The organism is Massilia norwichensis (assembly GCF_024753245.1).
Taxonomy (GTDB): Bacteria; Pseudomonadota; Gammaproteobacteria; order Burkholderiales; family Burkholderiaceae_D; genus Telluria; species Telluria norwichensis.
Genome location: NZ_JANUGX010000005.1, coordinates 1 through 55,477 on the forward strand (window position 1 = coordinate 1; position 55,477 = coordinate 55,477).

Genomic DNA, 55,477 nt, shown 5'->3' on the forward strand with positions numbered 1-55,477 from the left:
TTACGCGGTCGGTCCCGGATCGGTGCCCGGCGCCAGCATCAGTTCCTTGGCCATGGCGTCGTTAAAGGCCGGCAGGTCGTCGGGCTTGCGGCTGGTAACCAGGCGCGCATCGATGACGACCTCGTCATCGGTCCATTCGGCCCCGGCGTTGATCAGGTCCTTCTTCAGACTCGGCCAGCTGGTCATGTGCTTGGCGGTGGCGATGCCGGCATCGATCAGCGTCCAGGGACCGTGGCAGATGGCGCCGACCGGCTTGTCCTCGACGCTGAAACCGCGGATGAAATCGATCGCCTCGCGGCTCATGCGCAGGTTGTCCGGATTCGCCACGCCGCCCGGCAGCACCAGGGCATCGAAGTCGGTCGGGTTGGCGTCGCGCACGTTCATCTCGACCTTGAACTTGTCGCCCGGCTGCAGGTGATTAAAGCCCTGCACTTCCTCGCCGGCATCCTTCGGCGACAGCAGCACCACGGTGGCGCCGCGCTCCTCCAGATAGGACCGGGGGCTGGTGTATTCGATCTGCTCCACGCCGTCCGTCATCAGCATGGCGACGCGCTTGCCCTCCAGGGGCCTGCTCGAGACTTGTTCCATCATTTCCCCTCCGCCAATTCTTTCAGGATGGCCTGGTTGAAGGCCGGGATGTCGTCCGGTTTGCGGCTGGTGACCAGGCCGCCGTCGACCACCACCTGCTCGTCGGTCCATTCGGCGCCGGCGTTGCGCAAGTCGGTCTGCAGCGTCGGCCAGCTGGTCATGCGCCTGCCGGTGACGAGCTCGGCATCGATCAGGGTCCAGGGTCCGTGGCAGATCGCGGCGATCGGCTTGTTGCCCATGCCGAATTCGCGGATGAAGCCGATCGATTCCGCCGACAGGCGCAGCTGGTCCGGATTGGCCACACCGCCCGGCAGCACCAGCGCGTCGAAATCGCCTGGCTGGGCATCGCGCACGTTCATCTCGACCTTGAATTTGTCGCCGAGGTCCATGTGATTGAAGCCCTGGATCTCCTCGCCGGCGCCCTTCGGCGAGATCAGGGTCACCTGGGCGCCCTGCTCTTCGAGAAAGCCGCGCGGCCCCGTGTATTCGACTTGTTCGACGCCATCCGTCATCAGGATGGCCACGCGCTTGCCCTGCAGGGCCCGGCCCGCCTGTTGCGCATTCTGTTGCATGACACCTCCTTGTCATCGATAGTGTGATCGCTGTTGGAGGACGATTGTAGTTTTGCCCGCTACAGGGCGGCGCCAGCGTGCCGCAGGGAAGCGAAGCGCTTCAATCGAAGCCCAGCGCGTGCAGGCGCGCACGCAGGCGGCGCACCTCGTCGCTGAGGTCGACCACCAGCGCGGCCACGTCTTCGTTGGCGTCGAAGTCGCGCTCCACGCGCAGCAAGCTGCGGGCGCGCAGCAGGTCGCCGCTGCGGAAGCGCCATGCGGTTAATTGCACGCTGGCTTGGCCGCCGAGGATGCCGGCGTGTACCCGGCGCACCACCCAGTCGGGTTCGACACCGCAGGCGCGCGCCAGTTCCTCGAGCGTCAGGGCGGCATCGTCGACCAGGACGCCGCTCAGGATCGTCATCTCATGCATCGTCAGGCTCCTATGCGTTCACGCGGATTGAAGGCAAGTTCGCGCGCCATCTGTTCGTACAGCGCGCGCGCACGGTCGCTGGTGGCCGGCGGCAGCACCACGTCCAGGATCAGGTACAGGTCGCCCGGCTGCGACGAGGGGATGCCCCTGCCCTTCAGGCGCAGCTTGCGGCCGCTCTGCGAGCCCGGCGGCACGCTCACCTCGACCGCGCCGGATGGCGTCGGCACCGAAATGCTGGCGCCGAGCGCCGCTTCCCACGGCGCCACCGGCACGTTCTGGTAGACGCTGGCGCCCTCGACGCGGTAGCGCGCGTCCGGGTTGAACTGGATTTCCAGGAACAGGTCGCCCGGCCCGCCACCGCCCATGCCCGGATGGCCCTGGCCCGCCAGGCGCAGCTGCTGGCCCGGCGTAACGCCTTTCGGAATGTTCACGCTCAGGGTCTTTTCCTGTTGGCCGGCGCGCAGGGAGATGGTGCGCGTGGCGCCCTGGTAAGCGTCGCGCAGGTCGATGGAGATGGCGGCGTGGATGTCCTCGCCGCGCATCTGGAAACCGCCTCCGCCCATGCCGCCCATGCCGGCGCCGCCACGGCCGCGGCCCCGTCCCATGTGCGCGAACAGGTCGGCGAAGATGTCCTCGGCGCTGGCGCCGCCGCCGAAATCGTACTGCTGGCCCCAGTCCGGCGGCGGCTGGAAGTCCTGGCCGTGGCGCCGTCCCTGGCCGAGCGCGTCGTAGGCGGCGCGTTTCTCGGCGTCGCCCAGCACCTCGTAGGCCTCGTTGATTTCCTTGGTCTTTTCCGTTGCGTCCTTGTGCTTGCTGACGTCCGGGTGGTATTGCCGGACCAGCTTGCGGTAAGCCTTCTTGATGTCGTCGGCGGACGCGGTCCGTTCGACACCAAGTGTCTGGTAGTAGTCCTTGTATTCCACGAGCGTAGCTCCCGATGGATGGATTGGTTGGATAGCTCCGTATTTATGGGCTGAACTTGATAGTTCAACTACGCATGCACGGCGCGTACGACTGCTGATTTGGCACATCCCTGGCGCTGCCGTTTTGCCCAGAATGGGTAAGGCAACAGCCGCGCCATCGACCAGCTAGGCATAACTGCTGAGCAATGTTAAATTGGCAATTGGAACGTATTTACCTGGGGAGGGCGATATGAACAAGTGGGTCAAACGCACCAGCACCGCACTGGTCACGCTCGCCCTGCTGGGCGTGGCCGCGACCGTGGTCGGCAAGGCGATGGGCGAGCGCAAGATGGCGCGCAACGTGGTGCTGCAGGTGCGTCCGCTGGACGTGGTGCCCGACCCCGCCCGCATCGAGCATGGACGCTACCTCTACAACACGCGCGGCTGCGCCGAATGTCATGGCGCCGATGGCGCCGGCAAGACTGTCGTCAGGGATGGCGGCATGCTCGTGGTCGCGCCCAACATCACGGCCGGCGCCAACGGCACCACCGCGGCCTACCAGGTGGTCGACTGGGTGCGCACCGTGCGCCACGGCGTCAAGCCGAACGGCAACCCGGTCATGATGATGCCCAGCGAGGACTACAGCCGCTTCACCGACGAGGACATGGCGGCCCTGGTCGCCTACCTCCAGCAGATGCGCCCGGTGCCGGGCAACAAGGCCGTGATCGAGGTCTCGGCCCAGGTGAAGGCGCTGTACGCCTTCGGCATGATCCAGGATGCCTCCGAAAAGATCGACCACGCGCAGGGACCGGCCCGCGCGATCGCGGCCGCCGTCACGCCCGAGTATGGCGCCTATGTCGCCAATGCCTGCATCGGCTGTCACGGTGCGGCCCTCAGCGGCGGCAGGATTCCCGGCACGCCGCCGTCCTGGCCCGCCGCCTCCAACCTGACGCCCGGCAAGGGCAGCGCCATGGTGCGCTATCCGACACCGCAAGCCTTCATGGCCATGCTGCGCACCGGCCAGCGGCCGGACGGCAAGCCGATCAGTCCGGTCATGCCCTTCGCTTCGCTCAAGCAGATGAACGATACCGATGCGCAGGCTTTGTATGCCTACCTGAAAACGGTGCCGGCGCGCGAGGCTGGCCGACACTAGTCACGCGAGCACCATGCGTGGGCACGGCGCGCCCACCCTACAGTAGAATGATCGGTTTCCCCAGCAAACCGAGTCATGACGTCTACTGTTACCGCCGCGCACGTTTCATCCCCAGTCCGCACCGAGATCACGACCCTGTGGCGCCTCTCATGGCCGATGCTGGTTGGCCAGCTTGCGACCGTCGGCATGGGCGTGGCGGACGTGGCGATGACCGGCCACGTCAGCGCGGCCGAACTGGCCGCCGTCTCGCTCGGCACCTCGGTGTGGTCGATCGTGCTGGTGACCGTGATGGGCATCATGATGGCCGTGAACTCGGTGGTCTCGCACGAGATGGGCGCCGGGCGCTTCGACAGGATCTCGCACTCGGTGCGCGAATCGCTGTGGATGGGCCTGATCGTCGGCATTGGCGGCTGCATCGCCGCCAACCTGTGCACGCTGCTGTTCGACCATATCGGCCTGGAGCAGGCGGTGGCCGATCGCGCCAAGAATTTCCTGCACATCATCAGCCTCGGCATGCCGGCCTTCGCCTGCTACCGCGCGCTGTACGGCTACACGACCAGCATCAACCAGACCAAGCCGATCATGGTCATCGCCATCCTCGGCCTGCTGTACAACATCGTCGTCAACTACCTGTTCATCTTCGGCAGCTTCGGCTTTCCGAAGCTCGGCGCCCTCGGCTGCGCGGTGTCGACCGCTTCCGGCGTGTGGCTGATGCTGGCCGCGATGATCGGCTGGATCAAGGTGTCGAGCGCCTACCGCGCGACCTATCCGTTCACGCATTGGGAAGGCCCGAACTGGCCCGAGATCCGCAGCATGCTCAAGCTCGGCCTGCCGATCGGCGTGACCCACTTCGCCGAAGTCAGCGCCTTCGGCGTGGTCAGCCTGCTGGTCGCGCGCTTCGGCGTGGTGCAGGTGTCGGCGCACCAGGTTGCGCTGAACTTCATCTCGCTGGTGTTCATGGTGCCGCTGAGCTTTTCGATCGGCGCCCTGACCCGCGTCGGCCAGTCGATGGGCGAAGGCGACCCGGTCAAGGCACGCTTCGTGGCCTGGGTCGGCACCGGCATGTGCGTCTCGTTTGGCGCGCTGTCGGCGCTGGGCATTGCCCTGTTCCGCTGGCAGATCGCCGCGATGTACAGCTCGGACCCGGCGGTGCAGTCCACCTGCGCCACGCTGCTGCTGCTGGCCGCGATCTTCCAGCTGTCCGACTCGACCCAGGTCGCGGCGGCGTCCGCGATCCGCGGCTATAAAGTCACGCGTTCGCCGATGGTGATCCAGATGATCGCCTTCTGGGGCGTGGCCCTGCCGGTCGGCTGGATCCTGGGCTGGGCCCCAGCCTGGTTCCCGTGGTCGCCAGGCGCGCCGATGCAGGCCGCCGGCTTCTGGATCGGCCTGGTGCTGGGTCTGACCGTGGCGGCGGTGCTGCTGGCCTGGTCGCTCAACAATCTGTCGAAGCGGCGCATTCTCGAGGCCGGCGCCACCTGAGCGGCACCTGGGCCATCAATCGAACTCGAAGGACTGCCCGCCCACCGTCACCTTGCGCCGCCCTCCTGCACTGTCGACGCTGACGCGCGGACGCTTGCAACCGACATCCAGCAGCACCAGGAATTCGGCCGGCGCACCGCCATCGTTCTTCAGGTAGAACGCACCATGGTCCTCGGTGACGCCCTTCTTCGGCGCCGGCCCGGTCCACTTTTCGAAGGGCGCGTTGCCGTTCAGGTCGCGCAGGCAGACCGATTGGCGGCCAGTGCCGATCTTCACGCTGTCCGTGTCCTCGACCTTCATCATGCCGGGAGCGTGCACGTTGAACTCGTAGGTGTGCGGCGCCTTCGCCGCCAGCAGGTCGCGCACCACGAACGCGTTCGGGTCGTGCAGGTAGACGATCTGGCGCCTGGCCTGCGTCAGCTGGCCGCCATAGGCCGGCGTCGCATCCCCTTCCGCATAGTCGTAGTCCGGGCGCGCCGTGAATCTGGTGATGCGGCCATTGCGCAGCAGCTGTTCGCGGTAGCCGTCCACCAGCTGCCCCTTGCCGTCATCGAAGGTGATCGCATTCTGCGAGCGGGTCTGGTGATACCAGTCCTTCCAGCGCGGCGAGCCGTACCAGTCGTACCAGCCGGCCTTGACCAGCAGCGCTTTGCCGGCCACGTTCAGGAGCAGGCCGTTCTGGTCGCCGTGGCTGTGGTTGAAGGAGCCGTAGGTACTGGACTTGAAGTACAGCGCCGTGTCCTTGCTCGAGCCGATGTCGCTGTGCATCGCCACCCAGCCGATGCTCGGGAACCAGGCCGAGTTGGATGGCGGGATCTTGCGTTTGGTGCCGGCCACGGGCATCGGGTATGGCGCCTCGAGCACGGACAGCGCATCCTCGGTCGCCTTGAGCTTGCTCGCATACCAGGCGGCGCGCGGCGACACCATGCGGTTCGCCAGGGCGAGCAACACGCGCGGGTCGGGCTTGGTTTCGGAACCGTCGCCGAAGGCATGCACGGGGGCGCCCGGCGGGACGAACTGGATCAGGAAGTCCATGAAGCCCACCGTCCACGGCTTGGCGTAGAGGTTGACGCCGGTGGCCTGGCGGATCGGGTCCCATAAGGCGATCATATAGCCGGCTGCGTACTCGGCATAAGCGGTGCCGTTGGCGTAGCCGCCCTCTTGCCCCGACCACGGGTCCGGCATCGCGGCATGGGCCCGGAAGCTGAAGTCGAACCACTTCTGCGCCTCCGGCACCTCGCCGAGCGCCAAGGTCGAGATCAGCGCCATGTAGCCCAGCAGCGTATTGCCGTGCGGGTCGTACGGGTTCTGGTCCAGCCGTCCCTTGTCGGCGGCCAGGGTGTTGAACATCTCGTTGGCGCGCACGCGCACGATTTTCAACCAGCTTTCCTTGCGCTCGGCGTCCAGGTCGCCGGCCAGCAGGTCGACCGCCTTGACCAGGGACAGCGCGATCTGGCGCGTGGCCTGGTCCTGGTTGGTCTGGCTGGTCGGTCCCTGGGGGCTCAGCGCGGCCATCTGGTCGCCGCGCTTGAAGGCTTCCTTCAGGTAGACCGGATCCTTCTTCAGGCGCCACAGGATGGCTGCCGCTTCCAGCTGGCGCGAGGCTTCGTCGATGCCGTTCGCGACTTCCCGCTGCTGGGCGGCCATCGCCGCCGTCAGCGGTGCGTTCATCACGAGCGACCAGCGCTCGTCATCGAGGTCGGGTTCTTTCTGGATCTGCACCTTGACTTCGTTGACCAGGCGGCTGACGTATGGGTCCAGGTCCTTCCTTTTGGCGGCGCTCCAGCCAGCGTAGGCTGCGAACGACGCCGGCAGCGAGCGCGGCCGGGCATTCGCCAGGATACGCGCACGCAGCGTGGCATTGTCCGGCACCTCGAAGGCGGTCGACTTGGCCGTGATCGAGAACGCACGCGGCGTCGACCAGTCGTTCGAGCCGACCGGACGCACGCGCCAGGTATAGTCGCCCGGGGCCAGGGCTTTGGTCGGCAGGTACCAGTTGCGATCGACGGTGCTGCCGAGCGGCGTGCCGCCCGCCGGCACGATCTGGATCTCGTAGCGGGCCGCGCCGCTAGGGTGGCGGGCCCAGGTGAAGGTCGGCGGGTTCTGCAGCTGCACTTCACCCTTGGACGGATTGGCCCGGATGACAAGCGGATCGCTCACCTGCGCCCAGTCGGCACGCGCGCCGATCGGCCACAGCACCGACGACAGCAGCGCCGCAAGGGCGATGCCTTTCCCATGCAAACTCATGTCAATGTTTCCCGAAAGTCAACTCTGCCTTCCAGTGTACGGGAACTCGTCGGAGGCGAGCGCCACCTCGCAGCGCCGCTCACTGCTGGCGCGTCCGGCGTCGAGCAGGCGCATGACCGCGATGGCCTCTTCCGGCGGCACCGGGTTGGCCGCCCTGCCCCGGATCGCCTCCGCCAACTGCCGATAATACGCGGGATAGGCGCCGTTTTCAGTCGGCACCGCGATCCTGCGCGCTTCATCCTCCTGCCCGAGCATGGCGATGCCGTCTTCCGCATCGATGCCCCAAGCGGCATCGTCCGCGGGCGCCGGCAGCAGGCCTGCCTTCAGTGCCGCCTCCTGCGGATCGAGGCCCTGCTTGAGGTAGGTGCCGCGCGTGCCCTGCAGCAGCAGGCGCGGACGCGGCAAGGCCCCGAGCATGCTGGCCTGCAGGTCGACCCGCAAGCCGTCGGCATAGCGCAAGCGGGCGTGAAAGCTGTCGTCGGCGCCCGCGCCCGGGCGCACGGCCGCGATGTCGGCCTGGATCGCCAGCGGCGGGCCGAAGTAACACAGGGCCTCGTCCAGCAGATGCGGGCCGAGATCCATCCACAACCCGCCGCCGGCTTCCGCACGCTCTTTCCAGCGGTCGACGGGCTGCGGCCGGAAGCGGTCGTAGTGCATGGCGGCGTAGCGGATCTCGCCCAGCATGCCTGAGGCCAGCAGCTTGCTGGCGGTGCGCGTGGTGCTGTCCCAGCGGCGGTTGTGAAAGACGCTCAGCAGGCGGCCCCGTTGGCTGGCCAGCGCGGCCAGTTGCATGGCTTGCGCGGTATCGGCGGTGAAGGGCTTGTCGACCACCACGTGCTTGCCGGCTTCCAGTGCCGCCGTGGCGAGTTCGACGTGAGTCGCGTTCGGGCTGGCGACGACCACCAGATCGATATCTGCTTGCGCAATCAACTCATCGGCGCGCGAAAACACGACCGCATCGGCGCCGAGTGCCGCGCGCACCTTCCCGGCATCGCTGCTGGCGACGGCGGCGAGTTCGAGCCCAGGCGTTGCGCGGATCAAGGGCGCGTGGAAGGTTTTGCCGGCGTAGCCGAATCCGATTAAGCCCACCCGCAGCCGCTGTTCAATCATCCCTGTCCTCGTCGATATCCATGGTCAGTCAAGTGTAGTGCAAGCAGGCGGCCACCCACATATTTACAGCGCGCAAGGGCTTACTCTGGTATCGTCTCGGCCGTTGCACATAATTAATCTTTACCCGCGAGACAATCCATGCGCCTCCTTCTCTGCCTCCTGGCCGCCCTGTCGGCCGTTCCCGCATCCGCGGAACGCCTGACCCTGGACCGAATCCACGCCGACCCGGCGTTGTCCGGTCCCGGCGTGCGTAACCTGCGCGTATCGCCCGACGGCGAACGCGTCACCTTCCTGCGCGGCCGCGCCGACAACCAGTTCCAGCTGGATCTGTGGGAATACAATATGAAGGACAAGACCATGCGCCGCCTGGTCGACTCCAAGAAACTGGTCCCCACCGAGAACCTGTCGCTGGAAGAAAAGGCACGCCGCGAACGCGCGCGTACCGCCAGCCTGTCGGGCATCATCAACTACAGCTGGGCGCCGAGCGGCAAGCAGATCCTGGTGCCGATCGCCGGCGACCTCTACCTGGTCGACGCCGGCAACCCGGACAACGCGCGCAAGGTCGCCTCGGGCAACGTCGGCGATCCGAAGATCTCGCCAAAGGGCCGCTACGTCTCCTTCGTGCGCGACCAGAACCTGTTCGTGATCGACCTGTCGACCGGCAAGGAGCGCCAGCTGACCACCGATGGCAAGGGCACCGTGCACAACGGCGAGGCCGAATTCGTCGCGCAGGAAGAGATGGACCAGCACACCGGCTACTACTGGGCGCCGGACGATTCCGCGATCGCTTATCGCCGCTACGACGAGGCCCCGGTGCCGGTCGCGCGCCGCTTCGAGATCTTTGCCGACCGTACCGAAGTCATCGACCAGCACTACCCGGCCGCCGGCGACCCGAACGTCCTGATCGACCTGATGATCGTCGACCCGGCCACAGGCAGCCAGAAGAAAGTCGACCTCGGTCCCGAGAAGGATATCTACCTGGTGCGCGCCGACTGGAGCGCCGACGCCAAGACCCTGGTCTTCCAGCGCCAGACGCGCGACCAGAAGCGCCTGGACCTGGTGGCGGTCGACGCCGCCAGCCTGGCCCAGCGTCCGCTGCTGACCGAGACCTCGAAGACCTGGGTCGCGATCAACGACGACCTGCACTTCCTCAAGAAGCGCAAGGCCTTCATCTGGGCCTCGGAGCGCAGCGGCCGCAACCACCTGTACATGTTCGACCTGAACGGCAAGCTGATGTACCCGATCACCAGGGGTGAATGGGGCGTGGACAATATCCTGGCGATCGATGAAGACGCCGGCAAGGTCTACATCTCGTCGAACAAGGATGCGGTGATCGACAGGCAGACCTACGCGCTGAACCTGGACGGCAGCAATGCCGACAAGCCGGTGCGCATCACCAAGCAGGACGGCATCCACAGCGACACCTTCTCGCGCAACGGCAAGATTTTCGTCGACACCTTCTCCGATCCGAACACCCCGCCGCAAGTGTCGATCCGCAAGGCCGACGGTTCGCTGGTCGAGTGGATCGAGAAGAACGAGCTGAACGCCAACCACCCGTACGCCAAGTACCTGCCGGATCACCTGCCGACCGAGTTCGGCTCGATCAAGGCCAAGGATGGCCAGACGCTGTACTACTCGATGATCAAGCCGAGCGGCTTCAATCCGGCCAAGCGCTATCCGGTGTTCCTGTTCGTCTACGGCGGCCCGCACTCGCAGCAGGTCACCCGCGGCTGGGGCAACATGTTCAAGCAGTACATGGCGCAACAGGGCTTCGTGGTGTTCACGCTGGATAACCGCGGTTCCTCGCGCCGCGAGCGCCAGTTCACCGACGTCATCTACGGCGAACTCGGCAAGCACGAAGTCGAAGACCAGCTGACCGGCGTCGACTGGCTGGCCACGCAGAGCTTCGTCGATCCGAAGCGCGTCGGCGTGTTCGGCTGGAGCTATGGCGGCTTCATGACCCTGCGCCTGCTGGAAGCCGGCTCGGACAAGATCGCGATGGGCGTGTCGGTGGCTCCGGTGACCGACTGGGCGCTGTACGACACCCACTACACCGAGCAGTTCGTCGGCGCGACGCCGAAGAGCAATCCGGAAGCCTACAAGCAGAGCGGCGTGTTCGCGCATCTGGACGGTTTGAAGTCGCCGCTGCTGCTGGTGCACGGCATGGCCGACGACAACGTGCTGTTCACCAACAGCACGCGCCTGATCGACGCCCTGGTCAACCGCAACGTGCAGTTCGAACTGATGACCTACCCGGGCGCCAAGCACGGCATCTCCTCGCGCACCGGCCAGCGCCACGTGTACGGGATGATCGAGGCCTTCTTCAAGAAGAACCTGGGCGGGACCGACGCCAAGTAATTCGTAGGGTGGGCACGCTTGCCTGCCTTTTGTAGGGTGGGCTCTCCGAGCCCACGATAAAAAATAGCCGCTCACGATGAGCGGCTATTTTTTTGTGGCGACGATGCACGTGGGCTCGGAGAGCCCACCCTACCTGTTACTTGGTTGCGTCGTGAATCGTTTTCTGCGCATCGCCCAGCTTCTCCTGGGTCTTGCCTTCGACCTGGTTCTTCAGGCCTTTCACTTGCTGCTCCTCGCTGCCGACCAGTTTGCCTGCTTCTTCCTGGATCTTGCCGCCGATGTCTTTCAGTTTGCCTTCGACTTGGTTCGAGTTCATGGTGCTCTCCTTTCGTTGACTGTGGACTCAATGATAAGAAAGATTGATCGACGGCTCCGTTAGCGCACGCACATAGCTCTGCCGCGCGACTTGCGGCTCGCGTCGCTGTTAATCTTTTTTTCATGAGCGATCCGACCTCCCCTCCCAAACAACGCCACTTGATGCGCCGCTTCGCGCTGGTCGACGGCATGGCCGTGCTGTTCCTGGCGCTGGCGGCCGGCATCTATTACGCGGCCGACGCCCTGCTGCTGGTGTTCGGCTGCATCCTGTTCGCCATCCTGCTGTACGAGCTGAGCGCGAGGCTCGGCCGGCGCCTGCACATCAACCGCAAGCTGGCCCTGGCCATCGTGGTGGGTCTGTTGCTGCTGGTCATCGGCCTGGGCGGCTGGGCGATGGCGCCGCAAATCAGCGAGCAGTCGAACCAGCTGGCCCAGCAGCTGCCCGCCTCGGCCCAGCGCCTGCAGCAGATGGTCGAGCAACATCCGCTGCTCCAGCGCCTTGCCAAAGACCTGCCGCAGCCCAAGGAACTCATGCAATACCTGGGCAAGATGGTGCCGAACGCCGGGCTGTTCTTCGGCGGCGTGCTGGGCGCCATCGGCAATGTCGCCATCATCCTGTTCGTCGGCATCTATTTCGCGATCTCGCCGCAGCGCTACAAGGATGGCTTCATCCGCCTGGTGCCGCCGTCCAAGCGCGCACGCGCCGGCCAGGTGCTGGACGAGATCGGCGCCACCCTGGCGCGCTGGCTGCTGGGCACTTCCTGCTCGATGCTGATCGCCGGCATCGCGACAGCGATCGGCCTGACCCTGCTGGGCGTGCCGCTCGGGCTCATCCTCGGCATCATCGCCGGCCTGCTCGACTTCATCCCCTACCTCGGCCCCATCATGGCGGGCGTGCCGGCGGTGTTGATCGCGCTGTCGGTCGATCCACAGCTGGCCCTGTACACGGTGGCGCTGTTTGCCGGCATCCAGCTGGTGCAAGGCTATATCGTGCAGCCGCTGATCGATTCCTGGGCGGTCGAGATCGCACCGGCCCTGATCATCGTGATGCAACTGATCTTCGGCACCATCTTCGGCTTTGCCGGGATCGCGCTGGCGACGCCGATGACGGCCACGCTGATGGTGGCGATCAAGATGCTGTACGTGGAAGACATCCTCGGCGACCATGCCGATGACAAAGACAAGGACGAGGAAAAGAAGGACAGCTAGCCCGGCCTGCGTTTGCCGCCGGCGCCAGCCAGCCGCCGCGCCGCCTGCGCCGGCGGCATATCGCCCAGCGGCAGCAGCCCGGCCGTGCGCGCAAGCATGCGCACCAGCGTCGCTTCGCCCGTGCGCAGGCCACGCCCGCGCAATTGCGGCAGCGAGCGCACCGGCTCCGGCGCGATCTCCACCGCGGCGCGCACTAGCAGCCGCTGCAGCCAGCGCAGGGGTGCCGGCAGGATCGCGGCGTGCTCCATGATGCGCATGAAGTCGGCGAGGATGTTCGAGCCTTCCAGGCCCGGCGCGGTCGTCTCGAGCAGCGCCTGCCACTCCTTCCACGAAGCCGGCGCATCCACCGCACCGTACAGCCGCGCCGCCGCCTGGCCTTCGGCGAAGGCGGCATCCTTTTCCTGCGCCGACAAAGCGTGCACGTAGCGGTGATAGGCTTCGGTAAAACCGAAGGCTGCGGTCGCATGCACCCAGTCGAGCAGGCGCGGATCGTCGGCGCGGTAGGCCGTGCCGTCCGGCGTGGTGCCGGCCACGCGGCCGTGCATTCTGGTGACGTGGGCGATCATCTTTTCCGCCGCCGGGCGCGGGCCGTAGACGGTCATCATCGCCGCGAAACCGGTGCGGCGCAGACGGGTGACGGGATCGCGCTGGAAGCTGCTGTGGTCCCACACGCCCGAGCGCACCGAGGGTTCGGCCAGCTCGAGCAGCACCGCGGTCACGCCGCCGACGAACAGCGCGACCGGGTTGGCGAACACGCGCCAGGAGACACCGCCGGCAGGCGCCAGCGCCGGCTCGCCGGGCGGCTGGCTGAAATCGAAGTCCATGCCCGCGGGCGGTCGCATCAGGTTCTGCAGCGTGTCCAGCATCGCGATCGTCCCGGCAAACCTCAGTCGGACAGGCGGATGTCGGTCAGCTTCCAGTCGGCAAAGCCGTGGCGCTGCATGACGAGCGCCATCCTGTCGCTGCCGTCGCCGCCGTCCCGCTGAACGTGGAAGAGCACGGTGTCGGCGCCCTGGCGCTCGGTGCGCCAGACGGGCTGTTTGCGCTCGCCCGGCTCGCTCTGCGGCTGGTCCTCGCGCTGCCCGCCACGCTCGATGTTGAAGCGTCCTTCGCGCATCGCAAACATGATCGTCTCGGGCCGCACGGCCGCATCGATGACCGTGCCGATCACGGCATTCGCCAGCAGGCCGCCGAAGCCGCCTGCGCTACGCCCGCCGGCGCCGTCGATACGCTCGGCGAACTGTGCTTTCAGGCTGTCGCGCACCCGCGGAAAGTCGACGTGCTCGTTGAAACGCGCGGCGTCGGCGTTCAGCGCGGCTTCGCGCAGCGCGCGCACCGCCAGGTAGGGCGACCAGTACCAGTAAGCGGCGATGCCTGCGGCAATCGCGATGGCTGCAGCCGCCAGCAGCCTTTGTTGTAATCGATTCATGGGTGCATCTTAAAAGAAAACAGCCGCACAAGGCGGCTGTTTGGGAGGTACACGCTTAGGCAATGCAGATCAGCGGTTACCCTTGCCGACGATATCTTTCGCGTCGCCGACTTTCTCCTGCACTTTGCCTTCGACCTGTTTGTTCAGGCCTTTGGCTTGTTGCTCGCTGCTGCCAACGGCTTTGCCGACACCTTCTTGAATCTTGCCGCCAACGTCCTTGGCCTTGCCTTTGATCTGGTCCTCGTTCATATGGACACCTCCTTTCGGTTAGTTAACGAATCCTCGGCCCGCTGCGCATCCCATTCGGTGGACCGCCGAGATTGGTGGCGGTGTCGAGGTCCCGTCGATACCGTTCGGCTGTCGAGCGGTACGGGTCCATCTTGGGCCGATTGCCGGCCTGACTCTGTTCGCCGGTTAACGTAGTGGAATCATTTTCTTTCAGCGCGGTTTGCGCCAGACGCTGGCCAACCAGGGCTGCTGCTCGCGCGGCAAGCCCGCCGGGCGATAGTAATGGTGCAGCGGCATGAAGCCGGCGCCGGTCACGAAGGCTTCCCAGGCCGGATAGTCGTGGAAGCTGCCCCAGCGCGGGCCGTTCCAGCCCTCTTCGTTATGGCCGCGCGGATTCGAGCTGAACAGCACGCCGCCGGGCTTCAGGGCGGCATACAGCTCGCCCAGCACCTTGGGCAGCAGGCTGCGCGGCACGTGGAACAGCGAGGCGTTGGCATAGATGCCGTCGAACATTTCGTCCGGCAAGTCGAGGTCGAGGAAGTTCTGCAGCCAGACTTCGCAGCCGCTGTAGCTGGCCGCCATCTCGACGAATTTCTCGCTGCCGTCCAGGCCGATGGCGCGGTGGCCCAGCTTGCGGAAGGTCTTCAGGTCGCGGCCCGGCCCGCAGCCGAGGTCGAGGATGGTGAATGGCGCTTCAGCCTCGATCGCGTCCAGCAGGGCGGCGATGTTCTGGCTGACGTCGTGATCGATGGTGCCGGCAAAGAAGCGCGGCGCGTTGAGGTCGTAATGATGAAGGGTACGCGCGGCGATGTCCCTGAAGTCGTCGTACTGTGCCATGTAGGGATGCGGACGCAGCGTCCGGTTAATGTCGAGATATTGCTGCTTCATGGATCACCTGCAGTATGGATGCCAGGCCATTGATTCTAGGCCTGGCATCCAGTTCGCCGGTGTCCGTTACCTTTTAAAAACGATTACCAGACGCGAACGCGCTCTTCCGGCGCCAGGTAAAGCTTCTGGCCCGGCTGCACGTCGAAGGCCTTGTACCAGGCATCCAGGTTGCGCACGGTGGCGGCGCGGTACTGCGCCGGCGCGTGGCCGTCGGTCAGGATGCCGCGGCGCTCGGCGGCTTCGCGCGCCTTGTTGCGCCAGCTGTGCGCGTAGCCGAGGAAGAACTGGCGATCGCCCTCCTCCCCTGCCTTGGCGCCCGCTGCCGCCTTGTAGGCATCGAAGGCCGCGGCCAGGCCGGCCAGGTCGGCCAGGTTTTCCGACAGCGTCAACTGGCCGTTGACGGCGAGATCGCTGAACGGCTTGTAGCCGTTGTACTGTTCCACCAGCTTGCTCGATGCGTTCTTGAAATGCTCCGCATCCTGCTTGGTCCACCAGTCGCGCAGGCGGCCCTGGGCGTCGAATTGCGCGCCCTGGTCGTCGAAGCTGTGGCTGATCTCGTGGCCGATGATGGCGCCGATCGCCCCATAGTTGGTGGCGTCCGATGCCTTCGGATCGAAGAACGGCGGCTGCAGGATCGCGGCCGGGAAGTTCAGCGCGTTCTGCAGCGGCAGGTTGACGGCGTTGACCAGTTGCGGCGGCATCGACCATTCGGTGCGGTCCGGCTTGCGGTGCAGCTTGGCGATCTCCTGCGCGGTGTGGAATTCGTCGGCGCGCACGGCGTTGCCGAAGGCGTCGTCGAGCACGACCTTCAGGCCTTCGTAGGACTTCCACTTGTCCGGGTAGCCCACGCCCACGTAAAGGGTCTTCAGCTTTTCCTTGGCCTGGGCGCGGGTGGCCGGGGCCATCCAGTCCAGCTTGTCGACGCGCTTGCCGAAGGCATCGACGATGTTGGCGACCATCTGCTGCAGGCGCGCCTTGTTCTCGGCCGGGAAGTACCTGGCCACGTAGATCTTGCCGACCGCCTCGTCCATCGCTTCGTTGGTCGCGCCCAGCGCGCGCTTCCAGCGGACCGACTGCTGCGGCGTGCCGCTCAGCGACTTGCCGTAGAAATCGAAGCGCTGGTCGGCGAAGGCCTTCGGCAGCACATTGGCCATCTGGTTGATGCGGTGGAAGGCCAGGTAATCCTTCCAGGTCTGCAGGTCGGTCTTGTCGACCAGCGCCGCTTCGCCGATCACCGCCGACGGATGCCAGACGATGAACTTCTGCTGGTCGCCCAGCCTGGCGGCCTTGAAGAAGGCGTTCCAGTCCATGCCCGGGGCCTTGGACGCAAAGTCCTTCACGGTCCAGGTATTGTCGGCCTTCAGCACGTCGGCCGAATCGGCGCGGCTGGCGTGGGTGTTGGCGATGTCGACTTCGAGCGCGAACACCTTCGCCGCCTTGGCCTGGGCATCGGCGTCGCTGTAGCCGGCCAGCTTGAACATCGTCGCGATGTGCTGCTGGTACCTGGTGCGCAGGCCGGCCATGCGCTCGCTGTTGTCCAGGTAGTAGGCGCGGTCCGGCATGCCCAGGCCGCCCTGCAGCAGGTAGGGCATGTTGCGGGTGGTGTCGTGCAGGCCTTGCGCGACCCACAGGCCGAACACGTTCTCGGTGAAGAAGTCGGTGTTGTTCAGCGGGTCGACGTCGGCGCGGACCGATTCGCCCAGCGCGCGCGTCAGGCCGGCCTTGTCCTTGATGGCGGCGATCTTCGCCAGCATCGGCTTCAGGGACGCGACGCCCTTGCCTTCGATCGCGGCTTCGTTCATGTAGGTGCGGTAGTAGTCCGACACCTTGCGTGCCTCGCCGGACAGCTTCTTGTCGTTGGCGAGGTCTTCGATCATCTTGACGATGCGCTGGTTGGTCTCTTCCGCCAGCGCGCCCATCGCGCCCCAGGAGCTGCGGTCGGCCGGGATCTCGGTTTTCGCGAGCCAGTCGCCGTTGGCGTAGGCGAAGAAGTCGTCGCCCGGACGCAGGGTGGCGCTGGCCGCAGTTTGATTTCCCTGGGTCTCGGCCTTTGCCGCGTTCGCCTGCTGCGCCTGGCCTGGCATCGAGACGATGGCAGCGCCGCACAGGGCCAGTGCGATCGCGGTCTTGACGGCGCTGTTCATCTTGGTACGGCTGGTCTTCATGAACTTCCCTTCCTGTTGATTGATCGTCTTATTGTAGTACCTGACACTCATTTGAGCGCCTCGCTCAGTGCCTCCCGGACTTGCGGCAGCAGGCGTGCCTTCTGGGCCGCGCGCACGCGCACGCCGCTGGCGACCCGCTGCGCTTCGACCTGCGCATCCGCTTCGAAGTTCTTGCGTACGAAGTCTTCCATGCGCTCGGCGTCACGCACGTTCGAGGACGCGCCGACGATGCCCGGGAAGGCGCGGTTGCGGTTGACCGCATCCTGGGTCTTCATCAGCTGCTCGCGGTTGGCCACGGCGAAGTTCCAGGCCTGGTCGAGATGCGAGCGGCCCACGCCCTGCACGATGCCGGCCACCATGGTCGGCGGCGTGGTCGGTAGAAGCGCCATCTGCAGCACCTTGTCGGCCAGCGCAGGGTCCTGCACCTGGATCAGCGCGCCCAGCAGGCGCGAGCGCTCCTCGTTGTTCTGGGTCTGCTGCATGCGCCGGGCGATGGCGTCGAAGGTCTTCTCGTCGGCGTAGCGGCCGGCGGCCGAGGTCACGAAACCGATCATCGCCGGGCTGACGGAGGCCGGGTCGTCCAGCCAGCGCTGGAAGCGGCTGAGCGCCTGCGCGATCGCTTCCTCGTCGCCGCTTCTCGCCAGGGCGCCGGCCAGCAGTGCGCGCAGCTGGGCGTCCTCGGCGGTCTCGCCTGGCTTTTCATCCCAGCCGAGCTTGCTCAGTTTCGGCTTGGCGAAGCCGACGATGAAGCGGCGTACCAGCGGACGCTCCGGCTCGCCGCGCGCCAGGGCGTCCAGGAAGCCGAGGTTGCCGAGGACAGCTTCCCATACCGCCAGGCGCGGCTCGTCAGCCAGTTGCCCGGCCAGCTTCAGGTAAGCGTCGAGCGGTATGCTGCCTGCCGTGACCTGGGTCCAGGTGTCGTTCAGCAGCTTCAGTCGGGTGGCGTCCGGCAGGCGCGCGGCCTGGCTGGCCAGGGCGCCGAAGCTGGCGCGGTCGTACTGGATGCGGAAGTAGCCGACGCTGTGCGGGTCGACCACCAGCGTGCCTTCGCAACCGGGCAGCATCACGCGGGTGCTGGCGCCGGTGAGCAGCGTGGTCATGGTCTTGCCGTTGACGGTGCCGACCTGCAGCGGCACGTTCCACAAACGATTCTCCGTGGCCGGCTCGTCGAGGCGGAACTGCTGCTGGCTGAGGGTGACCTTGCGCTTGCCGTCGTCGCAGGTCTGCTCGACCTTGATGAGCGGGAAGCCGGGCTGGGTGGTCCAGTCCGAGGCCAGCTTGCCGACCGGCTTGCCTGACGCGCGTTCGAGCGCCGTCCACAAGTCGGCGGAGGTCGTGTTCGAGTACTGGTGTTTGGCCATGTAGGCGCGGATGCCCTTGCGGAAGGCATCTTCGCCCAGATAGGCTTCCAGCATGCGCAGGAAGGCCTGGCCCTTCTCGTAGGTGATGTCGTCGAAGGCGTCGGCGGCCTGGGCTTCGGTCTCGACCGGGGTCTGGATCGGGTGCGTGGTCTTGCGCGCGTCCAGGTTCATCACGCGTTCGCGGTCGCCGATGTTGGCCAGGTAGGGCCGCCACTCCGGGTGGAAGTGTTCGGTGGCCTTGGACGCCATCCAGGACGCGAAGCCTTCGTTCAGCCACAGGTTGTCCCACCAGGCCATGGTCACCAGGTTGCCGAACCACTGGTGCGCCATCTCGTGGGCGTTGACCGAGAAGGTCAGCTGCTTGATGTGTTCCGGACTGGTTTTCGGATCGTACAGCAGGGTGTTCTCGTTGTAGACGATGCCGCCCCAGTTCTCCATCGCGCCATTGAAGCCGTTCGGGATCGCGATCTGGTCGAGCTTGGCCAGCGGGTAAGGCACGCCGAAGTAATTGTTATAGAAGTGCAGCAGGTCGCGGCTGGCGTTCAGGGCGAACTGTCCCCTGTCCTTCTTGCCTTCGGTGGTGACGACGCCGATCTCGACCCCGTCCTGCTTCGTGCTGATGCGTTCGAACTCGCCGGCCGCCAGCACCACCAGGTAGCTCGGCATCTTCGGGGTGGACTTGAAGCTGATGCGCTGCTTGCCGCCGGCTATCTTCGCCTGCTTGTCGACCGGGGTATTCGAATAGGCGCTGAGGCCGGCCGGCAGGTCCACCGACAGGCGGAACCTGGCGCGGAAGGACGGCTCGTCCCAGGTCGGCAGCATGCGCCGCGCGTCGGTCGGCTCCATCGTGGTGGCGATCAGCTTCTTGTCCAGCTTGCCGGCCTGGTAGTTCACATAGAACAGGCCGCGCCCTTCGCGGTTGATCTTGCCGCGGAAGGCCAGTTCGAGGCGGTAGCGTCCCGGTCTCAAGGCTTGCGGGAGGGTGAAGCGCAGGGTTTCCTGTTGCTCGTCCAGGACCGGCGTCAGTTTCGCTGTCTCGATCCCCTTCCCGCTCAGGCTGGCGCTGTCGATTTCCAGCGCGGCGGCGTTCAGCATGATGGTCGAGGTCGGCCGGAGAACGTCGATCTCGACCGTTTCCGTGCCGCTGAAGGTATTCGCGGCGATGTCCGGCGCCAGGTGGGCAGCGTATTCGACCGGGATGACATCCTTGGGCAGCTTGCCTGGTGTCTTATCAAAAGAATATGGTGCTTCGGCGTGTGCGCCAATGGCGGCTAGGGCCAGCGCGGTGGCGCCGATGGCCTGGATTCGTCTCATGGACTCTCTCCCTTTCTCTCTCGTCTTGTTTTTGTCGGCGCTGTTCGCGCACCGATCCAGCTTGCACTATAAGCAAGAAGAGTAGCAAGGATGAAAGGATTGCGACGGACTGCAAAAAGCCGGGCTGGATTGCACAATCCGGGGAGTAGATCGCTTTCTGCCCGTCTGCTCTGTGCGCTGCCTCAAGGCAAAACCAGGCACAATCTTGTTATCGAAAAATTTTTTAAAAAAATCTTTCGAAAACCCTAAAGTTCCGAAAACCGGAGCCGATAACGACCCAGATCCCCGGCAATCCGGCCGGAATTACTGCTCCTGGTGCACCATGACGTCCAACGAAGTCCTCGCCATGTACGAAAACATCGCCGCCCTCAGCGGCCGCATGGCAGTTGCTGCCCGTGACGGCGACTTCGACGGTCTGGCACGGCTGGAAACCCAGGTGTCGCTGCAGGTCGGCGCCACCAAGTCGGGCGTGCCGCCACTGGAAGGCAGCCAGCGCCTGCGCAAGATCGACCTGCTCAAGCAGATCATGGCCAACGACCGCGCCGTGCGCGACGTGACCGAACCCTGGCATGGCCAGATCGAGCGGGCGATGAGCGCGCACTGATCCGCGTTCGATCCGCGATCAAAACCCCTGCGATGCAAGTCCCAGGGGTTTTTTGTTGGGCGCGCGGCGGCTAGGTGGGCTGGGCGGCTCTTGCCGTGTGATGCTGGGCGGCCAGCATCGCGCCCAGGTTGTTCTCGATCCAGCCCGCCAGCTCGCCCATCTTGGCGCTGATCTCTTCCCCCAGCGGCGTCAGCCGGTACTCGACGCGCGGCGGCGCCGCCGACTGCACGATGCGCTGCACAAAGCCGTCCTGCTCCAGCCAGACCAGGGTCTGGGCCAGCATCTTTTCGCTGATGCCGCCGACCCTGCGGCGCAGTTCGCCGAAGCGCTGGCCGCCATCGCCCAGCGCCACCAGCAGCAGCACGCCCCAGCGGCTGGTCACGTGCTTGAGTACTTCGCGCGAAGGGCAGTGTTCGGAAAACACATTGCCACGCAGGGCGTGGTCCGGGGGCGCATCGTTCATGGTCTCTCCTTGCCAATAATGACATCCTAAGCCATGTGGCCGAACCCAGCCGTCGCGCTGGCTTCAGCCGTGCGCGGACGATAGAAAACCCGCGAGGGACTGGCCGGCGCGGGTTTTTCGGGAATGGGGAGAGCGATCACCAGGCATCCCCTGGCGTCGCCTCTTGCCGGTTGCATCCGGCGTCCACCTGCCACTGTAGTCAGGCGAACCGCTTCCGGGGACAGGCGTTTCTTCAACGTTCATCCGGTTCCGCGCCACGCTATCGGTGGTGGCTGCGCCAGATCCTGAGCCGTTTTTTGTGGTCATTCAGATCACATGCGACTTAGTATAACGCAAATTTTTAGCTTGTGTAGACGAGTTTGTGCGCGGCTTTTCGAAACTTATTCCAGGGTCGGTTCGACCGCTTCCGTGGCCGGTGCTGCGGCCGTTTTGGCAGCGGACGCCGGCGCCGTTTTGCTGCGCGAGGCGAAGCTGTCGCGCACCCGGTCGATCAGGCGCGGACCGGCCGGGATGTCGACGTTGCGGACCGTACTGGCGCGCCGGCGCAGCAGCATCGCGGCGCTACCCAGTGCCAGCAGCAGGGCCGCGCCGGCGCCTATCCAGCCCCAGGGCAGGCTGCTCTCGGGCTCGGGCGGTGGGGCTTTGGGTTTGCGCGGCACCAGCGGCTTAATGGCGCTGATGGGCTTGGGGCCGGGCGGCTCGGGGGCGGCTTCGGGGGCTGGCGCGGGCGCGGACGTGGGTGCGGTTGCAGGGGACGCTGGTGTTGGGGTGGCCTCGGGTGCCACTGTTGGCGCCGCCGTTGGTGCTGCTGGTGCTGCTGGTGCTGCTGTGGGTGCGGACTTGGACGCCAGCGTCGCCGAGGCCACCGCCGGCGCTACGCCCAGCTTCGCCTGCAGCGACTTCACTTTGCCTTCCAGTGCGCCGATCTTCGCATTCAGCTCGGCAGTCTTGCCGTCGAGGGCGGCGCAGACCCCGGCCTGCTCGGCCTGTTGGCCTTGCTGGGTGCAGGCTGCCGGCGCCGCGCCGTGCGACGCGTGGATCGGCAGCGGCAGCGGTGCGGCGGCTTTCGGTGCCGCAGCTTTCGGCACCACAGCTTTCGGCGCCGCGTGCGCAGGCTCGACTGCCGGTTTGGCCTGGGCGCGCGCCTTCACCGGCAAGGCCTGCCTGCCGCCCTCTTCGTCCGCAGGACCGGCGATTGCCTGCTCGGGCTTGCGCACGGCTGCGGGCTTGCGCACCGGCGCCGGCAGCGCGGCCGGCGCAACGGTCGGCGCAACCAAGGGGGCAAGCACGCGCGCCGGCTCGGCACGCGCCACCACGGCCGCCACCGGTGCGGCTACCGGCGCCGGATTCGGGTCCGGCGTCAGCCACAGGGTGGCCAGGCGCACCGTACGCTGCCCCTTGTCCGTCAATTCCAGGTAGAGGTGCAGGTGTTCGCTGTCGACCGGGCGCAGCGAGGTCACGTGCAGGAACTGCCGCCCGTCGCGCCGCATCACCGACAGGTTCAGGTTCGCCAGCACTGGCGGCACGGCAATGCCGGCGCCGCGGTAGACCTCCGGGTTGGCCACACGCACGGCCACCGCCTGCGCGGGGTCGTCGAGCATGGTCAGCTCGATGTCGGCGACCAGCGGCTGCCCGATATGGGACGATACGCGGGCCTCGCCCAGTTCGGCCGCGTGCGCGGTGCCGAAAACGGCAAGGAAAACCAGCGTGGACAGGAAATGGCGGGAGCGGCGGAGCATATGTGTTCGGATTCGAAGCCTCACCGTCATTAACGGCCGTTGCGGTACACTCTTTAGTGATACTTCCCTACTAACAAAAAGTCAGGACAGTCTATGGAAAACAGGATCGAGAAGGACAGCTTCGGCCCGATCGAAGTGCCGAGCGGACAACTGTGGGGGGCGCAGACCCAGCGCTCCCTGCATCACTTCCACATTTCGAGCGAGAAGATGGCGCCGGAACTGGTCGCCGCCCTGGCCCAGGTCAAGCGCGCCGCCGCCGCCGTCAACCGCTCGCTCGGCAAGCTACCGCAGGACAAGGCCGACGCCATCATCCGCGCCGCCGACGAAGTGCTGGAAGGCCGCCATCCGGCCGAGTTCCCGCTGTCGGTCTGGCAGACCGGCTCCGGCACCCAGAGCAACATGAACATGAACGAGGTGCTGGCCAACCGCGCTTCCGAGCTGATGGGTGGCGAGCGCGGCGAAGCGCGCCTGCTGCATCCGAACGACCACGTGAACATGGGCCAGTCCTCGAACGACATGTTCCCGACCGCCATGCACGTGGCCGCCGCGGCCGCCGTCGCCAAGGACGTGCTGCCGGCGCTGGCCCAGCTGCGCGGCACCCTGACCATCAAGTCGCGCGACTTCGCGGACATCGTCAAGATCGGCCGCACCCACCTGCAGGACGCGACCCCGCTCACACTCGGCCAGGAATTTTCCGGCTATGTCGCCCAGCTCGAATTCGCCGAGCAGGCGCTTAAAAACGCCCTGCCCGGCCTGCTCCTGCTGGCAGCCGGCGGCACCGCGGTCGGCACCGGCCTGAATGCGCATCCGGAATTCGCCAACCGCATCGCGGCCGAGATTTCCTCGCGCACCGGTCTGCAATTCAAGAGCGCGCCGAACAAGTTCATGGCCCTGGCCGGCCACGACGCGATGGTGCAGGCGCACGGCGCCTTCAAGACCCTGGCCACGGCGCTGATGAAGATCGCCAACGACGTGCGCTGGATGGCTTCCGGCCCGCGTTCGGGCCTGGGCGAGATCACCATCCCCGAGAACGAGCCGGGCAGCTCGATCATGCCGGGCAAGGTCAATCCGACCCAATGCGAAGCGATGACGATGCTGTGCTGCCAGGTGTTCGGCAACGACGTCGCCATCACCGTCGGCGGCTCGATGGGCAATTTCGAGCTGAACGTGTTCAAACCGATGATCGCGCATAACTTCCTGCAGAGCGCGCGCCTGCTGGCCGACGGCATGCGTTCCTTCGACGAGCACTGCGCTCGCGGCATCGAGCCGAACCACAAGCGCATCGGCGAGCTGATGGAGCAGTCGCTGATGCTGGTGACCGCCCTGGCGCCCCATATCGGGTATGATCGCGCCGCGCAGATCGCCAAGACCGCCCAGCACGAAGGCCTGACCCTGCGGCAATCCGCACTGCGGTCCGGCTTCGTCAGCGAGGAACAGTTCGACCAGTGGATCGTGCCGATCGAGATGACGCGGCCGGATCCGGGCTGAGCTGAGCGCTTCACCGTCGTCCCCGCGCAGGCGGGGACCCAAGTTCTGTTAGCGTAGTCGAAACGCGTGCAAACTTGGGTCCCCGCCTGCGCGGGGACGACGTCTTTCGGCGCGGGGACGACGTCTTTGTCGGCCTCAACAGTACGACGCCGATTTTTAACCGAGGATAGAATGCAAACAACAACTTTTGAACTGACATCGGAGTTCATCGAACTCAACCAACTGCTCAAGCTCGTCGGCTTCGTCGACAGTGGCGGTGCCGGCAAGAACATGGTCGCCAGCGGTGCGGTGTCGGTCGACGGCAAGAAGGAACTGCGCAAGACAGCCAAGATCCGTGCCGGCCAGGTCGTAAGCGTGGGCGATGTGCGGATCAATGTCCGCTGAAATAGTTCCCGCCGCTTACATACCATAAGGCGCATCCCGCCGGATGCGCCTGCCGGGCGCACCCGATTAGCCGTCCCCGGCTGTAGGGGTGAGGTTTGCGCGCTGACAAACTTGGGCAGTCCCCCTTCTCTATATTGAAGACGTATTTCGGCTAAAGGTGAGGAAAATGGAAACCCCAGACCCAAGCTCCATGACGCAGCAGCGGCTGATTGGCGACCTGCGTCTCGTCATCGAAAACGCAGAAGAACTGCTCAAGAACACCGACCACTATACGGGCCTGGTGTATCAGAGTGCGCGCGCCAAGCTGGCCATGGCCCTGAACGCGGCCAACGAAGAACTGGTACGTTTCGAGGAGGAACAGCTGTCCCGGATGATCGAAGCCACCCGGGCCGCCAACGAACTGCACCACGACAAGACCGGCGAAGAACGCATCCTTCGCGCTTTCCAGTACCACTGACACTGGCACCCCGGCACCGGGCCACCGCGCCCGGCCTTAACGCAGGATCCCCGTCACCACCCCGTCCTTCAGCCAGCCGTCCAGCCAGGCCGCGATCGGCGCAGCGTCCGGATCGCCGGCATCCTCCAGCACATCGAAAGCCGCATCGAAGGCGGCGCCAAAGCTGTCCCCTTGCGCCAGCCGCGCCAGCGCCGCGTGTTCCGCCGCGCCGAGTTCGCGCACGCTCACCTGCCAGCGCGGACGCAGGACCAGCGCATGGCCCGGTTCATCCAGTGCACGGGGCGCTTCGGCATCGGCATCGCCGGCCAGCCCCGCCAGCCACATCGCCGCCACCGCCCAGCGCGATGCATGCAGACGGAGCGACGGATGCAGGATCGCGCGGCTGGCCTCGAATTCTTCCGGGCTCAGCTTCGCCATCACGGACGGCGGCCCGCCATCGGCAGACGCAGGCGTATCGGGCGCGTACCAGGCTTCGTGGACCGCCCATTCCAGCCGCGCCAGGTCGGGCAGCCAGGGCCGCGCGCCATCGCCGGAATCGTCATCGAGGAAACCGGCCAGCCCGGCGCCGAAGCGGTTCAGGTCCGGGTCCCGCGCCGGATGGGCGCGTCCGTAGGCGCGTGCCAGGGCATCGAAAGCAGCCTCGCCCAGTTGCCTGCGCAGCACGGGATAGGCGTTCGCCAGCGCGCGGCGCCAGGCGCTCGTCAGGTTGCCGCGGTAGATGCCGAGGCGGGCCGGATCGCCCTTCAGTTGCGGCGCCAAATCGTCGAGCCGGGTGCCGTCGGCCAGGGCCGCGCCGAAGTCCCGCTGCAGCCCGGCCAGCGCGTCCGCCGATTCCGCCACCGGCAGCGCGGCCTGCGGCACCGTGCGCGGCGCATCGATAAAGACGGCGGGTAGGGTCTCGGCGGCAAGCTGCTCGGCCTTCCTCGCCTCGTCGAGCAGCACCTCGAGCGCGGGCACCTCGGTGTCCCATTCGACCAGGGTCGGCACGGCGCCGAAGCGCGCCAGCGCCGCCTGGTAGAGCGCCCAGACCGGCGGGGCGACGCGATCGCCGTGGTGGTCGATGACGGCCAGGTCCGTCACCAGATGGCCGCCCAGGTGCAGTTCGCCGACCGTGCCCGGCGCCAGGCTGGACAGCGCATCGAGCGCCGTCAGCGCATCCTCGCCGTGGTTGCATTGGTTGACGTAGAGATTGTTCACGTCGAGCAGGATGCCGCAGCCGGTGCGGTGCGCCAGCGCGGCCAGGAACTCGGCTTCGCTCATCGCGTCGCCGGCGAAGCGGAGGTAAGTAGAAACGTTTTCGACCAGAATGCGGCGCTTCAGCACCGCCTGTACGCGCTCGACGCGGGCCGCCACCAGGCTGAGTGCCGCATTATCCAGGCGCAGCGGCAACAGGTCGTTCAGTTGGCGTTCGCGCAGCGCGCCCCAGCTCAGGTGTTCGGAGACGAGGGCCGGTTGTATCGCGTCGGCCAGCTGGCGCACGCGCTCGAGGTGGTTTTCCGAAAAACCCTGGCTTGAGCCGAGGCCGAGGCCCACGCCATGCAGGCTGAGCGGATAGTCGCGGCGCAGCGCCTGCAGCACATGCCAGTCCCAGCCCGAGCGGGCCAGGTAATTTTCGGTGTGCACTTCCAGCCAGCCGAGGGCGGGACGCTGCTCCAGCAGCTGGCGGTAGTGCGGGACGCGCAGGCCGATGCCGACGCCGCGCACCGGATGCGCCGTCACGGGTTTATTTTTTCTGCTGGGGCGGGTTCAGCTTGCCGCCGGATTTTTCGCAGCTGCCCTTGGGAACGGAACGCCATTCGGCCGGGTCGTTGTCGACCGCCGCCTGACCGGCGCAGCCGTGGGTGGCGGTGCCGCAGTCGTTCTGGCCGGCCTTGGCCACGCCGTAGCATTTTTCCTGTTCGCCCTGGGGCTGCATGTTCATCTGGCCGCCTGCCGACGCCTGTGCGGCGCACACGCTCGCGAGCGCGGCAGCAACAAGTGCCTGACGTTTGTTCATGGGGGGTCTCCTTCAGAATGCGTACACCGGCGGGGTCGGCCTTGTGTGGCTGCGCGTGGCAGCAATGGTGGCGGCTGGAGCGGGACTATTGTGCGGCCTGCCTCGCGCCGGGTACGTGGGGGTTTAACGCACGGGCGCACGTTTTGTTGACGCGCCCGGTTGATTTTTTTGTCGACGATTGCGCCGGCCGCGCTCAAGCCGTGGTATTGACGTTCTGGCCCAGGTGCGGCGGCAGGTTCGGTGCCGGCGACGCCGCCTGCACGGCGTCCAGCAGCTGGGTCGCGGTGGTGGCCTGGATGTCCTGTGCTTTCTTGAGCATGGCGATGCCGACTTCCTGGCGGGTGCCGGTGTCTGCAATGCTGGTGGCGAGTTTGGCAATACCCATGACGTCCATGACGGTCTCCTGTGTGGGGGCGGAATGCGGACCCGGTGCGGGTCATCCCATATTAACGTCCGGCCCGGGCAGAACTTTAGGATGCGGCTGCCAGGCGCCGTTTGAGCCAACGCAATATCGCGGCCGGCTGATCCAGGTCGAGCCAGGCAAGCTCGCGCGCAAGGTCGGCCGGCGCCGGCACGCTGGAAGCCACCGCGACCACGTGCGCATCGTCGGGATACAGGGCCGTGCGTCCGAGTTCGGGCCGGAACACCTCGAGCTTGGGAATCGGGGCCCATTTATAGCCCTCGACCAGGGTCAGGTCGGCCGGCGCCAGGCGCGCCAGGTACGCGTCCAGCGAGGGCTCGGGCGCGCCGCGCAACTCGTGCTGGATGGCGAAGCGGTAGGGCGAGGCGATCAGGACTTCGCCGGCGCCGGCTACGCGCAGGCGCGCGCTGTCCTTGTGCGGCGGCTCGAGCACGATGTCGTGGTGGCTGTGCTTGATGACGTTGACGCGCAGCCCTTCCGCCGCCAGCTGGCCGACCAGGTATTCCAGCAGCGTGGTCTTGCCGCTGCCGGACCAGCCGACCACGCCCAGCACCTCGCCGCAGGCGCGGCCGCCGCCCTCAGTAAGGGACACGGTAGCGCAGGCCGCGGTAATTCATCACGGCCGCTTTCGGCAACAGCTTCTCCAGCACCAGTCCCGGCGCGACCTCCTCGCCTTCGTGGCGCAGGGTCTTGTCGACCAGCAGCAGGCGGTCGGCCGGGTTGGCCGAGTACATGTAGCCGCCGAAGGCCACGCGCGGCACTTCGCGTTGCGTCGCATCGGGCAATTGCGCCAGGTAAGGCAGGCTGTCTTCCGGCGATGCTGCCGGCGCCTGGGCCGGCGTGGCCACAGGAGGACGTGCAGGCGCGGCGGACTCCCCTGCCCTGGCGACGGCGACAGGCGCGGCACTGCGCGTTGGCGCCTCGGCCACGTGTGCGGGACGCAGTGGCGGCGCAGGTGGCGCGGGCGGCGCGCTGACTTCCAGCGTGTTCGAGGCGGCGCCGGCCGCAGCGGAAGGCGTTGCCGATGCCTGCGCCGGCACCTGGGTCGGCACGGTCGGCGCTGCAGATTGGACAGGGAGCACCGGCGCCGCGGCCGGCTGGCTGGACGTGGCAGGCACTGCGGCCAGGGGCTGACCGGTGGCGCCCCCCGCGTCACGCAGCGCAGCCGTCGGCTGGCCGGAAGCGGCGGGCACTGCGGCAGGCACCCCAGCCGGCGCCGGCGTCCGCTGCCAAGCAAACAAGCCGCCCAGCAGCACCACCAGCGCGCCGGCGCCCAGACCGATCAGCAGCGGCCTGCGGCTGGCGGCAGCGCCCGGCTCGGCGGCCGGCACCGGCTGCGGCGCGTGGATGGTCGGGGCGTTGCCCAGCTGGCGCTCGGCCTGGGCCTTCTTCAGGGCTTCGAGGATGTATGACATATTATTTTCCCGTCCCGGCAGCCGCCAGCAGGCGCGGTTCGTCGACCCCGCTCAGCTGGTTCAGGCGCATGTAGGTGCGCGGACCGGCCACGCCGTCCGCCTTCAGGTTCTGTTTGGCCTGGAACGCGCGCAGCAGGCCGCGCGTCGACTCGTCGAACGGCCGCTCGCTGCGCGGCGCATCCAGCTTGTTCAATGCCGCCAGGCGGCCGGCGATCCAGTCCACGTCCGGGCCGGTGTCGCCGGGGTGGACTTCGTCGCGGAAACCCCGCGGCGCCTTCCACAGGGTCGTGAATTCGCCGTCGAAGCGGGTCGCCAGCGCACCCAGGCTGACCTTCTGGCGCTGGCCGTTGACGCTCAGGACCGCGCTGTCCGCATCCATGTTCGAGAGCACCGCGTAGCCGAGCTTCTGGCCGTCGTGCAGGGCGACGATGGCCGGGCGGTCGAGCAGGCGCAGTTCGTACAGGCCGCCGCGCCCCTGATAGCAGCGCAGGTTCAGCCTGGGCGCGCCCTGGCAGGGTTCCTGGGTCGGCAGCTGCTGGCCCCACAGCGTGCCGAGCTCGCGCAGGGCTTCGGTCTGGGTTGCCAGCAGCAGCGGCTTGCCTGAGGCCGGCGCCTGGGCCGCGGCTGCCGGCCTGGCTGCCGCCACCTGCTGCGCACGGGCCTGGTCCTTCGAAGCGCCGGGCGCAGCGGCCGGCGCAGTGGCCGGCACCGTGGCAGCGGCAAGCGGCGCGGACGGCGCCGGCGCACGCGGCACCGCCTGCCACGCCGCGGCACTGATCGCCGCCCCAGCCAGCACCCCGCCCGCCACCAGCGGCCAGCGCAGCGGCGCGCGCGGCGACGGCGCTTCGCCCGCAAACACCTCTGCGGCCGCGCGGCGCAGGATCTTCGGCGTCACCACGCTGCTGTTTTCGACATAGGCGCCGAGCAGCGCGCGGTCGCACAGCAGGTTGATGCGGCGCGGTACCCCCTGCGTGAGGCGGTGCACCAGCGGCGCCAGCGCGCTCGGAATCGGGTTGCCCGGATGCGCCCCCGCCACCGTCAGGCGGTGCGCGACGTAGGCGCCGGTTTCGGCTTCGGACAGCGGGCCCAGGTGGTAGCGCGCGATCACGCGCTGGGCCAGCTGTTCCAGCTCCGGCTGGGCCAGCATGGTGCGCAGCTCGGGCTGGCCGATCAGGATGATCTGCAGCAGCTTGCGCTCGCTAGTCTCGAGGTTGGTCAGCAGGCGCAGCTGTTCCAGCACCTGGGGCGACAGGTTCTGCGCCTCGTCGATGACCAGCACGTTGTTGTTGCCCTGGGCATGGCTTTCCAGCAGATAGCCGTTGATGGCGTCGACATAGCTCTTCACGCCCAGCGCCCCCGCCGATGCGGGCGGCAAGGCGATGCGGAACTCGTCGCAGATGGTCAGCAGCAGCTCCTCGACCGTCAGCTTGGGATTGAAGATATAGGCCAGCCGGCAGTTGTCGGGAATCTGTTCGATGAAGCAGCGGCAGACGGTGGTCTTGCCGGCGCCGATCTCGCCCGTCAGCAGGACGAAGCCGCCGCCGCTGCCGATGCCGTACAGCAGGTGCGCCAGCGCCTCGCGGTGGCGCTCGCTCATGAAGAGGTAGCGCGGGTCCGGCGCGATCGAAAACGGCGATTGCTTCAGATTGAAGTAATTATTGTACATACCCAATGACTTACCCTAGCGGCCCGGCGGCAGCGGTTTGAACTTCGCGCAGTATATTTTGCTTTTGCTATTGTAGTAAGCGATAGTGCTGCCGGGGGCGGATACTCGCAAAGGATATTGGGAACTATCTGCGGCCACATGCTTCACGCCGGCCACGCTGCGGATCGATTGCTCGAGCTGGTCCGGCGGCACCTCGGCCACCGCCGCCAGGAACACCAGCTCGCTGGTATCGTCGCTGACCATCACCTCGGTGACGGGTGCGCCCCACAGCGTGGCTTCGCCGGTGCGGAACCAGAAGGCCCCGCCCTCGTGCTTGTAGGGCGCGCCGAAATGGCTGCTCAGCCAGGAATAGAAATATTTGTTGTCGAGCTGGTCGCGGCACAGCAGTGCGCTGCCGATCACGGGACCGAAGGTGGACGGCTGCTGGTCCTGGGTGGATGCCGCGCCCGATAGAGATGACAGGAGCAGCGCAAGGAGCAAGGGCGCCGCCCGCGCCGGGGAATTCACAGCTTGGACAGCCATGCGCGGTTGGCGGCGATCTTCGCCTTCACCGACGCCGGCAGGGCATCGTAACAGCCGGGATGCTGCTTGAGGGCGTGCTCGCGCACCTCCTTCTCCATGCCATTGACGATGAATACATAGACGGCGGCACCTTCCGCATTCTTGCGCGTGCCCAGATAGCGAATCACGAATAGTCTCCTTTACGAGCCATCCATTATGACATTCGCCCCGCGATCCGGCCACGCGCGGTGCACGACCAGGGTTCAGGCCGAGGTGCTGCCGATCTCGCGATAGGTATCGTCGTTGCGCTCCAACCACATCTGCAGCAGCGCCCGATTGTCGTGCTGCCAGGGGTGGAAACGCGGCGACAGGTAGCCCAGGCCCGGCTTTAGCAGGCTCCACACCAGTCCGCCGCGGCCGAACCAGGTGCGTGCCGCGCTGGTCCAGGTGGACAGGCGCCAGACGGCGCGGTCGCGCCGCAGGTTGTGCAGGGTCTGCAGGCTGGTGTCCAGCCAGAAGGACACGCTCACGTGCAGGTACCACAGCACGCGGCGCCGGTAGCCGCCGCCGGCGGCCCGGTAGACGTCGAAGGCGACCGCCTTGTGTTCGAGCTCTTCGGCGGCGTGCCAGTTCCACAGCGTGCGCAGTTGCGCATCGGCGCCCTCCAGCCACTCGGGGTGGCGCAGCACATAGTCGGCCAGCATCGCGGTGTAATGCTCGAGCGCGCAGGTAATCGCCAGGCGGTCGCGTACCGGCAACTTGCGGATGCGCTCCACGCGCACCTTGAGCTTGTCTTCCATCGTGTACGGAAAGCCCTGGCGCGCCAGCTCGGCGTTGTACTGCTGGTGCACGTAGCGGTGGCTGGCCTCCTGGCCGACGAAGTCCTTCACCTCGGCGCGCAGCACCGGGTCGAGGATGGCTTCGGGCGGCGCCGCGCGGACGCTGTCGATGAACATCTGCTCGCCGAGCGGGAAGCTCATCGACAGCGCGTTCATGAAGGCGGTGCGATAGACGTCGCCGCCCATCCAGTGGCGCGGAAAGCCGCGGGACAGGTCGACGTTCAGCTTGCGGACGGTCAGCGTGGACATTTGTTCAATATACACCTGCACATCGCGCTGCACGCTTCACGAAAACCGAGGATCTCTTCGAAATCGGCGCCTTGCCGCCGCACCGCTCAGCCCCGCCCTTTTGCACTTCGCCCCACGTTTTTGCAGGTCTGTCGTTTTCCGCATGCAGACGAGCCGGGCTTGCCCTATCGTTCAGGCTCCCGGCTCCGCCGCCCATTTCAAACACAAGACGAGATCATGAAGACCGCACCTCAACGGACCACCATCGCCGCCGCCATCCTGTTGTTTGCAGCTGGCGCCACCATCGTCAGCCACGCCAGCTTCGCCCAGCCGGCGCAGCCGGTCCAGAACGCCGGCATCGTCACCGAACAGCGCCAGGTCGGCGCCTTCAGCGCGATCGAGCTGGGCGGCCCCTACCGCGTCGTCATCGATGCCCAGGCGCGCCAGGCGGTGACGGTGTCGGGCGAGCGCAAGCAGCTCGACGACATGGACGTCGCGGTCCGTGGCGACACCCTGGTCGTGCGCCCGGTCTCGAAGATCAGCTTCAACTTCAGCTTCAACAACAAGCGGCGCGAGCTGCCGACGGTGACCATCGGCGCGGCCGGCCTGAAGAGTCTGCGCATGAGCGGCAGCGGCGACGTCCAGCTCGACCAGGTCGGCGCCGAGCGCTTCAGCATCGTCAACACCGGCCCCGGCGACCTGCACGCGAGCGGCGCGGTGCGCCAGCTGGTGCTGGAAAACACCGGCAGCGGCGACCTCGACCTGCGCCGCATGAAGACGGGCGACGCCGACGTCAAACTGAGCGGCCCCGGCGACGTCGAACTGGCCAGCGTCGGCAACGAACTGGCGGTCCAGATGAGCGGCTCGGGCGACTTGCGCGCCGACGGCATGCGCGCCGCGCGCGTGCGGGCACGGATGCAGGGTCCGGGCGACCTCAAGCTGTCCGGCGCCGCCCGCGAGCTGCAGCTCGAAAGCAGCGGTTCCGGCGACTTCGAAGCCTGCGAACTGGCGGTCGAAGGCGTGCGCAGCGTGCAGCGCGGCCCGGGCAATGCCTGCATCGGCGGCAGCATCCGCAGATTCGATGCCGAAGTCCACGGCTCGGGCGAACTGCAAGCCCGCGGCCTGCAGGCGGCCAGCGGCCAGCTGCGCCTGGGCGGCCCCGGCAACGCCGAGCTGTCCGGCAGCATCGGCGAGCTGCGCCTGGACATGAGCGGCTCGGGCGACCTGAACGGCGAAAACCTCCAGGTCGGCAAGGCCGTCGTGCGCAGCCGCGGTCCGGGCGGCGTGCGCCTGCAGAACGTCAGCGACACCCTGGACGCCGACATGCACGGTTCCGGCGAGCTGCACGCCAGCATGTCCGGCAAGCGCCTGCTGCTCAGGATGGACGGCCCCGGCGACGCCCGCATCGACGGCAGCGTGGACCAGGTGAGCGCCCAGATCAACGGTTCCGGCAGCCTCGAAGGGCGCCGTCTGAGCGTAGTCCAGAGCGACATCTCGGTGCGCGGTCCGGGCAGCGCGGCCGTGAATCTGATCGGCAGCGACAAGGGCAAGGGTCGTGCGTCCGAGCGCGGCCAGTTGCTGATGGTGGATCGCAGCGGTTCTCACCGCGGCGGCGACTGAGTGTAACCGAGGACGCACACGCATCCTGCGTTCGGCCTTGTGCTAATGTAGGGGTGGCAATACTTCACCCCTATTACAAAAACAAGGACGTCCTCCATGAAGTTACCCAGCATTCGCGCGGCCGTGCTCGGCGCGCTGGCCTGCGCCAGCCTGGCCCAGGCCCAGAACACGGCCACCGCCCCGCAATATCCCGCCCTGCCCTCGGAGACCCCGGCGGAATTCGTTGCGCCGACGGCCGGCTTCAACTACACCAAGCGCAGCGTGATGATCCCGATGCGCGACGGCACCCGCCTGAACACCGTCATCATCGTGCCCAAGGGTGCGCAGAAGGCGCCCATCCTGCTGACGCGCACGCCCTACGATGCCGCCAGCCTGACCAGCCACGCCGAAAGCTCGGACATGGAATCCATCCTGAGCGGCTACGACAATGCCGCCGACGTGATCGTCCAGGGCGGCTACATCCGCGTGGTGCAGGACGTGCGCGGCAAGTACGGTTCGGAAGGCGACTACGTGATGAACCGGCCGCTGTCCGGCCCGCTGAACCCGACCCCGGTCGACCACTCGACCGACACCTGGGACACCATCGACTGGCTGATCAAGAACCTCCCCGAGACCAATGGCCGGGTCGGCATCATCGGCATCTCCTACGACGGCTTCCTGCCCCTGATGGCACTGGTGAACCCGCACCCCGCGCTGAAGGCGGCGGTGCCGATGAACCCGATGGTCGACGGCTGGATGGGCGACGACTGGTTCCACCACGGCGCCTTCCGCCAGATCAACCTCTCCTACATCATGGAGCAGGTGGTCACACGCGGCAATTCCGCCAAGTGGTATTCCACCAACTACGACGACTACGACATGTACATGCGCGCCGGTTCCGCCGGTGAGCTGGCGCGCCAGCGCGGCCTGGAACAGAGCGGCTTCTGGCGCAAGCTGGTGCAGCATCCGAGCTACGACAGCTTCTGGCAGCAACAGGCGATGGACAAGATCCTGGCCAGGCAGCCGGTCACGGTGCCGACCCTGCTGGTGCACAGCCTGTGGGACGCCGAAGACATCTACGGCCCGGTCGCGGTCTACAAGGCGATCAAGCCGAACGACAAGAACAACCTGGTGCACCTGACGCTCGGCCCGTGGAACCACGGCGGCGCAATCGGCGACGGCAGCACGCTGGGCGCGCTGAAGTTCGGCAGCGACACCGCCCTGTACTGGCGCCAGGAAGTGCTGAAACCCTTCCTCGATCGCCACCTGAAGGGCGATACGGCGGCCCCGCCGATCCCGGCCGTCACCGCCTTCGAGACCGGCACCAACAAGTGGCGCACCCTGGCCGCATGGCCGAGCGGCTGCGCGGAGGCTGGCGCCTGCGCGATCAAGCCGACACCGCTGCGTTTGTCCGCCGGCCAGAAGGCCGTCCTGAAAGGCACCGCCGATGCGAAGGCCTACGACGAATACGTGTCCGATCCCGCCAAGCCGGTGCCCTTCCGCCAGCGCCCGATCCCGCCCTACGGCTACGACGAAGCGAAGGGCCAGTCCTGGCCGCGCTGGTTGGTCGACGACCAGCGCGAAGCCTCGGGCCGCACCGACGTCGCGACCTTCGTATCAAGCGTACTCACCGCGCCGGTGAAGATCAGCGGCGAACCGATCGCCAACCTGGTGGCCTCGACCAGCGGCACGGACGCCGACTGGGTCGTGAAACTGATCGACGTCTATCCGGACCAGGTCGGCAGCCAGCCGGCGATGGGCGGCTACCAGCTGATGATCTCGGGCGACATCTTCCGCGGCCGCTACCGCGAAGGCTACGACAACCCGAAGCCGCTGGCCGCCAACAAGCCGCTGTCCTATCGCTTCGGCCTGCCGACCGCCAACCACGTCTTCCTGCCGGGCCACCGCATCATGGTGCAGGTGCAGTCGAGCTGGTTCCCGCTGTACGACCGCAATCCACAGACCTTCGTCCCCAACATCTTCCTGGCCAAGCCGGAGGATTATAAAAAGGCGACGCAGCGCATCTACCACAGCAGCTTCGTCGAGCTGCCGGTGGTCGAGACGGCCGCGTCTGCGGCGACGGCGGCGCGCTGAGCATGGCCGGCCTCGCGACTTACCACGGCAGCTGCCATTGCGGCGCGGTCCGCTTCGAGGCCAGCATCGACCTGTCCAAGGGCACGATCCGCTGCAATTGCACGCTGTGCACCAAGCAGCGCAACTGGGCGGCGATCGTGCCGTCCGCCGCGTTCCGCCTGCTGCAGGGCGAAGCGGGGCTGCTTGAGTACCGCTGCAACACGCGCACCGAGCAGCACTTCTTTTGCGGGACCTGCGGCGTGCGGACCTTCCACAAGGGCGAGTCGCCGCGCTGGGGCGCTTATGTGGCGGTCGGCGTGAATTGCCTGGACGACGCGACGCCAGAAGAACTGGCGTCCGCCCCCATCGCCTACCTGGACGGCCGCAGTCTCTGAATCATCAGCGCCGCGCCATCGCCTGGCCGCTGCCGTTCAGCGCCGGGTCGAGGTAGCGCACCATGCTGCGCACGTAGAAGGGCCGCATGTGGACCGGATCGGTGTAGATCGGCTCGCCGGCTGCGTTCACCGTCGGGCAGATACCGTTCTTGCAGATCGTGTCGACCGGATCGATCGGCACCGTGCCGGTGAGCTGGGCGATCTGCAGCAGGCGCCGGCGCGGTTCCGCGTTGTCGCTGTAGAAGCGGTCGACCCGGTAGACGGCCAGGTCGGTGCGCGGTTTCATTTCGCCGAAGCGCGAGCCGGTGATCATCGAGCGCGGGTCGAATTCGTTGCCGGAGGGCGGCTGCAGCACCAGGTAGACGCGCTTGCCGGCGGCGCGCAGGCGCGTGATCGACTGCTGCAGCGTTGCATAAGCCGCCTCGTGCGCCGGTTTGGCCGGGAAGGTTTGCAACTGCCCGCCGACCGGCATTTGCACGTCGGTCTGCCAGTCGGCGAAATACGCGTACCATGAGCCGGCGACGACGACGGTATCGACGTCCTTGCCTGCCGCCAGGCGCCAGGCGTCCGCCACCGTGGTGGTGCAGGTCGGGTAGCGCAGCCGCGGCAGGCGTACCGCGCCTTCGATCGGCATGCAGCCGCCCTGGGTCGCGAAGATGACGCGCTTGCGGTCGAAGCGGCCGTCGCGCAGGCCTTGCGCCACCAGCGGCGCATACTGCTCCATCACCGAATCGCCGATCAGCACCGTGGTGCCCTGCCCTTTGCCCAGCAGTTGCTGGAACAGCGAGCCGTGGTAGCGCAGCGGCTTCATGGCCGGGTCCGGAAAGCCGAGGTCGTTCAGCGCCCCCATGTAGCGCGCGACGGCGCTGGACGGCATGCGCTCCTGCAGCAAGCCGGCCTTCACCATCCCGCCCAGCACGCCGAAGCAGGCCATCGCCGCGACCAGGCCCTGGATCGCGCGGCGCCTGTTCGGCGACTTTTGTACCGGCCGCTCGATCAGGTGATACGTCAGGAAAGCCAGCGCCAGCGCCGCCAGCACCAGCACCGCCTTCATGATCGGAGACGGCTTCTCGCCCTCGATGATGTAGCCGAAGGACAGCAGCGGCCAGTGCCACAGGTAGAAGGGATAGCTGACCAGGCCGATCTTCACCATCAGCCGGTTGCCGAGCAGGTGGCGGTTGATGAAGGACTCGTTGCCGGCGGCGATCAGCGCGCAGGTGCCGAGCACCGGCAGCAGCGCCCAAGCGCCCGGGAAATTGCTCTGCCCCTTGATCAAGACCACGCCCAGCACCAGCAGCAGCAAGCCGATCCCGGACACCAGCCAGGGCTTGGGCAGCAGCGGACTGCGCTTGGTCATCGCGTAGGCCACCAGGCCGCCCGAGGCCAGCTCCCAGAAGCGCGTGACCGGCGAAAAATAGGCTTCGGCCGGCGCGTTGAAGGTGGCGTACAGGCCGTACAGGAAGGAGCCGCCCAGGGTCAGCGCCAGGAAGGCCAGGATGCCGAAGCGCACGCGAAAGCACAACGCCAGCGCGATCGGCCAGATCAGGTAGAACTGCTCCTCCACACCCAGCGACCACAGGTGCAGCAGCGGTTTGGTGACGGATTCGTTGTCCCAGTAGCCGGCCTCGCTCCACAGCACCAGATTCGAGACGAAGGCGGCCGCCGCGACGACGTGCTTGCCGAGCTGGGCGAATTCCTGCTGCAGCAGCACGTACCAGCCGAAGGCCAGCACCGCCAGCACGACGACGATCAGCGCCGGGAAGATGCGCCGGATGCGGCGCACGTAAAAGCCGCGGATGGTGAAGCGCCGCTGCTGCAGGTCCTTCAGGATGATCGAGGTGATCAGGAAGCCGGAAATGACGAAGAACACGTCGACGCCGATGAAGCCGGAGCGCAGCCACTTGGGCCATGCATGGAACAGCACCACCAGACCCACGGCGACGGCACGCAAGCCGTCGATGTCTGGACGGTAGGGGATCGTGTGCGCTGCGCCTGCTTTGAGCATGCCTGCCTCCCACATGACGTGTCCCGGCAGTCTTGCTCAACGATTATGAAGTGTCAATCGGACTGTCTATCGTGCGCATCAATGTATTTGCGGATAGCTATCGCGGCTGTTGCAGGACGGCCTGCAGCCCGCGCATCGAGGCGGCAACGGCCTCCAGCGGGCGCATGCCATCCGGATACTCTTCCTGCTCGAGCACGATCCACTCGGCCCCGCCCTCCCCGCGCGCCGCCGCGTAGACGGCCGGCCAGTCGGTTTTGTCCCGGCCGATGATCGGCGTCCCTGCGGTCCCCTCTACCAGCTTGGCCTTGAAATGCGAAGTGACGGTACGGCCGGGATAGCGCCGGATCAGCGTCACCGGGTCCTTGCCGGCGAAGACCGTCCAGCCGATGTCCTGCTGCAGGATGGCGGCCTGCGGCGTGCCGCCGGCGATCGTGTCCCACAGTGTCTGGCCGTCGGGCCCCGTCATTTCCTGCGCATGGTTGTGGTAGCCGATCCGCATGCCGAGCGGCTTCAGCTTGCCGGCCAGCTGCGCCAGTTCGCGCGCGATTGCAGCCGCGCCCTCGCGCGAGGCGCCGCGCTTGTCCCAGGCGATGAGCAGGTTGCGGCAGCCCAGGGTCCGGTAGAAGGCGGTGGTCTGCGCCAGGCGCTCGTCGACAAGCGCGGCGAAGTCGAGGTGGGCGCCGGCGCACTGCAGGTGCTGGGCGTCGAGGAAGGCGCGCAGGCCGGCCGGGTCCCTGGCGAAACGCCCGAATTCGCCGGCGAATTCCACGCCCTGGAAGCCCATCGCCGCCAATTTAGTGAGCGTGCCTTCGAAGTCCTGCTTCAGGTCATCCTTGACGGACCAGAGCTGGATGCCGACGCGTGGGGCAGATGCGGGTGCCGGTGCAGATACAGTTGTCGCCGCTTGCGCCAGCGACGAGGACAGGAAAAGGGCGAGCAGGGTCGCTGTGCGGCGCTTGAAGCGTCGAAAAGGCATGGCGTGTCTCCAGATTTTTTTGGCAAGTGTAAGATGAATAAGATAACCCATCCGTTTCTTTTTCTTGCCATTACCGACCATGACCATGCAGCCCGAAACCCGCACCACCCTGCGCCACGTTGTCCTGTTTGCCTTCAAGGACAGCGCCACCGTCGACCAGATCGATGCCATCGTCGCCGACTTCGGCACCCTGAAGGACCGCATCCCCGGCATCACCGCCTACGAATGGGGCACCAATGTCAGTCCCGAGGGCTTGAACCAGGGCTTCACCCACTGCTTCACCCTGAGCTTCGCCAGCGAAGCGGATCGCAACAGCTATCTGCTGCACGCCGCACACCAGGCCTTCGTCGGTACGCTGGGCGCCAGCCTGGAGAAGTCGCTGGTGGTCGACTACTGGGCGCAGTAAGCGGCATTCCTGCTTTTATTAAAATCCATACGCCTGTTTCATCGCCCTGTTATCGACCTTGCGGAAGCCCTTGGCATCGAGCACCCAGGCATCGAGGTACTGTTCCGGCACCTGCAGCCCGATGTTATTCAAGACGAGCTGGCTGGTGAGCGTGGCATCGCTGAAGGGCGCCGTGTTGCCCTGCTCAAATGGGACATAAAAACTGCCCAAATGATTAGGAACGTAGGCTTTCGGCTTCAGTACCGGCAGCGTCAATGAGGCGACCGGCTGGCCGCCGGCGCCGATCCAGACGTCGACCGCTTCCAGCCCCGCGTTCGCCATCGCTGTTTTCAGGCTGTCGAGCGGCTTGCCGTAGTTGATGCCATCGGTGATGTTGTCGGTGACGAGATCCTGGGGCGCACCGGAGTTGGTGACAAAGAAGGTCAATTGGCCATTGTCCGCGGTCTTGACGGTGAACAGGTAGCCGCGGTTGCCGCCGCCGTTCGGGAAGTCTTCCGCCACGCCGCCGCGCAGGTTGCCGTTCGCATCGGGCGTCGGCACCTGCTGCAGTTCGATGGGATCGTGCTGCTCCGGATTGAGCTCGTGCGAGCCGCTGTGGTTCCAGCGCACCACCCGCATCGTCACGTAGTTGTTGAGCACGATGGTTTCGCCGCCGTACACGGTCGTGCACTGCTTTTCCGGTACGCCCAGTGCCTGGTTCTGGTAGCAGGTGGTCCGGGAACCGACGATGGGCGCCCTGGTGATTTTCGCCCAGTAAGGTGTGTCGAAGCTGTGGTCGAAGTGGCTGTGCCCGGTCAGCAGCAGATTGATCGGGCTGCCCGGCCCGCTGCTCAGCACCTGGTTGATCTTGTCCACGGCCGGCCTGTCGATCGCCCAGGGCGCTTTGGTAAAGGCCAGGCCGCCCCCGCCGCCATAGAAATAGTCTTGCGGGATGCGCGACATGGTGCCATCCATCATGATGTTCACGTCGCCGATCTTGAAGGTCCAGTTGCTGATGCCGAACCAGGTCATGCGCACCTCGGTCGGCGCCACCGCCCCGGTGTTGGGCAGCAGGACGGTGCCCGGTGCGGTGCCGCCGCCGCCGTCCTCATCGTCCCCGCTGTGGCAACCGGGAAGCGCAAGCAGCAGCGCCGCCAGAATGACGGTCGAATGTGTCCAGGCCATGATCAGTGTCTCCGAATGGCATTGCCCAAGCCGGGTATGTTCGTTGGACTGTCCGCTGCCGAGACAAATCCAAGCCCAGGCTTGAGCCAGGCCAAACAGAAGAGCAGATGACGAGGCTGCGCCTGGACGCGCAGCCTCGCCGCGGCACTCAGGCCGGCGCCTTGGCCGACAGGCGCTTCAGACGTTCCAGCGCGGTTTCGCCGGCCGTCTCGGGCTGGCTCACCGACTTGCGGATCGCATCGAGCTCGGCCTGCTGGTCGAGCGGCTTCTGGCCGATGTCGGCGACGATGCGCAGGCCGGCCGCTTCGTTGCTGACGGCTTGCGCGCGGCGGGTCAAGGCATTCAGCGCGGTCGAATTGCCCTTCATGTTGCTCAGCCCGGCCAGCTGGCTCTGGCGCTCCATGCGCAGTTCCTGCAGCTCCTTCTGGGCCTTGGCGGCGGCCAGCTGCTGGATCGCCTTGCGCGCCTGGGCGTCGAACTCGGCCAGCTGCTTCGACAGCGCGTCGACGATCTTCTGCAGCTCATCCATGTAAGCGCGGGCGTCGGCCTCTTCCTGGATTTCCTGCGGCAGGCGCGCCTTGTTGGCTTCCAGCTCGTCGCAGAACAGGGTCACCGTGGCTTCCGAGATGGTGCCGGCGGCAAGGCGCTCGGCCAGCTTCTCGGCGGCGCGTTCGTCGCTGGCGATCAGGGTCTGCAGGTTGACCACGTCCTGGTGCTCCTTGTCGAAGGATGCGCGCGCCGTGGCCAGCAATTGCGCGGTGTCGCGCAGGGTGTCGACCAGGCGGTCGCGGTCGGCTTCGGTCGCGGTTTCGGGATCGAAGTTGGCGATGGCCTCCGAAATCCGGTCGCCCAGGGCGCCGAAGTGTTTCGACACCAGGCGTGCAGTCAGGCCCCATCCGCTTGCGTTGCTCATTGTTGATCCTTTCGTTGGTGAAGATGTCATTGAATGACGATACGTTCCTGCTCCATCGGGATGCCGATCACGAAGTCGACATGAATGCCGCGCTTCGAGGTGTCGCCATCGACGCTTTCGATGATCTCCGTGGTGATCAGTAAGTATTCGCGCCCGCCGCCCGCCAGTTCGCGCACATAGGGCATGAAGTAGATTTCCTGGCGCAGGCCGCGCACGCCGCGCGGATCGTCGATGCGGATCTCGCGGCCCGTGAAAGGCTGGACAAACGCGGCATTCGAGCCACCGGATGCCCGTACGCCGGCGTCGCGCACGTAGTCGAGGCGGTCGCCGTCGCCGAATACCGCTGCCAGCTCGGCCTCGCCCAGCGTGTCGGCGAGCTGCTCGCGCCACAGCGTGTAGCCCTGGTCGCCGAGGCCGTAGCCGGCCTGGCCGGTGTAGGCGTCCTGGTCGTCGGCGGTTTCCGGGATCACGCGTGCGAGCTGGGTGCAGTACAGGATCTCGGCGACCTTGCCGTCGTCCCCGCAGAACACCTGCAGGAATTTTTCCTTCGCGTCCTCGTCGCCCTTGTCCAGGTAGAGCCGGTACAGCTCCGTGTCGGGCTGCAGGCGCATCTGCGAGACCGCCAGGATGCGCGTGTCGCCCGCCGCCGGCATCGCGATCAGCGAGCCGTTGGCCTGCGCGCGGATGATCGGCGACTGCTGCATCTGCACCACGCTGCCGATGCGCGCGTCCAGCGGCACGCCCTCGTCCATCCGCGCCGAGCCCTCGGCCACGCCCTTCTTTTCCGCCATGCCGCGCACGTAGCTGAATACATCCTTCCAGGCCATCTGCTCAATTCCTTTCGAACGAATAATTCGGTTTGGCGGCGGCGCGGCGCGCCTTCGCACGCTTCCGGAGGCGGAGCACGCCCCAGACGATCAGCGCCAGCAGGCCCAGCCACAGCACGGTGCCGAGCAGCGAGCCGCCAGACGATGTTGCCGCCGGGGCTGCGGGTGCCGTCGTTGCCGTCCCCACGCTGCCGCCGACGCTGCCCGCGCCGGCCTGGTTGGCCAGGTCGCCGGCGGAACCGCTGGGCGTCGGGTAGTAGCCGCCGCCGTTGCCGTTGTTGCCGTTGTTATTGTTCGCATGCGCATTCGCCGCCGATTTGGCGATGATCGCGCCGGCGACCACGTGTCCCAGGCCGATGCCGCTACCATTGTTGTTGACGATGACCGGCGGCTGCGCGGGCGGCGCATTGCCGTAACCATAGCCTTGCGACGGCGGCGTGCGTCCGTCGCGCTGCTCGTAGGTCGGCGTCGAACGGGCACCGTTATCGCGTGCAGTACGCGCCGCCTGCGCCGCCCGCCGTTCTTCCAGCGTGCGGATTGCATTGGCTTGCGCGCGCTCCCGGTCCAGCTTGCGCGACATCGCCGAATCCGACCCGCGCGACCCGGAAGCCGGCGCCGAGCTGAAGGAGCCGAAGCCGCCGCCGCTCTTTCTCGACGCGCCGCTGTCGCTGCTGCTGCTGGACGCCTTCGACGCCGAGCGGCTGCTGAAGGAACCGTAACTACCCTTCGACGAGGACGAAGGCGACGGCGACGACGAACGCTGCGACGAGAACCCGCCCTTGAAGGACGAGGCGCCCGAGGGGCTGGCATCCGCCGGCATGGCCGCCACGGACAAGGCCAGGCTCAGCGCCATTGCGACATGTGCATACTTCGAAAGTGTCTTCAACATGGTCAGGAGGGCCGTCGAAAGTTAAAATCAGGATAACGAAGGGCATGTTGACATGCACCGGTAAAAATATCAAAGGATTACCATGACGCGACGCTACCTCGACATGAACCAGCACGATGCCCTCTACACGGTGGCACGCAAGTACCCCGGCGGGCTGGATGCGCTGGCGCGCGAACTGGGGATCTCGGTGAACGTCCTGCGCAACAAGCTGGCGCCGACCATCGCCTCGCACTACCCGTCCTTCGAAGAGGTCTCGCTGATCGTCGAGCGCTGCCACGCGGCCGGGGTAGCCGATGCCCACCTGCCGCTGCATGCGCTGCTGGTGCGCCACGGGATGGCCGCCTTCGTGGTGCCGCAGCCGGAAACCGCGCGCCAGGACGATTTGTCGCAGACCGTGTGCCGGGTGATGAGCGAAGTGGGCGCCGTGGCGGAAGCCGTGTCGAGTGCATTGATCGATGGTAGGGTTACCGAGCTTGAAGCCGACCTGATCGAGCGCAAATTTCACTCGGCCCTGTCGGCGCTCGGCGCCTGGCGCGCACGTTTACGCAACGAAGCGGACGCAGGAATCCATTGATCGGTCAGGAACGCAGCCGCGCCTGACTTGCCTCGGCCGCCTCCTCCTGCGCCTGCCCGCGCAGCGAGCGCAGGAACAGCCCCAGGCCGCCGAAGGCCAGCACCAGGATGCAGATGAGTTCGAAGGCCGACATGGTCCGCAGGTGCATATTGAGCGAGGCGATCACGCCGAACACGAGGCCGGCCAGCGAGCCGACCGCCAGCAGCCAGCCGATCGCGCTGCGGGCGTTGTAGAAGATCATCGCCACGCCGATGATCAAGGGAATCAGGATGATGCCGCCCGTGATGCCGACGCTGCCGAAGCCGAACAGGCGCGTACCCCAGCCGAAGGCCGAGCTGACCACCACGCTGTTGAGCAGCAGATAAAAGCCGCCGCACATCATCACCAGGCCGAGGAAAAACTGGCCGGTACCGCCGCTGGTTCCACCTGCTCCGCGCATCGTCGCCTCCGTATAAGAACGTGAATAAGGACAAACGGTCCAACTATAGCAAATAGATATCGCACATGGCTTCGGTTTTTCCGAAGTCAATCTTCCAAAAACTGCGCTTTTTCCGATGACGTGGCTACCGTATGCTTACGCCTTGGAAATATAACCTCTAGGGGTAAGCAATCATGAAACGTGTCTTTCTTTTTCTCGCAACCAACCTCGCCATTATGCTGGTGCTGGGCATCTCGGCGAGTCTGCTTGGCGTCAACCGCTACCTGACCGCCAACGGCCTGAACCTCGGCGCCCTGCTCGGCTTCGCGGCCCTGATGGGCTTTGGCGGCGCCTTCATCTCGCTGTGGATGTCGAAACCGCTGGCCAAGTGGTCGACCGGCGCCCGCGTGATCCAACAGCCGAGCAACGCCACCGAAGTCTGGCTGATGAATACCGTCGCGGCGCAGGCCCAGCGCGCCGGCATCGCGATGCCGGAAGTGGCCGTCTATGATGGCGCGCCGAACGCCTTCGCGACCGGCGCGACCAAGAACGCCTCGCTGGTGGCGGTGTCGACCGGCCTGCTGCAGTCGATGACGCAGGAAGAAATCGAGGCCGTGCTGGCGCACGAGGTGGCCCACATCGCCAACGGCGACATGGTCACCCTGACCCTGATCCAGGGCGTGGTGAATACCTTCGTGGTGTTCCTGGCGCGCGTGGTGGCGTATGCCGTCGACAGCTTCATCCGCAAGGACGAAGAGTCCAGCGGTCCGGGCATCGCGTTCTACGTCACCTCGATCGTCTGCGACCTGCTGTTCGGCCTGCTGGCCAGCATCATCGTGGCCTGGTTCTCGCGTCAGCGCGAGTTCCGCGCCGACCGCGGCTCGGCCCAGATCATGGGCACCCCGCGTCCGATGATTGCCGCGCTGCGCCGTCTGGGCGGTATCGAACAGGGCGACCTGCCGAAGAACATGGCGGCCTCCGGCATCGCCGGCGGTGGTATGCTGTCGCTGTTCAGCACCCACCCGTCCTGCGAAGAGCGCATCGCAGCCCTGCAGCGCGCGTAAGACGGACCCAGTAGGAGACCAGGGAACACATGCGGTATTCATTCGCGCAGTCCGCGCTGCCTGTACTGTTTGCGATCGGACTCGCGTTCGTGCTCCAGCACTTCCTGGGCTCGCTCGCCTGGGCCGGTCTGCTGGCGGTGATCACCTGGCCGCTGCACGAACGCCTGCTGCGCCGCGGCTGGCCGCGTCCGCTCAGCGCCGCGTTCCTGGTCCTCCTGCTGGTGGCCGCCTTTGCCGGCCCCTGCTTCCTGCTGCTGAATGCCCTGGGCAGCGAACTGGCGGGCGTGCAGCGCCTGCTGGCCCACCTCAACGACGCTGGGGTGCCGGTGCCGGCCTGGCTGACCAACCTGCCGATGGTGGCCGAGCCGGCCGTCAAATGGTGGAACGAGCACCTGGCCCAGCCGGGCGGCATCAGCAGCCTGGTGCGCAGCATCGTCGGCGACATGATGCCGCACCTGACCGGCGCCGCCCGCACCTGGGGCTCGATCATCCTGGCCAACGCGCTGTACCTGTTCCTGGCCCTGCTCACCCTGTTCATGCTCTACCTGCACGGCCCGTCCGTCGTGCGCCTGGTCGACCGCGCCGGCGAGCGCCTGGTGCCGGCCCACTATGCCACCCTGCGCCGGGTGTTCCCGCTGTCGGTGCGCGGCACCGCGCTGGGCCTGTGCTCGGTCGCCATCCTCGAAGGCGTGGTGCTCGGCGTCGCCTACGCCATCGCCGGGGCGCCGGCGCCGGCCCTGCTGGGCACCATCACCGGCTACCTGGCGCTGATCCCGGGCGGCGCGCCGCTGTCCTTCACCATGGTCTCGCTGCTGCTGCTGGGCCAGGGCCATTCGGGCGCCGCGCTGGGCCTGTTCTGCTGGGGCGCCGTCGAGCTGTTCATGGTCGACAAATTCATCCGTCCCAAGCTGATCGGCCAGCGCGTCAACCTGCCCTTCCTGGCCGTGCTGTTCGGCCTGCTCGGCGGCGTGTCGACGCTGGGCGTGATTGGTCTGTTCGTCGGCCCCTTCCTGATGGCGATCCTGTTCGGCTGGCTGCGCGGCGGCCGTGCGGACAATACCACTGACCATACCAATCATTCCCTTACCGATCAGTCGCTTAGCTAAAAGTTTCGCAGGATTGGTTAATACCAGTTAAATACCTGTTGACAAGCTTAACAGCCGCTCCTATAGTGCCCTGACCTTTCCAGGCACAACGGACAACAATGATCGACTTTCTGATAGGTGTCGACGGCGGCGGCACCGGCACGCGCGTGCGTCTCGCAGACAGCAAAGGCGCCGAAATCGCCCAGGGCGCCGGCGGCCCCTCCGGCCTCGGCCTGGGCATCGCCCGCGCCTGGACATCCGTGCAGGAGGCCGCCGGCCAGGCCTTCGCCGCCGCCGGCATCGCCCCGCCCCCGCTCGAGCGCATCGCGATCGGCCTCGGCCTGGCAGGCGTGCACAACAAGCAGTGGGCCGCCGAATTCGTGGCCGCCAATCCCGGCTATGCGACGATCCGCCTCGAAACCGATGCCTTCACGACCCTGATGGGCGCGCATGGCGGCGCACCCGGCGCCATCGTCGCGATCGGCACCGGCAGCGTCGGCGAAGTGCTGCGCGCGGACGGCAGCCGGCAGGAAGTCGGCGGCTGGGGCTTCCCGGCCGGCGACGAAGCCAGCGGCGGCTGGATCGGCCTGCGCGCCATCGGCCACATCGAGCAGGTGCTGGACGGCCGCCGCGAGCGCAGCGCCTTCGCCGACGACCTCATCGCGGCTTGCGGCGGCGGGCGCGACGCGATCCAGGTCTGGCTCGGCCAGGCCACCCAGACCACCTACGCCAGCCTGGCCCCGCTGGTGCTGCGACATGGTAGCACTGAGGCCGCCGATCCGGTGGCGCGCGCCATCCTGCTCGACGCCGGCAGCGAAGTCGCCGCCATCGCCCACGCGCTGGACCCCGAAAGCCGACTGCCGCTGGCCCTGTGCGGCGGCCTGGGCGCGGCCCTGCGCGACTTTTTACCCTCCGGCCTGCTGGCGCGCACCACCCCGCCGCAAGGCGATTCCGCAGCCGGCGCGCTGCGCATGATCATGAAAGCGATCCAATGAAAGGCAACATCCTCACCCCCGACGGCTGGATCCGCGGCGAAGTCCGCCTCAGCGCCGGTGAAGCGAACACCATCGAAGCCATCGACGGCCAGGCCTGCGACCCGCAAGACAACGGCGACGACTACATCCTGCCCGGCTTCATCGACCTGCACGTGCACGGCGGCGCCGGCCGCGACATGATGGAAGGCGGCGACGCCCCGCACACGATCGCGCGCCTGCACGCCAGGCACGGCACCACCAGCCTGCTGGCCACCACCATGACCGCGCCGGTCGAGGACATCGAACGCGCGCTGGACGCCATTGGCGCCGCCTGCAAGGCGCGCGGCAGGAACGAAGCGCGCATCCTCGGCGTGCACCTGGAAGGCCCCTACATCAACTCGGGCAAGCTGGGCGCCCAGCCGCCCTTCGCGCGCGAAGCCTCGATGGATGAAGTCAAGCGCTTCGACAGCCAGGCGCCGATGCGCCTGATCACGGTGGCGCCGGAGATCGACGGCCACCTGGCGCTGCTGAAGCAGATGGCCGATGCCGGCATCCGCGTGCAGATCGGCCATACCAACGGCTCCTACGAAGACGGCGTCAAGGCGCTGGAACACGGCGCGGCCGGCTTCACCCACCTGTTCAATGCGATGCCCGGCCTGCACCACCGCGAACCCGGCATGGCCGGCGCCGCGCTGGCGCATGCGCAGTACGCCGAGATCATCCCCGACCTGCTGCACGTGCACCCGGGCGCGATCAAGGTGGCGCTGCGCAGCATCCCGAAGCTGTTCTGCGTGACCGATTCGACCGCCGCCGCCGGCATGCCGGACGGCGAGTACATGCTGGGGCGCCAGGTGGTCCACAAGTGCATGGGCGGCGTGCGCCTGGCCGACGGCACCCTGGCCGGCAGCACGCTGACCATGGACCAGGCGCTGCGCAACCTGGTTTCGATCGGCCTCTCGATCGAAGACGCCTCGCGCCGCGTTTCCACGAATGCCGCCGACTACCTGGGCGAAACCCGCCGCGGACGCCTGGCGCCCGGCTGCTTTGCCGACCTGGTCGTCCTCGACCGCAACTTATGCATTAAAGCTGTCTATATCGAAGGAGAACGCTGTGAGTCTTGACACCACCTCGCTGATGCTGGAAGAAGCCAGGTCCGCCGCCGCATGCGTCGCCCTGCAACTGTCGCAGGACGTCGAACGCTACGCGGAACTCGGCGCGCGCCTGCGCGCAGCCAGTTTCAACAACGTGGTGACGGTGGCGCGCGGCAGCTCCGACCACGCCTCGAACTACTTCGCCTACCTGACCATGGCGCGCCTGGGCCGGCTGGTGACCTCGCTGCCGATGTCGCTGGTGACCCTGTACGACGCGCCGCTGCAGACCCAGGGCACGCTGGCGCTGTCGATCTCGCAGTCCGGCCAGAGCCCGGACGTGGTCGAGCCAATCCGCTACTTCCGCGACGGCGGCGCCACCACGGTGGCGCTGGTCAACGACATCGATTCGCCGCTGGCCCAGGCCGCCGAATGGGCGATGCCGCTGCATGCCGGCAAAGAAAAGTCCGTGGCCGCGACCAAGAGCTTCATCACCAGCCTGAGCGCCGGCGCGCGCCTGGTGGCCGAATGGCAGGGCGATGAAGAACTGAAAGCCGGCCTGCGCGCCCTGCCCGATGCCCTGGAAAACGCCGCCCGGGCCGACTGGTCGAAAGCGATCGACATCCTGGCCCCGGCCCGCAACATCATGGTGGTCGGCCGCGGCATCAGCTTCCCGGTGGCGCTGGAATCCGCGCTGAAGTTCAAGGAGACCTCGGCCCTGCAGGCGGAAGCCTTCTCCGGCGCCGAGATCAAGCACGGCCCGATGGCGCTGATCGAAGACGGCTATCCGCTCTTGATCTTCGCAACCCGCGGCCCGGCCCAGGCCGGCCTGGTGGCGCTGGCCGAGGAGATGCGCGGGCGCGGTGCGCGCGTGCTGCTGGCGGCGCCGCAGGACGTCGCTAGCCGCGACCTCGACCTGCCGGTGGCCGCCACGCCCGACCTCGACCCGATCGTCGCGATCCAGGCCTTCTATGTGATGGCGGCGCACCTGTCGAAGGCGCGCGGCATGAACCCGGACCAGCCGCGCCATCTCAGCAAGGTAACTAAAACGAACTGAGCATGAACGATTACAGGAAACTCGCCGGCCAGCTGATCATGATCCGGCTGTTCGGCACCGAACTCGATGCGGACACCGCCGGCTTCATCCGCCAAAACGCGATCCGCGGCGCCTGCCTGTTCCGCCAGAACATGACGGACGCAGCACAGCTCACGCGCTTCAATGCCGACCTGCTCGACGCCATGGGCAGCCATGCGCTGATCGCGCTCGACCAGGAAGGCGGCGCCGTGGTGCGTTCGCTGTGGGTGCCGCCGCCGCCGTCGGCGATGGCGCTCGGCGCCGCCGACGACACCCAGCTGGCGCAGGAAGTCGGCGCCGCCGTCGCGCGCGCCGTGAAGTCTATGGGCTTCAACTGGAACTTCGCGCCGGTGCTGGACCTGAACAACAACCCGCGCAATCCAGTCATCGCCGAGCGCTCCTTCGGCGCCGACCCGACCCGCGCAGCCGAACTGGCGCGGGCCTGGATGGACGGCAGCGAGCGCGAGGGCGTGGCCTGCTGCGTCAAGCACTTCCCGGGCCACGGCGACACCCACGTCGACTCGCACCGCGACCTGCCGACCGTCGATAAAAGCCTGGCCGAGCTGGAGCGCTTCGAGTTCGCGCCCTTCCGCAGCGCCGCCCCGCATGCGCCGGCCGTGATGACCGCCCACATCGTCTATCCGGCCCTGGATCCGCACAACCCGGCCACCATGTCGCGCGCCATCCTCACGGACCTGCTGCGTGACAAGATGGGCTACCAGGGCGTGATCATCACCGACGGCATGGACATGCACGCCATCGCCCACCGCTACAGCGCCGGCCAGGCCGCCGTCAACGCCCTGGTGGCGGGCGCCGACATGGTGATGGCGATCGGTTCGCGCGCGACCCAGGAAGAGACGCTGGATGCGATCGCCGCGGCGATCGAAGATGGTCGTCTGCCGCTGGCGGAGGTCGAGGCGCGTCTGGCCCGCCTCGACAAGCTGGCGCAAGCCCATCCGGCCGGCGGCGCGTCCTATTCCGCGCAAGCCGAAGCGGCCGACCGCGCGCTGATGGCACGTGCCTGGCAGCGTGCGCTCACTGCGCGCGGCAATCCGCAGCGCCCCGTCCCCGGCAGCCATGTGCGCCTGGTGGCGCGCCAGGACGTGGTCAGCGACGGCGTCTCGGAAGCCGGCGTGCCGGCGGCAAACATCGCCGCCTCGCTGGGCAAGCTCTACGAGGTCGAGCTGGTGACCTTTGCCGATCCGGAAAGCTTCGACTGGAGCGCGCTGCCGCAGGACGGCCGCTTCACGATGCTGGCCTCGACCTCGCGCCGCCGCTACGGCCCGCATGCGCGCGCCACCTGGCAGCCGGACCTGCACATCGCCCTGTGGAACCCTTATCAGGCGCTCGACTTCGCGGCGCCGGCCCTGATGACCTATGGCTTCGCGCCGCCGGCGCTGGCGGCCGTGAACGCCTGGCTGGCGGGCGAGATCGAAGCGCAAGGCCTGTGCCCCGTGCCCGGTTTTAGCTCTTAATCAATTGCCGTTGTGCAGGGGCGGTAACGCATTGTAACGTCGCGTTCGCCGCCGGCGCGGCTGCGGCACAATTGTCCGGCCCTCCCACGCGGTTTGTGGGAGAATGCACGCTTTGTCCGATTTAGTTATCAAAAGAAAAGGATTATTCATGTCCCAATTCCGTTTTGCCCGCCTCGCCGTGATGCTGGCCGCTATCGGCCTGAACGCCGCCCCTGCCCTCATGCAAGGCGCCGTTGCGCAAGACAAGAACGCACAGGCCGCCGCCGCTGCCCAGCCGAAGCCGGACACGGTCCGCCCGGAATTGTTCAAGCTGCTCGACCCGGCCCAGGTCAAGCCGCTGATGGACGCGAAGAACTACGGCGAAGTGCAGAACCGCATCACCCAGGCCGAAGCCTTCCCGGACAAGAGCCCGTACGAAACCTACGTGCTGAACCGCATGAAGCTGTCGCTGGCCACCGCCAAGGGCGACGACCAGGGTTCGATCGCCGCGCTGGAAGCGATCGTCGCTTCGGACAAGCTGCCGGCAGCCGACAAGCCGCAATTCACCCAGGCCCTGGCCGGCATGTACTACAACGCCAAGAACTACCCGAAGGCGATCGAGTGGTTCAAGCGCTTCCAGGCTGAAAACCCGAACTCGGACGCCGCCACCGGCCCGCTGGTCCGCTCCTACTACCTGAGCGGCGACTACGCGAACGCGATGAAACTGCTGCGTCCGCAACTGGAAGCCGCGCAACAGGCCGGCAAGACCCCGTCCTCGGAAGACCTGCGCCTGTACGCCTCGGCTGCGGTCAAGGTCAAGGACGATGCCGCCTACCAGTACGGCCTCGAGCAGCTGATCACCTACTACCCGAACGACGACGTCTGGATGGACGCCATCTACCGCGGCGTGGTGCGTAAACCAGGCTTCAACGAAGCCAACTACCCCGACGTGCTGCGCCTCGAATTCGCGGCGGTCAAGGTGCTGACCCCGGAGATGTACACCGAGCTGGCCGAGCTGGCCCTGAAGGACGGCTTCCCGACCGAAGCCAAGAAGGTCGTCGACGCCGGCTTCGCCGCAGGTGTCCTCGGCACCGGCAGCAATGCTGCCCAGCACCGCCAGCTGCGCGACCGCGCGACCAAGGAAGCCGCCAACGATGCCAAGAACATCGCATCGGGCGAAGCCTCGGCCGCCAAGTCGAAGACCGGCGCCGGCCTGGTCAACCTGGGTTGGGCCTACGTGACCATGGACCAGTTCGACAAGGGCATCCCGTTCATCGAACAGGGTATCGCCAAGGGCGGCCTGAAGGTGCCTGACGAAGCCAAGCTGCGCCTGGGCCTGGCTTACCTGCGCGCCGGCCAGAAGGACAAGGCCATCTCCACCCTGCAGACCGTGAAAGCGGGCGGCGGCCTGTCGGACATCGCCAGGTACGCCATCGTGCTGGCGAACCACCCGAATCCGGGCGGTAACAACACCAGCAAATAACAGCAAGTAAGCTGCTTCGGCAGTTCTTGAGAGGCGGTGCGGTCCTGCAAAGGCGCACCGCCTTTTTCTTTGCTCGGTTAGCTGGCGAACCGGCTTGATCCTTTGTCCAGGACATAATCCTACGGATCGCATCCGACAGGACCGGCCATGACCATCGTACGCAAGGGGCAAGCGCCCGCCAAGCTCGACCGTAACGAATTCCGCCTGCGCTTCTCGCGCAACTTCTTCGACCCCGCGTACGAGAACGTCGGCCACGAACTGGCCGCGGTCGAGGAAGTCGCCTGGCAGGCCTACGTCAACTCGCACAAGGCGCCGGTGACGGTGAAGGCCGGCCCCGGCTTCGCCGACCCCGACTACGACCTCTCGGTCGAGTGGAAAGAAGCGCACGACCGCCTGCTCGCCGCCGAAGCCAAGCAGAAGGACCGCAACACGCTCAGCCGCATCCTGCTGATCAACGGCGCCGCGCGCAACGACGGCAGCTGTCCAAGCGAGATCTCGAAGACCTGGCGCCTGACCAAGATGTGCGAAGAGGTGCTGCTGGCCGAGGGCTTCGACACCGACGTGCTCGATCTCTCCCTGCTGATCTCGGACTACGACCGCCACATCCATCCCTGCAAGGCCTGCGTGTCGACCGCGATGCCGCTCTGCCACTGGCCTTGCAGCTGCTACCCGAACCACTCGCTGCACCAGAACAACGACTGGATGAACGAGATCTACGAGAAGTGGGTGGCGGCGCACGGGATCATCATCCTGACCCCGGTCTACTGGTACCAGGCGCCGGCCGTGCTGAAGCTGATGATCGACCGCCTGGTCTGCGCCGACGGCGGCAATGCCGACCCCAGCTCGACCCATGGCAAGGAAGCCGAAGAAGCCAAGGCGCTGGAAAAGAACTGGGACTATCCGAAGCACCTGGCCGGCCGCGCCTACGGGCTGGTGGTGCATGGCGACGTCGCCGGCATCGAAGGCACCCGGCGCTCGCTGTCGGACTGGCTGGACTGGATGGGCCTGATCTCCGCCAGCCCGACCTCCCAGCTCGACCGCTTCGTCGGTTATTACGAATCCTATGCCGACAGCCACGACACGCTGGACCGCGACACCGCCTTCCAGGAAGAGGTGCGCAACGTCGCGCGCTCGGTCGGCACGGCGGTGCGCGACATCCGTTCCGGCAAGCTGATACAGCCGAGCCGGGGCACCAGCAACCCACGCCCAAAATAAGCGGCCTTTTTTGGTATTATCGGCGGATTACATATAAATATCCGCCGCATGTCCACTCTCGCGCAGTTGATGCACCACCTCTCCGCCACCAGCAACCTGCCGCTCTACCAGCAGTTGCAACGCGCCCTGCGCGAGGCGATCGACCGCGGCATCTACGGCCCGGCCGAAGCCCTGCCGGCGGAGCGCCAGCTCGCGTCCGAGCTCGACATCTCGCGCATCACCGTGCGCAAGGCGATCGACGGCCTGGTCGAAGAAGGTTTGCTGGTGCGCCGCCCGGGCTCGGGCAATTTCATCAACACGCGCATCGAAAAGAACTTCGCCAAGCTGACCTCCTTTTCCGAAGACATGCGCTCGCGCGGCCGCACCCCGCGCAGCGTCTGGCTCAAGCGTTCGGAAGGCACCGTGACGCCGGAAGAAGCGCTGCGCCTGCGCCTGTCGCCGGGCGCGGCGGTGTACCGCTTCCACCGCATCCGCTACGCCGACGACATGCCGATGTGCCTCGAATACGCGACCATCGCCGCCTCCGCCCTGCCCTCGCTGGACGCCGTCGACACCTCGATGTACGAGGCGCTGGAAGCGGCCGGCAAACGCCCGGTGCGCGCGCTGCAGCGGCTGTCGGCGCTGCTGCTGAACGCCGAGCAGGCCAAGCTGCTGCAATCGAAGGAAGGCGATGCCGGCCTGTGCGTGGAGCGGCTGGGCTTTCTGCCGGATGGGCAGGCGATCGAATTCTGCCGCTCCTACTTCCGCGGCGACATGTACGACTTCGTGGCCGAGCTGAGCGCGGCCTGATCCGCATGGCGCTCGCCTTCGATCAGGACACCATCGAGGAAGCCCGGCGCTTCAACCGCAAGCTGGCGTGGGCGCCGCGCTTCAGGATCCGCAACCGCTGGACGCCGCGGCTGGCGCAGGCCCTGCTGCGTCTGGGGCAACTGCGCCCCGAACCGTCGCTGGCACGCGTCGGCGTGCGCGCCGAACAGGCGCTGGCGCTCATGGACGGTTTGCGGGTGCCGCTCCGCATCCTGCGGCCCGCGGGGACGGTGCGCGGCGTCGTGCTCGACATCCACGGCGGCGGCTGGGTGATCGGCAACGCGCGCATGAACGACAAACTGAATGCGGCCATCGCGGCTGCCTGCGGCGTGGCGGTGGTGTCGGTCGATTACCGGCTGGCCCTGGACGCGACCATCGAAGAGATCATGGACGATTGCCTGGCCGCCGCGCGCTGGCTGCTGCAGGGCGGGCTGCCGGCATGCGCTGGACTGCCGGTGTTCCTGGTCGGCGAATCGGCGGGCGGACATCTTGCGGCCGCGACTTTACTACGACTCAAGGCGTGGCCAGCGCTGCTGCAGCAGATCGCCGGCGCCGTGCTCTACTACGGCGTGTACGACCTGGCCGGCACGCCCAGCGTACGCCAGGCCGGCCCGGAGACGCTGGTACTGGACGGCCCCGGCATGGTCGACGGCCTGCGCATGCTGACGCCGGACCTGAGCGACCCGGCGCGGCGCCAGCCGCCGCTGTCGCCGCTGTATGGCGCGCTGGACGGCCTGCCGCCGGCGCTGATGTTCGTCGGCGAACTGGATCCCTTGCGCGACGACACGGTCATGCTGGCGGCGCGCTGGCGCGAGGCCGGCGGCGCGGTCGAGATGCACCTGCTGCCGGAAGCGCCGCACGGTCTGATCCACTTCCCGACCCGGATGGCGCGCCTGGTCACGGCCCGCAGTCATGGCTGGATCCGCGAGCGGCTCGAGATCGCCGCGCGCGTCCCAGCCCGCTGAAAACAAGCTGCCTTACATCGCCGTCAAACCACCATCGATCGCCAACTGGTGACCGGTAACAAAAGAAGCCTGCTCCGAACAAAGCCACAACGCC

At 66.7% G+C, this 55,477-nt stretch carries 55 protein-coding genes (1 of these 55 cut by a window edge); 23 read left to right on the forward strand and 32 right to left on the reverse strand.

From position 1 onward, the window contains the following. From NX782_RS05820 to NX782_RS05835, 4 genes are all read right to left on the reverse strand, one after another. On the reverse strand, positions 1-588 hold the full coding sequence (locus NX782_RS05820) for a type 1 glutamine amidotransferase domain-containing protein (protein ID WP_370661768.1): 588 nt from the start codon (positions 586-588) through the stop codon (positions 1-3). Further along, positions 588-1,160 carry a type 1 glutamine amidotransferase domain-containing protein gene (locus NX782_RS05825; protein ID WP_258844484.1) on the reverse strand — a complete coding sequence of 191 codons (573 nt, stop codon included), beginning with the start codon at positions 1,158-1,160 and terminating at the stop codon, positions 588-590. The genes NX782_RS05820 and NX782_RS05825 overlap by 1 nt, the downstream gene beginning before the upstream one ends. 100 nt (positions 1,161-1,260) lie before the next feature. Then, entirely contained in the window at positions 1,261-1,572 is a 312-nt protein-coding gene (locus NX782_RS05830; RefSeq protein ID WP_258844485.1) for a chaperone modulator CbpM, read from the reverse strand. A gap of 2 nt (positions 1,573-1,574) precedes the next feature. Then, positions 1,575-2,495 (reverse strand): DnaJ C-terminal domain-containing protein, encoded by a 921-nt coding sequence (locus tag NX782_RS05835; protein ID WP_258844486.1) that lies wholly within the window; start codon positions 2,493-2,495, stop codon positions 1,575-1,577. 229 nt (positions 2,496-2,724) lie between these two features. Here NX782_RS05835 and NX782_RS05840 point away from each other — a divergent pair, with 229 nt between their 5' ends. After that, positions 2,725-3,627 (forward strand): c-type cytochrome, encoded by a 903-nt coding sequence (locus NX782_RS05840; protein ID WP_258844487.1) that lies wholly within the window; start codon positions 2,725-2,727, stop codon positions 3,625-3,627. A gap of 75 nt (positions 3,628-3,702) precedes the next feature. After that, positions 3,703-5,109: an MATE family efflux transporter gene (locus NX782_RS05845; protein ID WP_258844488.1), complete on the forward strand. Its 1,407-nt coding sequence runs from the start codon at positions 3,703-3,705 to the stop codon at positions 5,107-5,109. A gap of 15 nt (positions 5,110-5,124) precedes the next feature. Here the strand turns inward: NX782_RS05845 and NX782_RS05850 are convergent, their stop codons facing one another. Together NX782_RS05850 and NX782_RS05855 are read right to left on the reverse strand one after the other, a co-directional pair. Further along, positions 5,125-7,356 (reverse strand): heparinase II/III domain-containing protein, encoded by a 2,232-nt coding sequence (locus NX782_RS05850; protein ID WP_258844489.1) that lies wholly within the window; start codon positions 7,354-7,356, stop codon positions 5,125-5,127. A gap of 18 nt (positions 7,357-7,374) precedes the next feature. Further along, on the reverse strand, positions 7,375-8,466 hold the full coding sequence (locus NX782_RS05855) for an oxidoreductase (RefSeq protein ID WP_258844490.1): 1,092 nt from the start codon (positions 8,464-8,466) through the stop codon (positions 7,375-7,377). A 138-nt stretch (positions 8,467-8,604) separates the two neighbouring features. Here NX782_RS05855 and NX782_RS05860 point away from each other — a divergent pair, with 138 nt between their 5' ends. Continuing rightward, a complete protein-coding gene (locus NX782_RS05860) occupies positions 8,605-10,824 on the forward strand; it encodes a S9 family peptidase (protein ID WP_258844491.1) in 2,220 nt (739 codons plus the stop codon). Positions 10,825-10,960: 136 nt separating this feature from the next. On the opposite strand, the gene NX782_RS05865 is transcribed toward NX782_RS05860, so the two are convergent. Further along, complete coding sequence (locus NX782_RS05865) at positions 10,961-11,140, reverse strand: CsbD family protein (RefSeq protein WP_258844492.1); 180 nt, start codon at positions 11,138-11,140, stop codon at positions 10,961-10,963. 122 nt (positions 11,141-11,262) lie between these two features. Here NX782_RS05865 and NX782_RS05870 point away from each other — a divergent pair, with 122 nt between their 5' ends. After that, entirely contained in the window at positions 11,263-12,348 is a 1,086-nt protein-coding gene (locus NX782_RS05870; RefSeq protein ID WP_258844493.1) for an AI-2E family transporter, read from the forward strand. On the opposite strand, the gene NX782_RS05875 is transcribed toward NX782_RS05870, so the two are convergent. The 6 genes from NX782_RS05875 to NX782_RS05900 all read right to left on the reverse strand — a co-directional run bounded on the left by NX782_RS05875 (position 12,345) and on the right by NX782_RS05900 (position 19,733). Further along, entirely contained in the window at positions 12,345-13,214 is an 870-nt protein-coding gene (locus NX782_RS05875) for an oxygenase MpaB family protein (RefSeq protein WP_258844494.1), read from the reverse strand. The two genes, NX782_RS05870 and NX782_RS05875, sit on opposite strands and share 4 nt — an antisense overlap. Before the next feature lie 20 nt (positions 13,215-13,234). Then, the gene (locus NX782_RS05880) at positions 13,235-13,777 is read right to left on the reverse strand and encodes a DUF2939 domain-containing protein (protein ID WP_258844495.1); all 543 of its coding nucleotides are present in this window, start codon (positions 13,775-13,777) and stop codon (positions 13,235-13,237) included. 69 nt (positions 13,778-13,846) lie between these two features. Then, positions 13,847-14,026, reverse strand: a complete 180-nt coding sequence (locus tag NX782_RS05885) for a CsbD family protein (RefSeq protein WP_258844496.1) — start codon at positions 14,024-14,026, stop codon at positions 13,847-13,849. Positions 14,027-14,215: 189 nt separating this feature from the next. Continuing rightward, on the reverse strand, positions 14,216-14,842 hold the full coding sequence (locus NX782_RS05890; protein WP_258844676.1) for a class I SAM-dependent methyltransferase: 627 nt from the start codon (positions 14,840-14,842) through the stop codon (positions 14,216-14,218). Positions 14,843-14,976: 134 nt separating this feature from the next. Then, positions 14,977-17,058: a M13 family metallopeptidase gene (locus tag NX782_RS05895; protein ID WP_258844497.1), complete on the reverse strand. Its 2,082-nt coding sequence runs from the start codon at positions 17,056-17,058 to the stop codon at positions 14,977-14,979. A gap of 47 nt (positions 17,059-17,105) precedes the next feature. Next, entirely contained in the window at positions 17,106-19,733 is a 2,628-nt protein-coding gene (locus NX782_RS05900) for a M1 family metallopeptidase (RefSeq protein ID WP_258844498.1), read from the reverse strand. A 322-nt stretch (positions 19,734-20,055) separates the two neighbouring features. Between NX782_RS05900 and NX782_RS05905 the strand changes: the two genes are divergently transcribed. Continuing rightward, on the forward strand, positions 20,056-20,337 hold the full coding sequence (locus NX782_RS05905) for a flagellar protein FliT (RefSeq protein ID WP_258844499.1): 282 nt from the start codon (positions 20,056-20,058) through the stop codon (positions 20,335-20,337). Positions 20,338-20,407: 70 nt separating this feature from the next. Here the strand turns inward: NX782_RS05905 and NX782_RS05910 are convergent, their stop codons facing one another. Both NX782_RS05910 and NX782_RS05915 read right to left on the reverse strand, forming a co-directional pair. Continuing rightward, the gene (locus tag NX782_RS05910; protein ID WP_258844500.1) at positions 20,408-20,800 is read right to left on the reverse strand and encodes a winged helix-turn-helix transcriptional regulator; all 393 of its coding nucleotides are present in this window, start codon (positions 20,798-20,800) and stop codon (positions 20,408-20,410) included. A 380-nt stretch (positions 20,801-21,180) separates the two neighbouring features. Then, the gene (locus NX782_RS05915) at positions 21,181-22,539 is read right to left on the reverse strand and encodes a type IV pilus assembly protein FimV (protein WP_258844501.1); all 1,359 of its coding nucleotides are present in this window, start codon (positions 22,537-22,539) and stop codon (positions 21,181-21,183) included. A 93-nt stretch (positions 22,540-22,632) separates the two neighbouring features. On the opposite strand from NX782_RS05915, the gene fumC reads away from it, so the two are divergent. From fumC to NX782_RS05930, 3 genes are all read left to right on the forward strand, one after another. Beyond that, entirely contained in the window at positions 22,633-24,027 is a 1,395-nt protein-coding gene (gene fumC / locus NX782_RS05920) for a class II fumarate hydratase (protein WP_258844502.1), read from the forward strand. 171 nt (positions 24,028-24,198) lie between these two features. Next, positions 24,199-24,411: an RNA-binding S4 domain-containing protein gene (locus NX782_RS05925; RefSeq protein WP_258844503.1), complete on the forward strand. Its 213-nt coding sequence runs from the start codon at positions 24,199-24,201 to the stop codon at positions 24,409-24,411. Positions 24,412-24,577: 166 nt separating this feature from the next. Next, complete coding sequence (locus NX782_RS05930) at positions 24,578-24,868, forward strand: DUF883 domain-containing protein (protein ID WP_230027529.1); 291 nt, start codon at positions 24,578-24,580, stop codon at positions 24,866-24,868. A gap of 36 nt (positions 24,869-24,904) precedes the next feature. Here the strand turns inward: NX782_RS05930 and bufB are convergent, their stop codons facing one another. From bufB to NX782_RS05975, 9 genes are all read right to left on the reverse strand, one after another. Then, positions 24,905-26,587, reverse strand: coding sequence for an MNIO family bufferin maturase (bufB, locus tag NX782_RS26510; RefSeq protein ID WP_258844504.1), 1,683 nt, complete (start codon positions 26,585-26,587; stop codon positions 24,905-24,907). Positions 26,588-26,591: 4 nt separating this feature from the next. Next, positions 26,592-26,864 (reverse strand): BufA1 family periplasmic bufferin-type metallophore, encoded by a 273-nt coding sequence (locus tag NX782_RS05940; RefSeq protein ID WP_258844505.1) that lies wholly within the window; start codon positions 26,862-26,864, stop codon positions 26,592-26,594. Between the two features lie 193 nt (positions 26,865-27,057). Further along, entirely contained in the window at positions 27,058-27,258 is a 201-nt protein-coding gene (locus NX782_RS05945) for a YjfB family protein (RefSeq protein ID WP_258844506.1), read from the reverse strand. Positions 27,259-27,334: 76 nt separating this feature from the next. Next, complete coding sequence (gene mobB / locus NX782_RS05950) at positions 27,335-27,877, reverse strand: molybdopterin-guanine dinucleotide biosynthesis protein B (RefSeq protein WP_258844507.1); 543 nt, start codon at positions 27,875-27,877, stop codon at positions 27,335-27,337. Continuing rightward, positions 27,864-28,700 (reverse strand): general secretion pathway protein GspB, encoded by an 837-nt coding sequence (locus tag NX782_RS05955; protein WP_258844508.1) that lies wholly within the window; start codon positions 28,698-28,700, stop codon positions 27,864-27,866. The genes mobB and NX782_RS05955 overlap by 14 nt, the downstream gene beginning before the upstream one ends. A 1-nt stretch (position 28,701) precedes the next feature. Further along, a complete protein-coding gene (locus NX782_RS05960) occupies positions 28,702-30,366 on the reverse strand; it encodes an ExeA family protein (RefSeq protein WP_258844509.1) in 1,665 nt (554 codons plus the stop codon). Positions 30,367-30,381: 15 nt separating this feature from the next. After that, a complete protein-coding gene (locus tag NX782_RS05965; protein WP_258844510.1) occupies positions 30,382-30,888 on the reverse strand; it encodes a hypothetical protein in 507 nt (168 codons plus the stop codon). Beyond that, positions 30,870-31,055: a hypothetical protein gene (locus tag NX782_RS05970; protein WP_047825655.1), complete on the reverse strand. Its 186-nt coding sequence runs from the start codon at positions 31,053-31,055 to the stop codon at positions 30,870-30,872. Before NX782_RS05970 ends, NX782_RS05965 begins: the two co-directional genes overlap by 19 nt. Positions 31,056-31,130: 75 nt before the next feature. Then, positions 31,131-31,955: a metal-dependent hydrolase gene (locus NX782_RS05975; RefSeq protein WP_258844511.1), complete on the reverse strand. Its 825-nt coding sequence runs from the start codon at positions 31,953-31,955 to the stop codon at positions 31,131-31,133. A 216-nt stretch (positions 31,956-32,171) separates the two neighbouring features. Here NX782_RS05975 and NX782_RS05980 point away from each other — a divergent pair, with 216 nt between their 5' ends. The 3 genes from NX782_RS05980 (at position 32,172) to NX782_RS05990 (ending at position 36,001) form a co-directional block, all read left to right on the forward strand. Next, positions 32,172-33,554, forward strand: coding sequence for a GIN domain-containing protein (locus NX782_RS05980; RefSeq protein WP_258844512.1), 1,383 nt, complete (start codon positions 32,172-32,174; stop codon positions 33,552-33,554). Positions 33,555-33,650: 96 nt separating this feature from the next. Further along, positions 33,651-35,627: a CocE/NonD family hydrolase gene (locus tag NX782_RS05985; protein WP_258844513.1), complete on the forward strand. Its 1,977-nt coding sequence runs from the start codon at positions 33,651-33,653 to the stop codon at positions 35,625-35,627. Between the two features lie 2 nt (positions 35,628-35,629). Then, positions 35,630-36,001: a GFA family protein gene (locus tag NX782_RS05990; RefSeq protein WP_258844514.1), complete on the forward strand. Its 372-nt coding sequence runs from the start codon at positions 35,630-35,632 to the stop codon at positions 35,999-36,001. Between the two features lie 4 nt (positions 36,002-36,005). Here the strand turns inward: NX782_RS05990 and NX782_RS05995 are convergent, their stop codons facing one another. Both NX782_RS05995 and NX782_RS06000 read right to left on the reverse strand, forming a co-directional pair. Continuing rightward, on the reverse strand, positions 36,006-38,006 hold the full coding sequence (locus NX782_RS05995) for an acyltransferase family protein (protein ID WP_258844515.1): 2,001 nt from the start codon (positions 38,004-38,006) through the stop codon (positions 36,006-36,008). Between the two features lie 97 nt (positions 38,007-38,103). Beyond that, positions 38,104-38,982 carry a sugar phosphate isomerase/epimerase family protein gene (locus NX782_RS06000; RefSeq protein ID WP_258844516.1) on the reverse strand — a complete coding sequence of 293 codons (879 nt, stop codon included), beginning with the start codon at positions 38,980-38,982 and terminating at the stop codon, positions 38,104-38,106. A gap of 85 nt (positions 38,983-39,067) precedes the next feature. Here NX782_RS06000 and NX782_RS06005 point away from each other — a divergent pair, with 85 nt between their 5' ends. Then, on the forward strand, positions 39,068-39,388 hold the full coding sequence (locus NX782_RS06005; RefSeq protein ID WP_258844517.1) for a Dabb family protein: 321 nt from the start codon (positions 39,068-39,070) through the stop codon (positions 39,386-39,388). 18 nt (positions 39,389-39,406) lie between these two features. Here the strand turns inward: NX782_RS06005 and NX782_RS06010 are convergent, their stop codons facing one another. The 4 genes from NX782_RS06010 to NX782_RS06025 all read right to left on the reverse strand — a co-directional run bounded on the left by NX782_RS06010 (position 39,407) and on the right by NX782_RS06025 (position 43,145). Beyond that, positions 39,407-40,552, reverse strand: a complete 1,146-nt coding sequence (locus tag NX782_RS06010) for an MBL fold metallo-hydrolase (RefSeq protein WP_258844518.1) — start codon at positions 40,550-40,552, stop codon at positions 39,407-39,409. A 148-nt stretch (positions 40,553-40,700) separates the two neighbouring features. Then, positions 40,701-41,465: a hypothetical protein gene (locus NX782_RS06015; protein WP_258844519.1), complete on the reverse strand. Its 765-nt coding sequence runs from the start codon at positions 41,463-41,465 to the stop codon at positions 40,701-40,703. Between the two features lie 26 nt (positions 41,466-41,491). Then, a complete protein-coding gene (locus NX782_RS06020; RefSeq protein ID WP_258844520.1) occupies positions 41,492-42,292 on the reverse strand; it encodes a hypothetical protein in 801 nt (266 codons plus the stop codon). Between the two features lie 4 nt (positions 42,293-42,296). Then, positions 42,297-43,145, reverse strand: a complete 849-nt coding sequence (locus NX782_RS06025; RefSeq protein WP_258844521.1) for a hypothetical protein — start codon at positions 43,143-43,145, stop codon at positions 42,297-42,299. Positions 43,146-43,263: 118 nt separating this feature from the next. On the opposite strand from NX782_RS06025, the gene NX782_RS06030 reads away from it, so the two are divergent. Then, entirely contained in the window at positions 43,264-43,755 is a 492-nt protein-coding gene (locus NX782_RS06030) for a phage regulatory CII family protein (protein ID WP_258844522.1), read from the forward strand. Between the two features lie 4 nt (positions 43,756-43,759). Here the strand turns inward: NX782_RS06030 and NX782_RS06035 are convergent, their stop codons facing one another. Beyond that, positions 43,760-44,194, reverse strand: coding sequence for a hypothetical protein (locus NX782_RS06035; RefSeq protein WP_258844523.1), 435 nt, complete (start codon positions 44,192-44,194; stop codon positions 43,760-43,762). 173 nt (positions 44,195-44,367) lie between these two features. On the opposite strand from NX782_RS06035, the gene htpX reads away from it, so the two are divergent. The 10 genes from htpX to NX782_RS06085 all read left to right on the forward strand — a co-directional run bounded on the left by htpX (position 44,368) and on the right by NX782_RS06085 (position 55,383). Continuing rightward, a complete protein-coding gene (htpX, locus tag NX782_RS06040; RefSeq protein ID WP_258844524.1) occupies positions 44,368-45,237 on the forward strand; it encodes a protease HtpX in 870 nt (289 codons plus the stop codon). A 29-nt stretch (positions 45,238-45,266) separates the two neighbouring features. After that, a complete protein-coding gene (locus NX782_RS06045) occupies positions 45,267-46,343 on the forward strand; it encodes an AI-2E family transporter (protein WP_258844525.1) in 1,077 nt (358 codons plus the stop codon). Positions 46,344-46,441: 98 nt separating this feature from the next. Then, complete coding sequence (locus NX782_RS06050) at positions 46,442-47,317, forward strand: glucosamine kinase nucleotide-binding domain-containing protein (protein WP_258844526.1); 876 nt, start codon at positions 46,442-46,444, stop codon at positions 47,315-47,317. Continuing rightward, positions 47,314-48,417: an N-acetylglucosamine-6-phosphate deacetylase gene (nagA, locus tag NX782_RS06055; protein ID WP_258844527.1), complete on the forward strand. Its 1,104-nt coding sequence runs from the start codon at positions 47,314-47,316 to the stop codon at positions 48,415-48,417. The genes NX782_RS06050 and nagA overlap by 4 nt, the downstream gene beginning before the upstream one ends. 13 nt (positions 48,418-48,430) lie before the next feature. Then, entirely contained in the window at positions 48,431-49,441 is a 1,011-nt protein-coding gene (locus tag NX782_RS06060) for an SIS domain-containing protein (RefSeq protein WP_258844677.1), read from the forward strand. A 2-nt stretch (positions 49,442-49,443) separates the two neighbouring features. Further along, positions 49,444-50,934 carry a beta-N-acetylhexosaminidase gene (nagZ, locus tag NX782_RS06065; RefSeq protein ID WP_258844528.1) on the forward strand — a complete coding sequence of 497 codons (1,491 nt, stop codon included), beginning with the start codon at positions 49,444-49,446 and terminating at the stop codon, positions 50,932-50,934. A 148-nt stretch (positions 50,935-51,082) separates the two neighbouring features. Next, positions 51,083-52,396: a tetratricopeptide repeat protein gene (locus NX782_RS06070; protein WP_258844529.1), complete on the forward strand. Its 1,314-nt coding sequence runs from the start codon at positions 51,083-51,085 to the stop codon at positions 52,394-52,396. Positions 52,397-52,543: 147 nt separating this feature from the next. After that, on the forward strand, positions 52,544-53,611 hold the full coding sequence (locus NX782_RS06075; protein WP_258844530.1) for a flavodoxin family protein: 1,068 nt from the start codon (positions 52,544-52,546) through the stop codon (positions 53,609-53,611). 48 nt (positions 53,612-53,659) lie between these two features. After that, positions 53,660-54,400, forward strand: coding sequence for a GntR family transcriptional regulator (locus NX782_RS06080; RefSeq protein WP_258844531.1), 741 nt, complete (start codon positions 53,660-53,662; stop codon positions 54,398-54,400). 5 nt (positions 54,401-54,405) lie between these two features. Then, positions 54,406-55,383, forward strand: a complete 978-nt coding sequence (locus NX782_RS06085; RefSeq protein ID WP_258844532.1) for an alpha/beta hydrolase fold domain-containing protein — start codon at positions 54,406-54,408, stop codon at positions 55,381-55,383. A gap of 12 nt (positions 55,384-55,395) precedes the next feature. On the opposite strand, the gene NX782_RS06090 is transcribed toward NX782_RS06085, so the two are convergent. After that, on the reverse strand, positions 55,396-55,477 hold the final stretch of the coding sequence (locus NX782_RS06090; protein WP_258844533.1) for an SDR family oxidoreductase. Its footprint extends 710 nt past the window's final position; only the last 82 of its 792 coding nucleotides appear in the window; its start codon lies off the right edge, out of view; it ends in the stop codon at positions 55,396-55,398.

Excerpts from the sequence above, each read along its gene's own strand:
- NX782_RS05820 (WP_370661768.1), bottom strand. The coding sequence starts at position 588 with ATGGAACAAGTCTCGAGCAGGCCCCTGGAGGGCAAGCGCGTCGCCATG.
- NX782_RS05825 (WP_258844484.1), bottom strand. The coding sequence starts at position 1,160 with ATGCAACAGAATGCGCAACAGGCGGGCCGGGCCCTGCAGGGCAAGCGC.
- NX782_RS05830 (WP_258844485.1), bottom strand. The coding sequence starts at position 1,572 with ATGCATGAGATGACGATCCTGAGCGGCGTCCTGGTCGACGATGCCGCC.
- NX782_RS05840 (WP_258844487.1), top strand. The coding sequence starts at position 2,725 with ATGAACAAGTGGGTCAAACGCACCAGCACCGCACTGGTCACGCTCGCC.
- NX782_RS05845 (WP_258844488.1), top strand. The coding sequence starts at position 3,703 with ATGACGTCTACTGTTACCGCCGCGCACGTTTCATCCCCAGTCCGCACC.
- NX782_RS05850 (WP_258844489.1), bottom strand. The coding sequence starts at position 7,356 with ATGAGTTTGCATGGGAAAGGCATCGCCCTTGCGGCGCTGCTGTCGTCG.
- NX782_RS05855 (WP_258844490.1), bottom strand. The coding sequence starts at position 8,466 with ATGATTGAACAGCGGCTGCGGGTGGGCTTAATCGGATTCGGCTACGCC.
- NX782_RS05860 (WP_258844491.1), top strand. The coding sequence starts at position 8,605 with ATGCGCCTCCTTCTCTGCCTCCTGGCCGCCCTGTCGGCCGTTCCCGCA.
- NX782_RS05865 (WP_258844492.1), bottom strand. The coding sequence starts at position 11,140 with ATGAACTCGAACCAAGTCGAAGGCAAACTGAAAGACATCGGCGGCAAG.
- NX782_RS05870 (WP_258844493.1), top strand. The coding sequence starts at position 11,263 with ATGAGCGATCCGACCTCCCCTCCCAAACAACGCCACTTGATGCGCCGC.
- NX782_RS05875 (WP_258844494.1), bottom strand. The coding sequence starts at position 13,214 with ATGCTGGACACGCTGCAGAACCTGATGCGACCGCCCGCGGGCATGGAC.
- NX782_RS05880 (WP_258844495.1), bottom strand. The coding sequence starts at position 13,777 with ATGAATCGATTACAACAAAGGCTGCTGGCGGCTGCAGCCATCGCGATT.
- NX782_RS05885 (WP_258844496.1), bottom strand. The coding sequence starts at position 14,026 with ATGAACGAGGACCAGATCAAAGGCAAGGCCAAGGACGTTGGCGGCAAG.
- NX782_RS05890 (WP_258844676.1), bottom strand. The coding sequence starts at position 14,842 with ATGGCACAGTACGACGACTTCAGGGACATCGCCGCGCGTACCCTTCAT.
- NX782_RS05895 (WP_258844497.1), bottom strand. The coding sequence starts at position 17,058 with ATGAAGACCAGCCGTACCAAGATGAACAGCGCCGTCAAGACCGCGATC.
- NX782_RS05900 (WP_258844498.1), bottom strand. The coding sequence starts at position 19,733 with ATGAGACGAATCCAGGCCATCGGCGCCACCGCGCTGGCCCTAGCCGCC.
- NX782_RS05905 (WP_258844499.1), top strand. The coding sequence starts at position 20,056 with ATGACGTCCAACGAAGTCCTCGCCATGTACGAAAACATCGCCGCCCTC.
- NX782_RS05910 (WP_258844500.1), bottom strand. The coding sequence starts at position 20,800 with ATGAACGATGCGCCCCCGGACCACGCCCTGCGTGGCAATGTGTTTTCC.
- NX782_RS05915 (WP_258844501.1), bottom strand. The coding sequence starts at position 22,539 with ATGCTCCGCCGCTCCCGCCATTTCCTGTCCACGCTGGTTTTCCTTGCC.
- fumC (WP_258844502.1), top strand. The coding sequence starts at position 22,633 with ATGGAAAACAGGATCGAGAAGGACAGCTTCGGCCCGATCGAAGTGCCG.
- NX782_RS05925 (WP_258844503.1), top strand. The coding sequence starts at position 24,199 with ATGCAAACAACAACTTTTGAACTGACATCGGAGTTCATCGAACTCAAC.
- NX782_RS05930 (WP_230027529.1), top strand. The coding sequence starts at position 24,578 with ATGGAAACCCCAGACCCAAGCTCCATGACGCAGCAGCGGCTGATTGGC.
- NX782_RS05940 (WP_258844505.1), bottom strand. The coding sequence starts at position 26,864 with ATGAACAAACGTCAGGCACTTGTTGCTGCCGCGCTCGCGAGCGTGTGC.
- NX782_RS05945 (WP_258844506.1), bottom strand. The coding sequence starts at position 27,258 with ATGGACGTCATGGGTATTGCCAAACTCGCCACCAGCATTGCAGACACC.
- NX782_RS05955 (WP_258844508.1), bottom strand. The coding sequence starts at position 28,700 with ATGTCATACATCCTCGAAGCCCTGAAGAAGGCCCAGGCCGAGCGCCAG.
- NX782_RS05960 (WP_258844509.1), bottom strand. The coding sequence starts at position 30,366 with ATGTACAATAATTACTTCAATCTGAAGCAATCGCCGTTTTCGATCGCG.
- NX782_RS05965 (WP_258844510.1), bottom strand. The coding sequence starts at position 30,888 with ATGGCTGTCCAAGCTGTGAATTCCCCGGCGCGGGCGGCGCCCTTGCTC.
- NX782_RS05975 (WP_258844511.1), bottom strand. The coding sequence starts at position 31,955 with ATGTCCACGCTGACCGTCCGCAAGCTGAACGTCGACCTGTCCCGCGGC.
- NX782_RS05980 (WP_258844512.1), top strand. The coding sequence starts at position 32,172 with ATGAAGACCGCACCTCAACGGACCACCATCGCCGCCGCCATCCTGTTG.
- NX782_RS05985 (WP_258844513.1), top strand. The coding sequence starts at position 33,651 with ATGAAGTTACCCAGCATTCGCGCGGCCGTGCTCGGCGCGCTGGCCTGC.
- NX782_RS05990 (WP_258844514.1), top strand. The coding sequence starts at position 35,630 with ATGGCCGGCCTCGCGACTTACCACGGCAGCTGCCATTGCGGCGCGGTC.
- NX782_RS05995 (WP_258844515.1), bottom strand. The coding sequence starts at position 38,006 with ATGCTCAAAGCAGGCGCAGCGCACACGATCCCCTACCGTCCAGACATC.
- NX782_RS06000 (WP_258844516.1), bottom strand. The coding sequence starts at position 38,982 with ATGCCTTTTCGACGCTTCAAGCGCCGCACAGCGACCCTGCTCGCCCTT.
- NX782_RS06005 (WP_258844517.1), top strand. The coding sequence starts at position 39,068 with ATGCAGCCCGAAACCCGCACCACCCTGCGCCACGTTGTCCTGTTTGCC.
- NX782_RS06010 (WP_258844518.1), bottom strand. The coding sequence starts at position 40,552 with ATGGCCTGGACACATTCGACCGTCATTCTGGCGGCGCTGCTGCTTGCG.
- NX782_RS06015 (WP_258844519.1), bottom strand. The coding sequence starts at position 41,465 with ATGAGCAACGCAAGCGGATGGGGCCTGACTGCACGCCTGGTGTCGAAA.
- NX782_RS06020 (WP_258844520.1), bottom strand. The coding sequence starts at position 42,292 with ATGGCCTGGAAGGATGTATTCAGCTACGTGCGCGGCATGGCGGAAAAG.
- NX782_RS06025 (WP_258844521.1), bottom strand. The coding sequence starts at position 43,145 with ATGGCGCTGAGCCTGGCCTTGTCCGTGGCGGCCATGCCGGCGGATGCC.
- NX782_RS06030 (WP_258844522.1), top strand. The coding sequence starts at position 43,264 with ATGACGCGACGCTACCTCGACATGAACCAGCACGATGCCCTCTACACG.
- NX782_RS06035 (WP_258844523.1), bottom strand. The coding sequence starts at position 44,194 with ATGCGCGGAGCAGGTGGAACCAGCGGCGGTACCGGCCAGTTTTTCCTC.
- htpX (WP_258844524.1), top strand. The coding sequence starts at position 44,368 with ATGAAACGTGTCTTTCTTTTTCTCGCAACCAACCTCGCCATTATGCTG.
- NX782_RS06045 (WP_258844525.1), top strand. The coding sequence starts at position 45,267 with ATGCGGTATTCATTCGCGCAGTCCGCGCTGCCTGTACTGTTTGCGATC.
- NX782_RS06050 (WP_258844526.1), top strand. The coding sequence starts at position 46,442 with ATGATCGACTTTCTGATAGGTGTCGACGGCGGCGGCACCGGCACGCGC.
- nagA (WP_258844527.1), top strand. The coding sequence starts at position 47,314 with ATGAAAGGCAACATCCTCACCCCCGACGGCTGGATCCGCGGCGAAGTC.
- NX782_RS06060 (WP_258844677.1), top strand. The coding sequence starts at position 48,431 with ATGCTGGAAGAAGCCAGGTCCGCCGCCGCATGCGTCGCCCTGCAACTG.
- nagZ (WP_258844528.1), top strand. The coding sequence starts at position 49,444 with ATGAACGATTACAGGAAACTCGCCGGCCAGCTGATCATGATCCGGCTG.
- NX782_RS06070 (WP_258844529.1), top strand. The coding sequence starts at position 51,083 with ATGTCCCAATTCCGTTTTGCCCGCCTCGCCGTGATGCTGGCCGCTATC.
- NX782_RS06075 (WP_258844530.1), top strand. The coding sequence starts at position 52,544 with ATGACCATCGTACGCAAGGGGCAAGCGCCCGCCAAGCTCGACCGTAAC.
- NX782_RS06080 (WP_258844531.1), top strand. The coding sequence starts at position 53,660 with ATGTCCACTCTCGCGCAGTTGATGCACCACCTCTCCGCCACCAGCAAC.
- NX782_RS06085 (WP_258844532.1), top strand. The coding sequence starts at position 54,406 with ATGGCGCTCGCCTTCGATCAGGACACCATCGAGGAAGCCCGGCGCTTC.